The 57,671-nt window shown below is 51.4% G+C and carries 49 protein-coding genes (2 of these 49 cut by a window edge); 45 read left to right on the forward strand and 4 right to left on the reverse strand.

Features of this window, described 5'->3' with window-relative positions; genetic code table 11:
- Together A2273_05020 and A2273_05025 are read left to right on the forward strand one after the other, a co-directional pair.
- Window positions 1–898: the 3' portion of a D-alanyl-D-alanine carboxypeptidase/D-alanyl-D-alanine-endopeptidase gene (locus tag A2273_05020; GenBank protein ID OGF07826.1), read on the forward strand. 674 nt of this gene lie to the left of the window's left edge; 898 of the gene's 1,572 nt are visible here — the last part of the coding sequence; its start codon lies beyond the left edge, outside the window; its stop codon occupies window positions 896–898.
- A gap of 46 nt (window positions 899–944) precedes the next feature.
- Complete coding sequence (locus A2273_05025; GenBank protein OGF07827.1) at window positions 945–2,153, forward strand: hypothetical protein; 1,209 nt, start codon at window positions 945–947, stop codon at window positions 2,151–2,153.
- A 61-nt stretch (window positions 2,154–2,214) separates the two neighbouring features.
- On the opposite strand, the gene A2273_05030 is transcribed toward A2273_05025, so the two are convergent.
- The 4 genes from A2273_05030 to A2273_05045 all read right to left on the reverse strand — a co-directional run bounded on the left by A2273_05030 (window position 2,215) and on the right by A2273_05045 (window position 7,056).
- Complete coding sequence (locus tag A2273_05030) at window positions 2,215–3,894, reverse strand: hypothetical protein (GenBank protein ID OGF07828.1); 1,680 nt, start codon at window positions 3,892–3,894, stop codon at window positions 2,215–2,217.
- Window positions 3,891–4,589, reverse strand: a complete 699-nt coding sequence (locus tag A2273_05035; protein ID OGF07829.1) for a hypothetical protein — start codon at window positions 4,587–4,589, stop codon at window positions 3,891–3,893. The genes A2273_05030 and A2273_05035 overlap by 4 nt, the downstream gene beginning before the upstream one ends.
- A gap of 1 nt (window position 4,590) precedes the next feature.
- Window positions 4,591–5,181: a hypothetical protein gene (locus A2273_05040; protein OGF07830.1), complete on the reverse strand. Its 591-nt coding sequence runs from the start codon at window positions 5,179–5,181 to the stop codon at window positions 4,591–4,593.
- Window positions 5,182–5,277: 96 nt separating this feature from the next.
- Window positions 5,278–7,056: a hypothetical protein gene (locus A2273_05045; GenBank protein OGF07831.1), complete on the reverse strand. Its 1,779-nt coding sequence runs from the start codon at window positions 7,054–7,056 to the stop codon at window positions 5,278–5,280.
- A gap of 108 nt (window positions 7,057–7,164) precedes the next feature.
- Here A2273_05045 and A2273_05050 point away from each other — a divergent pair, with 108 nt between their 5' ends.
- From A2273_05050 to A2273_05260, 43 genes are all read left to right on the forward strand, one after another.
- The gene (locus A2273_05050; GenBank protein OGF07832.1) at window positions 7,165–9,081 is read left to right on the forward strand and encodes a hypothetical protein; all 1,917 of its coding nucleotides are present in this window, start codon (window positions 7,165–7,167) and stop codon (window positions 9,079–9,081) included.
- 114 nt (window positions 9,082–9,195) lie between these two features.
- The gene (locus tag A2273_05055; GenBank protein OGF07833.1) at window positions 9,196–10,542 is read left to right on the forward strand and encodes a phosphomannomutase/phosphoglucomutase; all 1,347 of its coding nucleotides are present in this window, start codon (window positions 9,196–9,198) and stop codon (window positions 10,540–10,542) included.
- An 8-nt stretch (window positions 10,543–10,550) separates the two neighbouring features.
- On the forward strand, window positions 10,551–12,413 hold the full coding sequence (locus A2273_05060) for a hypothetical protein (GenBank protein OGF07834.1): 1,863 nt from the start codon (window positions 10,551–10,553) through the stop codon (window positions 12,411–12,413).
- Window positions 12,406–14,157 carry a hypothetical protein gene (locus A2273_05065; GenBank protein OGF07835.1) on the forward strand — a complete coding sequence of 584 codons (1,752 nt, stop codon included), beginning with the start codon at window positions 12,406–12,408 and terminating at the stop codon, window positions 14,155–14,157. Before A2273_05060 ends, A2273_05065 begins: the two co-directional genes overlap by 8 nt.
- Window positions 14,158–14,197: 40 nt before the next feature.
- Window positions 14,198–14,998, forward strand: a complete 801-nt coding sequence (locus A2273_05070) for a hypothetical protein (GenBank protein ID OGF07836.1) — start codon at window positions 14,198–14,200, stop codon at window positions 14,996–14,998.
- Window positions 14,999–15,065: 67 nt separating this feature from the next.
- Window positions 15,066–15,848, forward strand: a complete 783-nt coding sequence (locus tag A2273_05075) for a hypothetical protein (GenBank protein ID OGF07837.1) — start codon at window positions 15,066–15,068, stop codon at window positions 15,846–15,848.
- 23 nt (window positions 15,849–15,871) lie between these two features.
- Complete coding sequence (locus tag A2273_05080) at window positions 15,872–16,672, forward strand: hypothetical protein (protein OGF07838.1); 801 nt, start codon at window positions 15,872–15,874, stop codon at window positions 16,670–16,672.
- The gene (locus tag A2273_05085; protein ID OGF07839.1) at window positions 16,669–17,466 is read left to right on the forward strand and encodes a bifunctional hydroxymethylpyrimidine kinase/phosphomethylpyrimidine kinase; all 798 of its coding nucleotides are present in this window, start codon (window positions 16,669–16,671) and stop codon (window positions 17,464–17,466) included. The genes A2273_05080 and A2273_05085 overlap by 4 nt, the downstream gene beginning before the upstream one ends.
- 24 nt (window positions 17,467–17,490) lie before the next feature.
- Window positions 17,491–19,452, forward strand: coding sequence for a hypothetical protein (locus tag A2273_05090; protein ID OGF07840.1), 1,962 nt, complete (start codon window positions 17,491–17,493; stop codon window positions 19,450–19,452).
- A gap of 36 nt (window positions 19,453–19,488) precedes the next feature.
- Window positions 19,489–20,613 carry a hypothetical protein gene (locus A2273_05095; GenBank protein OGF07841.1) on the forward strand — a complete coding sequence of 375 codons (1,125 nt, stop codon included), beginning with the start codon at window positions 19,489–19,491 and terminating at the stop codon, window positions 20,611–20,613.
- 62 nt (window positions 20,614–20,675) lie between these two features.
- The gene (locus A2273_05100; protein OGF07842.1) at window positions 20,676–21,962 is read left to right on the forward strand and encodes a hypothetical protein; all 1,287 of its coding nucleotides are present in this window, start codon (window positions 20,676–20,678) and stop codon (window positions 21,960–21,962) included.
- Window positions 21,946–23,064 carry a hypothetical protein gene (locus tag A2273_05105; GenBank protein OGF07843.1) on the forward strand — a complete coding sequence of 373 codons (1,119 nt, stop codon included), beginning with the start codon at window positions 21,946–21,948 and terminating at the stop codon, window positions 23,062–23,064. The genes A2273_05100 and A2273_05105 overlap by 17 nt, the downstream gene beginning before the upstream one ends.
- Window positions 23,061–24,329 (forward strand): hypothetical protein, encoded by a 1,269-nt coding sequence (locus A2273_05110; GenBank protein ID OGF07844.1) that lies wholly within the window; start codon window positions 23,061–23,063, stop codon window positions 24,327–24,329. The genes A2273_05105 and A2273_05110 overlap by 4 nt, the downstream gene beginning before the upstream one ends.
- A 19-nt stretch (window positions 24,330–24,348) precedes the next feature.
- Window positions 24,349–24,978 carry an LmbE family protein gene (locus tag A2273_05115; protein OGF07845.1) on the forward strand — a complete coding sequence of 210 codons (630 nt, stop codon included), beginning with the start codon at window positions 24,349–24,351 and terminating at the stop codon, window positions 24,976–24,978.
- A gap of 37 nt (window positions 24,979–25,015) precedes the next feature.
- Window positions 25,016–25,369, forward strand: coding sequence for a four helix bundle protein (locus A2273_05120; GenBank protein OGF07846.1), 354 nt, complete (start codon window positions 25,016–25,018; stop codon window positions 25,367–25,369).
- A gap of 49 nt (window positions 25,370–25,418) precedes the next feature.
- Window positions 25,419–26,114 carry a hypothetical protein gene (locus tag A2273_05125; protein ID OGF07847.1) on the forward strand — a complete coding sequence of 232 codons (696 nt, stop codon included), beginning with the start codon at window positions 25,419–25,421 and terminating at the stop codon, window positions 26,112–26,114.
- On the forward strand, window positions 26,104–27,006 hold the full coding sequence (locus A2273_05130; GenBank protein OGF07848.1) for a hypothetical protein: 903 nt from the start codon (window positions 26,104–26,106) through the stop codon (window positions 27,004–27,006). The genes A2273_05125 and A2273_05130 overlap by 11 nt, the downstream gene beginning before the upstream one ends.
- Window positions 27,003–28,016: a hypothetical protein gene (locus tag A2273_05135; protein ID OGF07849.1), complete on the forward strand. Its 1,014-nt coding sequence runs from the start codon at window positions 27,003–27,005 to the stop codon at window positions 28,014–28,016. Before A2273_05130 ends, A2273_05135 begins: the two co-directional genes overlap by 4 nt.
- A gap of 1 nt (window position 28,017) precedes the next feature.
- A complete protein-coding gene (locus tag A2273_05140; GenBank protein OGF07850.1) occupies window positions 28,018–29,055 on the forward strand; it encodes a hypothetical protein in 1,038 nt (345 codons plus the stop codon).
- Window positions 29,045–30,229, forward strand: a complete 1,185-nt coding sequence (locus A2273_05145; GenBank protein OGF07851.1) for a hypothetical protein — start codon at window positions 29,045–29,047, stop codon at window positions 30,227–30,229. Before A2273_05140 ends, A2273_05145 begins: the two co-directional genes overlap by 11 nt.
- Entirely contained in the window at window positions 30,226–31,440 is a 1,215-nt protein-coding gene (locus A2273_05150) for a hypothetical protein (GenBank protein ID OGF07852.1), read from the forward strand. The genes A2273_05145 and A2273_05150 overlap by 4 nt, the downstream gene beginning before the upstream one ends.
- 335 nt (window positions 31,441–31,775) lie before the next feature.
- Window positions 31,776–33,815 (forward strand): hypothetical protein, encoded by a 2,040-nt coding sequence (locus A2273_05155; GenBank protein OGF07853.1) that lies wholly within the window; start codon window positions 31,776–31,778, stop codon window positions 33,813–33,815.
- A gap of 61 nt (window positions 33,816–33,876) precedes the next feature.
- Window positions 33,877–34,929 carry a hypothetical protein gene (locus A2273_05160; GenBank protein ID OGF07854.1) on the forward strand — a complete coding sequence of 351 codons (1,053 nt, stop codon included), beginning with the start codon at window positions 33,877–33,879 and terminating at the stop codon, window positions 34,927–34,929.
- Complete coding sequence (locus tag A2273_05165; GenBank protein OGF07855.1) at window positions 34,926–35,621, forward strand: hypothetical protein; 696 nt, start codon at window positions 34,926–34,928, stop codon at window positions 35,619–35,621. Before A2273_05160 ends, A2273_05165 begins: the two co-directional genes overlap by 4 nt.
- Entirely contained in the window at window positions 35,621–35,938 is a 318-nt protein-coding gene (locus A2273_05170; protein ID OGF07856.1) for a hypothetical protein, read from the forward strand. The genes A2273_05165 and A2273_05170 overlap by 1 nt, the downstream gene beginning before the upstream one ends.
- A gap of 21 nt (window positions 35,939–35,959) precedes the next feature.
- Window positions 35,960–37,453 carry a hypothetical protein gene (locus tag A2273_05175; GenBank protein ID OGF07857.1) on the forward strand — a complete coding sequence of 498 codons (1,494 nt, stop codon included), beginning with the start codon at window positions 35,960–35,962 and terminating at the stop codon, window positions 37,451–37,453.
- Window positions 37,454–37,457: 4 nt separating this feature from the next.
- The gene (locus A2273_05180; GenBank protein OGF07858.1) at window positions 37,458–38,348 is read left to right on the forward strand and encodes a hypothetical protein; all 891 of its coding nucleotides are present in this window, start codon (window positions 37,458–37,460) and stop codon (window positions 38,346–38,348) included.
- A gap of 24 nt (window positions 38,349–38,372) precedes the next feature.
- Window positions 38,373–39,368, forward strand: coding sequence for a hypothetical protein (locus A2273_05185; protein OGF07859.1), 996 nt, complete (start codon window positions 38,373–38,375; stop codon window positions 39,366–39,368).
- 187 nt (window positions 39,369–39,555) lie between these two features.
- On the forward strand, window positions 39,556–41,094 hold the full coding sequence (locus A2273_05190) for a hypothetical protein (GenBank protein OGF07860.1): 1,539 nt from the start codon (window positions 39,556–39,558) through the stop codon (window positions 41,092–41,094).
- Window positions 41,095–41,111: 17 nt separating this feature from the next.
- Window positions 41,112–42,368 carry a hypothetical protein gene (locus A2273_05195; GenBank protein ID OGF07861.1) on the forward strand — a complete coding sequence of 419 codons (1,257 nt, stop codon included), beginning with the start codon at window positions 41,112–41,114 and terminating at the stop codon, window positions 42,366–42,368.
- Between the two features lie 41 nt (window positions 42,369–42,409).
- Complete coding sequence (locus tag A2273_05200) at window positions 42,410–43,003, forward strand: hypothetical protein (GenBank protein ID OGF08033.1); 594 nt, start codon at window positions 42,410–42,412, stop codon at window positions 43,001–43,003.
- A gap of 5 nt (window positions 43,004–43,008) precedes the next feature.
- The gene (locus A2273_05205) at window positions 43,009–43,815 is read left to right on the forward strand and encodes a hypothetical protein (protein ID OGF07862.1); all 807 of its coding nucleotides are present in this window, start codon (window positions 43,009–43,011) and stop codon (window positions 43,813–43,815) included.
- Between the two features lie 133 nt (window positions 43,816–43,948).
- Window positions 43,949–45,277 (forward strand): hypothetical protein, encoded by a 1,329-nt coding sequence (locus A2273_05210; GenBank protein OGF07863.1) that lies wholly within the window; start codon window positions 43,949–43,951, stop codon window positions 45,275–45,277.
- Window positions 45,274–46,470 (forward strand): hypothetical protein, encoded by a 1,197-nt coding sequence (locus tag A2273_05215; protein ID OGF07864.1) that lies wholly within the window; start codon window positions 45,274–45,276, stop codon window positions 46,468–46,470. The genes A2273_05210 and A2273_05215 overlap by 4 nt, the downstream gene beginning before the upstream one ends.
- 47 nt (window positions 46,471–46,517) lie before the next feature.
- Window positions 46,518–47,009: a hypothetical protein gene (locus tag A2273_05220; GenBank protein OGF08034.1), complete on the forward strand. Its 492-nt coding sequence runs from the start codon at window positions 46,518–46,520 to the stop codon at window positions 47,007–47,009.
- 1 nt (window position 47,010) lies between these two features.
- Window positions 47,011–47,943, forward strand: a complete 933-nt coding sequence (locus tag A2273_05225) for a hypothetical protein (GenBank protein OGF07865.1) — start codon at window positions 47,011–47,013, stop codon at window positions 47,941–47,943.
- On the forward strand, window positions 47,921–49,879 hold the full coding sequence (locus A2273_05230; protein ID OGF07866.1) for a hypothetical protein: 1,959 nt from the start codon (window positions 47,921–47,923) through the stop codon (window positions 49,877–49,879). The genes A2273_05225 and A2273_05230 overlap by 23 nt, the downstream gene beginning before the upstream one ends.
- A gap of 39 nt (window positions 49,880–49,918) precedes the next feature.
- Entirely contained in the window at window positions 49,919–51,778 is a 1,860-nt protein-coding gene (locus A2273_05235) for an asparagine synthase (glutamine-hydrolyzing) (GenBank protein ID OGF07867.1), read from the forward strand.
- 9 nt (window positions 51,779–51,787) lie between these two features.
- Complete coding sequence (locus tag A2273_05240) at window positions 51,788–52,891, forward strand: hypothetical protein (GenBank protein ID OGF07868.1); 1,104 nt, start codon at window positions 51,788–51,790, stop codon at window positions 52,889–52,891.
- Window positions 52,892–52,910: 19 nt separating this feature from the next.
- A complete protein-coding gene (locus A2273_05245) occupies window positions 52,911–53,855 on the forward strand; it encodes a Vi polysaccharide biosynthesis protein VipB/TviC (protein ID OGF07869.1) in 945 nt (314 codons plus the stop codon).
- The gene (locus A2273_05250; GenBank protein OGF07870.1) at window positions 53,845–54,930 is read left to right on the forward strand and encodes a hypothetical protein; all 1,086 of its coding nucleotides are present in this window, start codon (window positions 53,845–53,847) and stop codon (window positions 54,928–54,930) included. Before A2273_05245 ends, A2273_05250 begins: the two co-directional genes overlap by 11 nt.
- A 39-nt stretch (window positions 54,931–54,969) precedes the next feature.
- Window positions 54,970–56,016: a hypothetical protein gene (locus tag A2273_05255; protein OGF07871.1), complete on the forward strand. Its 1,047-nt coding sequence runs from the start codon at window positions 54,970–54,972 to the stop codon at window positions 56,014–56,016.
- 23 nt (window positions 56,017–56,039) lie between these two features.
- Window positions 56,040–57,671 carry the 5' portion of a hypothetical protein gene (locus tag A2273_05260; GenBank protein ID OGF07872.1) on the forward strand. Its footprint extends 324 nt past the window's final position, so the window shows 1,632 of its 1,956 coding nt (coding positions 1–1,632); it begins with the start codon at window positions 56,040–56,042; the stop codon falls past the right edge of the window.

Genomic DNA, 57,671 nt, shown 5'->3' on the forward strand with positions numbered 1-57,671 from the left:
GGTTAATTTCTCCATAGATCCTCCGATGTCGGTCAACATCAAGAATCTCAGCCGGACCATAGCCGGCAGCTACAGCACCGTGAATAAAAAGGTGAAGAACAAGGACGGCACCTATACCACCAAGAGCCGCCGGGTGTATAACAACGGCAAGGCCTACGCCTCCTTTGACGGGGCCACCCTGAAAATAACCGGAAAGCTGGCCGCCGGGGCCTCTAAAAAATTCACCTTCTTCGCCAAGGAGCCGGAGAGCCATTTCGCCAGGATTGTGGCCCAACTCCTAAAGCAGCGGGATATAGCGATCAAAGGCGATATCAGGGCCAGTCAGGAGCACCCCCCGGTCCGCGAGAACAATACTTCACTGTTGTACGTTCATTATTCCGAACCCCTTTCAGAGATCATAAAGGTCATCAATAAAAAGAGCCATAATCTTTACGCCGAATCTCTGCTGCAGACCATCGGGGCCGAGGTGGACGGTGAGGGAAGCCGGAAGAATGGTTCCACGGCCGAGCGGAACATCATCAGTCAGATGGGCCTGGGGGAGGTGGACCTGTTCGACGGCTGCGGGTTGTCCCGGCAGAACGAGGTATCCCCGCTGCAGGTGGTCAATCTTCTCAAATACATGCATGAACAGCCTTACTGGGACGTGTTTTACAAATCGCTGGCCATCGGCGGGATAGACGGCACCTTGGTGGGGCGGTTCTCCCAGCCGGATTTCTGCGGGAGGGTATATGCCAAGACCGGATCTATCGGGGGCGTCTCGGCGTTATCCGGCTACCTGACCGCCAAGAACGGCAAGATGTTCGCTTTCTCCATAATGGTGAATAACACCTATCGCTCAAAACTGGCCAGGCGGATCGAGGATTATATCTGCAAATTGCTGATAGATAACCTGAGCTGATGCTGGCATCCCCTATGCAACAAAAACTTAAAGGGAGGATGGAAAATTGCTGAAAATGTATTTCGACTACCGGGATATTTTTCGGGCGGCCAGGCTGGGTCTGTCGCCCAAAAAAATGTGGGTCCTCTTTTGGGGATTGGTGTGGGGTTTTGCCTTCTACGGAATATTTGGCTATCTGTCACACCTGGCTGCCGGGCGCAGCCTGGCCGATGTCTGGGTGATGTTCGGGCTGGTGCCGGCGAAGCCCTGGCCCGGCTCCGGAGCAATTTCCTGGGTGCTATGGCTGGCCGGGATGTTGGGCGCCCTGCTGATATACATGATGTCCGCCGCGGTGACTGCCCGCCTGGCGACCGAGCAACTAAAAGGCAATGAATTTTACGAAGTAAGAGAGGCGGCCGGTTATCTGAAAGGAGCCTGGAAATCCATCCTGGGCGGCCCGCTGGTCATAATCTCTTTCGTATCGCTGTTGCTGTTTTTCGGAATACTGTCAGGCTGGTGGGGCCGGATACCGGTGCTAGGCGAATTGACCATCGCTCTATTAAGCCTGCCCATCTACTTGGTGGGTTTGTTCCTGGTCTTCCTGCTGGCGTCGTTGGCCATAGGATTGTTCTTTTCCCCGGTGATCTCCGGAGCCACCAGGGGCGATGCTTTTGACAATCTTTTTGAGGTGTTCTCATCCATCACCGCCCAGCCCTGGCGGCTGGTGACGTATACCGGGCTTCTTAAATTGTTGTGCCTTCTGGCGTCGGCGGTCTTTGCCTGGTTTACCATCAGCAGCATGGGGATAGCTTACCAGGTCCTTTCCTGGTCGATGGGCGGCAAATTTGCCGATATCGCCCTGGCGGCATTCAACCTGTACACCCCGCCGCTGGCGACCAATTATGTCATGTTTCTGGGAATGGATAATCCCATGATATCCGGCCTCTCCTCATTCATGACGGCGACCCCGGCGCTTAGCTGGCCCGGCCAGACGGCGGCCTTCATCATGGGGATGTCCCTGAACGCCGTCCGGCTGCTGGTCCTGTCTTACCTGCTGAGCGTCTTTGTTACCGGACAGACCATCATCTACGGGATAATAGTGATGAAGAGGGACCAGCGCGACATTTTCGCCAGGGAGGAAGGAACCCCGGAGGAGACTTGTCAGGCAATAGGTGATAGCGAAAATCAAACAGAAGAAGTTGAGCCTCAGATGAATAAGAGACCCCAGAGGGTTTTAAAGAAGATCAAATCTGCTAGCAAGATGAAAAAAAGATAATAGAAGCCAAAAAAAGAGGCGCCTTTGCAAGGCGCCTCTTTTTGATTTTACAGCCAATTGTTTACCGGATAGTTATTTTTATTCCGTCAGTTCCTGCCGGCAGCCCATTGATAGAAACCCGGACCATTATATAGCCGTCGGCTGGCAGTTTTGAGGGCTGCCCGGCATGGAACAGGCCCGAGTTCTGATCGATATTCCCGAATCCGGCCACCGAGGACTTTGCCTCCCACTCAAAAAACGCCGAACCGCTCAGGTCGTTTCCGTTGGCATCCCTTACTGAGGCGGCAAAGGCGACCTGCTCCCCGCTGTGGATGTTATATTGGTTGGGCGGGGCGTTGATCTTGACCTGGTAGCTGCTGACGGAGACCGGGGCGATGGCCCGGCCGACTCCGAACTCCTGGGGAAGCTCGGCGATGATAAGGCCCGACCTGGCTGCCGCGCCGGCAGTGAACAGACCCTGGGGGGTGATGATGCCGAGGTTCTCCGGCTGCAGTTTCCAGGTGATGCGCTGATCTCCGGCCGGATTGCCCCGGCTGTCGTTAATGACGGCGGAGAACTGGAGCATCTGCCCCGGCTTCAGGCTGGCCTTGGGTGGGTTTATCCGGATGGTGTTCCGCCGCTGGTTTTGTATCTTGACCGAGGCGGCATCCCGGCTCCGGTCGAATTCGGCCGGCAGTTGAACCACTATTTTACCGGACAGGGTCCGGTCACCCGCAGTGAACAGCCCCTGGGGAGTGATCGAACCCAGGCCCTCGGGGATCAACTTCCAGTCCAGGGCGGGCGGGATCACCGGACTTCCGTTCTCGTCCCACACCTCAACCTCGAATTTAACGCTGGATTTCCCCTCCAGTACCACTTGGCTGGGTTTGATCTTGATCTGATAACGGCTGCTTTTTTCGGAGACTATGACAAAAACCCGGTCGCTGCCATAGGCCTGTCCGGAGGCGGCCTCAACCTTGATAACGCCCAGCCCGGCCTTTTCCCCGGCGGTAAAATTGCCGTCCTGGTCGATGGTCCCCAACTCGGGGGGAGACAGGAGATATCTGATTCTGGCTGGGACGGTTTTGCCTTCGGGATCCTGGACCTGAACGGCCAGCCGGATCCGGTTTTTCGGCTGCAGCTTGATTCTTTTAGGAGAAACAACCACTGAAAGATCGGAGACTTTTCCGGAAGGGCGGACAGATATCTGAGCCTGCCCCAAGCCATACTTTCCCGGACCTTTGGCCAGGGCCACGATCCGGCCCTTACCGGCGCCCTCAGCGGTGAAGCTGCCCCGGGCATCTATGGTTCCCAGATCATTGGGGATGACCAGCCATTCGGTCTTGATATTTTCATCTGGCATCACAATCCGGGCGGTAAACCTCAGGGTTTCGCCGATCTTGATCTCGGCCCTGGACGGCGATACCGATACAGTAAGGCGGCCCGGTTTACTTCCCAAAACTTTTATCATGGCGTGTCCCAGCATGGTCCGGCCATCCTTGCTTTTGGCTATGGCCCGTACCATCCCCCGGCCCGGCTTGCCGGAGGCAGTGAAAAGCCCGCTTTGATCGATATTTCCCAGAGAGGCCGGAATGATCTCCCAGCTTAACGATCCACCGGGCTCCAGGCCCTGGACGGTGAAAGCGATGGCAGCATTGACCTGGACCTCTGCCGGATTGGGCCAGACCTGAAGCCCGGCGGCTGGCAGGGCTGCCGATGATATCAGCAGCCAGGGGACCAGTAGTAAATGCATCTTTTTCATGATGGTTCCTCCAACAAGTAGAAGCTCCAACTGGCCGTTTGATAGCTTCCGTCAGCCTGCTGCAGCACTACCCTGACCATATGTTCTCCGGCCACTAGGGATTTGGGGTCATAGGAGATATATTGACTGCTGATGGTCGATCCGGCCGAAACATCGATATCGTCTAGCAGGACCTGCACCTTTCCCTGATGGTCGGGATACAGCGAGGCCATGATGGTCAGATCCTGGCGCCCGACCACATCCTGGTCGGACGGCCAGACCGGATAGATCTGAGAAAAAATATTTGATGGTTGATTTTGGGCAGACCCCGGAGTAGGGCTATTGTTGCCCTGGTTCCGGGCAGACGCTGGGCGTTCGGAAAGGTTTATATATTGAGGGCGATATTCATAACGCATAATCAGGGAGGTGAAAGCCACGATCAGAGCCATGGCCGGGGCGGCCAGGGTCAGCCAGCCGGGCTCCAGCATCCTTTTGCCGAAGGCTGTCTGCCGTCCCTCCAGCCGGGACAGGGCTTTAGCGCCCAGGTAGGCCGGAAGCTCCGCCTGAGGAAATGTTTTTAGAACCTCGCTCAGGGCCCTCTGTTCCACCCACCGCCGGGAGCAGTCCGGGCATCGGGCCAGATGTTCCTGCAGTTCCCCGGGCAGCGGAGCCCCGGGATTTTCCCGCAGATGTTCTTCGATTTTTCGGCAATTCATTTTATAACGCTCCTGTTTCTGATACGTAACCTTTTAGTTTCTGGGCCAGGATCTTACGGCCCCGCCACAGCCTGGATTTTACGGTTCCCTCCGAGCAGTTCATTATTTTGGCGATCTGTTCGCAGCTCTGGTCCTGAAAATAATGCAGCACCACGGTCTCTTTAAAATCCTCCGGTAGGGCGGATACCGCCCGGGCCACCACCTTGGTTCTTTCGCTGCTTTCGGCCGGATCGGCGGCCGTAATATCGGTGGACAACACCTCGCTGGAGACATCCTCGAAGCCCAGCCAGCTTCTGACCCGCATCTTGCGAGCCTGCCGTCGGTGATGGTTGACGGCGATGCGGTATATCCAGGTGAAGACATCGGAGTCGCCCCGGAACTTGTGATATTCACGGTGGGCTATCAAAAGAACGTCCTGCGTCAAATCCTGGGCCCAGTGGAAGTTGCCGGTCAGCCGGAGCATCAGGTTGAACAGCTTCTGCCCGTATTTATCCAGTACTTCTTCAAATTCCAGCCGCTGTTTTTCAGGCATATTATCGATTATCTGCAGGTTAGAGTAATTTTGTTGCTGAAAAGTTCCGGAGAATATCACTATCCACCCACGAGGCTAAATCTATAGCGAGCAATATGTTAAATATCTTAAGAAATTTAACATATTGATTAGAGTCCGCCAACCAACCAGAGGTTCCTAAAATCTATAGCTAACCGAAAGCGATGCCAGCTGTTGGCGATAGCTTTTATCCGGAGCCACCCGGTCCTGGTGCTGTATATTCCGGCAATCAAAGATGATTCCGGTATGGGCCGAAGCCTGCCAGGATGTCCTCAGTTCGGCACTGCTCCTGGCCTGCTCGGTCAGCCCGTAGCTGTCAAAAACCTGATAGTGCTGTGCCGAGGCCTGGATATATAATCTGTCCGCCATCAAAAAGCGGGAGAGGCCCAACATTCCGTTGTGAGACTGGGTCAGACTGATGCCGGAGCTTGAGGAGTATGAATAGGAGGAGATAACCGATAAGGCCATCAGTTTGGTCACGGTGCTCAGGCTCAGGCTTCGGTTCTGGTAAAGGTAGGTGATATACGGCCGAGAATTGTAATCCAGCCGCAGACTGGCGGAGGTCAGCCGCCCCCGGGCATAATTCACTGTTCCGCCCAGCTTAAAACTGCTGCCGGAGGCGGAATCGGTGTAGACCTTGTACACCGAGCCGTCCAGCCTGGCCGATAGGCTGCCGGGGAACCTGAGATCCGCCATCCCCAGGAGCTCGTTCTTGGCTGTTTCCAGATAAGGATTGCCGAAGCTTTTAAAGTTACGGCCCCAGGAGATGTACTGCAGCTCCAGCCAGTGGCCACCCATCCCTTTCTTTGCTCCCAAAAGATAACTGCGGTCATTGATGTATCCGGCCGATGAATCCGGCATAAAGCCCGATCCGGCATACTCGGTGCGGAATCTGGTTCCGCTGATCGGCCACTCCAGGGAGAACCAGCAGAGACGGTTCTTTCCCGATAACAGGGTGTCAACAGTTACCAGGGTATCTGAGAAGCCGGTCAGGGTGTCGTTATAGATATAAATGGATGATCTGAAGCGCACCGAATCCGGCAGGGAGCCCGGCTGGTCATATCCGTAAAGGTACCCCCCGGACAGCCAAAGGCTGTCGGCCAGGGATCTTTTCATACGGCCGCCGTAGAGATACTGGGCGTAGGTCTGAAACAGGGTATCGGCCGGCTGGGTGCGGCAGGCGGTGCCCAGGATCCTGGTCTTTTTATCCTGCCAGGTGGCCAGCAGTCCCAGGGGGGATGTTCCGGAGAAGACCAGGGTTGACAGCTCGGGGTAGAACTCTCCGGCGGACAGTCCGAAGGAGGAATTCTCGAACTGCAGCAGTCCGTGAAGGTATTTGTCGTAGGTCGGATCGTAAGATAAATACGAATTGAAAAAACCGCCGTCCAGCTGTCCCGATAAATTCACATCGCCCGAGGGATGCCAGCCGATGGGGTAGCTCAGGCCCAAACCCAATGTGTCCCTGTCGCACTGGGAATAGAACATACCGGCGGTAAGGGAGATATCGAGAGGTATCTTGACCGGTTCGACCGGAACGGTATCCAAAGCAGCCGCTTGAAAGCTCCAGGAATTATCGAACACGGTATCGGCCAGGCTGGTGAACAATACGGTTATCCGGTGGGGGCCGGGCGCCGGCGGCTCCGGGGAAAGATAGAAAAGGTAGTCCCTGGTCAATTGAGCCTGTGATGTCAGCTCCAGGCCGTCCAGCAGCAAGTGGATGTCCATGCCGGTGGTCTCCTCCAGCAGCAGGGAGATCTCCAAGGGCTCCCCCGATGAAATTATCGAATCTGGCAGAGGGGCCAAGATGGTGAAAGGCCTGAATTCGTCATCATTGCCGGGGACGGACAGTTCCAGACAATACCCCGGAGACAGAATAAAAAACAGACAATAGGACAATATGATAGGCCTGAATCGCATAATATGAATTTTCAAGTATTTTGAACTAAAAGTCAAGAAGATAATTGACATCCGGAACATCAATTATTCCTTGACATTAACCGCCTACTGCCATAAACTTATGAATATATGAAAGATAAAAACATACACCTCCCCGTTTGGGCCGGGACGCTGGCCGTTCTGGCGGTCCTCTGTTTCCCCGTCCGGGCCCAGAATAAAAGCATCCATCAGCTGCAGTCGGAAAGCTATTCCGACAGCCTGATCATCAAGGGCCAGGAGGTAAAATACCCGCCGCTGGCCAAAGACAAATCGCCCCGGGTAGGCAAGACGGTGCTGGGATACGATCCCTACTGGACCAGCGACCAGTACCTGCATTACGACCTGATCACCCACCTGGCCTGCTTCAGCGCCGAGATGGCCGGCGACGGAAGCATCTCCGCCAGCCACGGCTTTCCCGGCACCTGGTCGGCCACCATCGCCCATGCCCACAAGAACGGGGTCAAGGTGCTGCTGTGTGCCACCTGCTTCAGCAGTTCTGCCATCTCCTCGATACTCTCCAGCGACTCCTTCCGCACCAATGCGGTGAAGAACCTGATAACTTTGGTTCGCAACGCCGGGGTGGACGGCATCAACATCGATTTCGAAGGACTGGAGTTTTCGCAGAAGCAGAACATGGTCAGGTTCACTCACGAATTGTCTGACAGTTTCCATAGTTGGAATCCCGATTCTTACGTCTCGCTGGCCACCCCGGCTATTGATTGGGCCGGATCATGGGATTACGACAGCCTGGCCATCTATTCCGACGGATTGTTCATCATGGCCTACGACTATGCCTGGAGCGGCTCGGACAGTACCGGTCCAATAGCGCCTCTGGACGGTTATACCTATGACGTGGGCTGGACCATCCACGATTATGCGCTCTATTCCGGCAACCGCCGCAATAAGCTGCTATGCGGTTTCCCCTACTATGGCCGTGACTGGCCCTGCACGGGGACCACCGCCGGCTCGGCCACCACCGGGGGCGGCAGCGCGGTGATGTTCTCCCAGGCCGAGACCCTGGCCTACGACTACGGCCGGCAGTGGCAGGCCTCGTCATATAGCCCTTGGTATTATTACAACGACGGGGAATGGCATCAGTGCTGGTACGACGACGAGATCAGCCTGGGCTACAAATACCAGATGGTGTGGGACAGCCTGTTGGCCGGCACCGGGATGTGGGCCCTGTCCTACGACGGCAGCCGGCCCGAACTGTGGGCTGCGCTGAGGACCAATTTTAATATTCCAATCGATTCATTGATAAACGGCGGGATGGAGAATGTCTTCCGGGACACCGTGGCAGTGCCCTCCAATAACGCGTTAAAGCCATATGGCTGGCTGGAGGGCGACAATGCGGTGTCCGACACCGCCACCGATTTCATTCATTCCGGAAGTTACGCCCTGCGACATAGGGCCGACTGCTTCGGGAAAGCGGCGCCGTTCCTGTCATTCCTTTTTCAGGATGTCAAGGTCACTCCCGGGGCCGGCTATTGCCTGTCCGGCTGGGGGCGCAAGAACGACGGGGCCGGCAACACCATGCGGATGCGGGTCCAGTGGTTCGATTCACTGCATGCCAATCTTTTATTGGACGACACCACGGCCGCCTTAAGCGCCGACAGTGCGGGCTATATCTTTCTGACCACCGGAACGGTGATGGCTCCGGCCGGGGCGGCCTTCGCCCGGATCAAGCTGAACATCTGGGCGGTGAACAGCAACGCCTACTGGGACCGGTGGGACGATATATCTTTTACGCAAATAACAGGCGTGGCGGGAAGGCCCGAATTACCAATTACGAATTACGAACTTAAACTGGGGCAGAATTATCCCAACCCGTTCAAACAGTCAACAGTCATCAGTTACCAGATAACAGGGGACGGAACGGTAAATCTTTCGGTTTACAATATTGCCGGGCAGTTGGTGAGGGTGCTGATAAATGAGACCTCTCCCTCTTGTCCCTCTCCAAATGCATTTGGAGAGGGACAAGAGGGAGAGGTGGGACGGTCGGGATGACAAGGGCCGGGCGGTGGCCAACGGGGTGTATATTTATAAATTGAACGTTGGCGGTAAAAGCATCTCCAAAAAAATGATAATCTTAAGATAAAATACAACCTTAAGGAGCTTACTATGGCGGTCAATCCGAAAATTTTTAAAGCCTACGACATCCGCGGGATATACCCCACCGAGTGGGACGATGATCAGGCCCGGGAGATAGGCCGGGCCCTGGTGGATCACCTGAAATGCCGGGAAGTGGCGGTGGGCCGCGACATGCGCACCTCGTCCGATGCGGTCTTTGCGGCCCTGGCCCAGGGCATCACCGCCCAGGGGGCCGATGTGGTGGACCTGGGGAAGGTCTCCACCGACGGGCTGTACTTTGCGGTGGGCAAATACGGCTATCAGGCCGGGGTGATGATCACCGCCAGCCACAATCCCAAGGAATATAACGGCCTGAAGATCTGCAAAAAGGACGCCATCCCGCTTTCCGGCGACCAGGGCTTAGATCAGATGCGGGATCTGATCAACCAGGGCCAGCTCAAAGATAACGCCATCAAAGGCTCCATCACCTCCAGGGATATAAGCGAGGCCTACATCAACCACTGTCTGACCTTTATCGATGCCACCAAGATCAAGCCCTACAGGATCGCGGTGGACGCCGGCAACGGCATGGCCGGGCAGACCGTGCCCCCGCTGTTCGCCAAACTACCGGGCGAGCTGATCCCCCTGTTCTTCGAACTGGACGGCAGCTTTCCCAACCATCCGGCCAGCCCCATCGAACCGGAGAACATCGCGGCCCTGCAGGCCAGGGTGACGGCCGAAAAGTGCGACTTCGGCGCGGCCTTCGACGGCGACGCCGACCGGATGTTCCTGATCGACGAGAAGGGGCGGGCCCTGGGCGGGTCGGACATCGCCGGATTGGTGTCCAAGATGCTGCTCAAGAAGAAGCCCGGGTCCACCGTGCTGTATAATGCCATCTGCTCCCGCTGCGTGCCGGAGACGGTGGCCAAAGCGGGAGGAAAGTCCATCCGCAGCCGGGTGGGCCACGCCCTGATCAAGCCGCTGATGCGCCAGGAGAACGCCATCTTCGGCGGCGAGCACTCCGGGCATTTTTACTTCCGGGATTTCTGGTTCGCCGACTCCGGGTTGATAGCCTTTCTGGTGTGCTGGCAGCTGATATCCGAGGAGGGAAAGCTGCTGTCGGAGCTGGTGGCCGAGATCGACCCCTATCACCGGATCAACGAGACCAACAGCCAGGTGGAGGACATCCCGGCCAAGCTGGCCGAGCTGGAGAGCATCTACCAGAACAAGGGGGCCGAGCTGGACCACCTGGACGGGCTGACCGTGTCCTACAAGGATTGGTGGGCCAATATCCGGCCCTCCAACACCGAGCCGCTGCTGCGGCTGAACGTGGAGGCCAACTCCAGGGCCCTGCTGGAGGACAAGTCCGCCGAACTGCTGAATATAATTCGCTCCTAAAAGCAAATTTGGACAGGCTGAAAAAAATATTCCTGACGGGGCCGGCCCCATACCTGTGGCTGGCCCTGGCGATATTGGCCCTGTATGCCAAAGCGCTGGATTTCGGGTTCACCTCGCTGGACGACGTTCATCTCATCCAGGAGAACCGGGAGAATATCGGCAGTTTTTCCAATGCCCTCAAGGCCTTCAAGACCGATGTCTACTGGGAAAGCCCCGGGACCTACTATCGCCCGCTTTTAAGCCTGTCCTTCATGCTGGACCATGCTCTGGGCGGAGAGAATCCCTTCATCTATCACCTAAGCAATATCCTGCTGCATATTGCGGCCTGCTGGCTGTTGTTCATCTGCCTGAATGCCCTTAATTATCGCCCAGGACTGTCTTTCATCTTTGCCGGGTTGTTTGCGGTGCATCCGGCCCTCTCCCAAGCCGTGGGCTGGATACCGGGCCGGAACGACATCCTGCTGGCGATCTTCATCTTGTCGGCATTTATCGCCCTGATAAAATATTCCGCCCGGCGAAACAGACGGTGGCTGGCATTGCACTTGGCGGCTTTGTTGGCGGGCCTGTTCACCAAGGAGGCGGCTATTTTTGCCCCAGCATTATTCCTGATGTATCTTCTTTTATCAGAGAAGAAGCGGATCAGGAAAGACCTGCTGGCCTTGTTGCCGGGATGGATCGTGCTATTCGTCGTCTGGCTGATCTTAAGAACCTTTGCGATTGGGGCGGATAATGCCTTCTCAATCCGAAGATTTGCCGGATGGGGCGATATCATCATCGGCTTGTTGTCGTATGCCGGAAAGATATTTCTGCCTTTCAATCTTTCGGTGCGCCCACTCTCCGGCGACAGCAATCCCCTTTACGGGATAGCCGGTCTGGCGTTTCTAGGCATCATTGCCTGGCTGAAGGGCGTCAATAATAAAAAAATGTTCATCTTTGGCACTGTCTGGTTCACCCTGTTTCTGCTGCCCACCTTTATTCCGGCGGCGGCCGATATAAATTTTCTGGAACACCGTCTGTATCTGCCGATGCTGGGTGTCATTATCATTCTGGCGGAAAGCAATGTCATCAGGAATGCCTCAGCTAAATGGATGGCCACCGCCGGGGCGGCAGTCTTTCTTACTTTCAGCCTTCTGGCTTTCAACCATCTTACGGTCTTTTCCGACGGCAACCGTTTCTGGAGCAATGCCGTCAAAACCTCCCCCCGCTCCGGCCTGGCCCACCAGATGCTGGGCCGGATGCATGGCAAGTCCGGCCGCATGGGTGAGGCCGAGAATGAATACCTCCGATCATTAAAAATCGAAAACAGCGTTTCGGTGCATAACGATCTGGCCCTGCTGTATCTGGAAACAGGTGATCTGCGGTCGGCTGAGAGGGAATTCAAAAAGGTGCTGGAGATAGATCCCAAATTTGCCAATGTTCACAACAACCTGGCGCTGGTATATTTCAACCGCGGATTATCGGGGGAAGCCCAAAGGGAGCTTCTCAAAGCCATTGAGCTTGAGCCGCAGCGGGTCGACCCGCTGGTCAACCTGGGGGTGCTGTGCCTGCAAATTGGCTCCCGGGATTCTGCGGAGACCTATTTGCGGCAGGCCCTGTCAATGGACAGCAATAATGCCACGGCCCATCATCACCTGGGGATTGTCATGACCCAAAACGGCAAATACGGCGAAGCCTTGCTGCATTTGTCAAAAGCCCATGAGACCCAGCCCCGGGACCCGATGATAAACCTGCATCTGGCCCAGCTGTACGTTATTACCGGGGAAAAAGACCGGGCACGAAGCCAGTATCAAAAAGCGCTGGAACTGGGCTGTCCCCGGAACCAGTTTTTGGAAAATAATCTAAAGGCGCAACGCCAAGGCAGCAATGAATAAAATATACCGACACCGCTTTTTTCCATATCTGCTGATATCCCTGCTGGTCATAGCCATTTACGGCCAGACCCTGTTCTTCGATTTCAGCAGCCACGATGATGTGGAGCTGCTGGTGGAGAAGGCCCATTTTCTGAAGGACCCGGCCAATATCTTAAAGGCCTTCGCCACCGACGTGGTCTGGGGGAACAGGGGTATCTACTATCGGCCGGCGCTGACCCTGTCGTTCATGGCCGATACCTTGATCGGCGGCTCCCGGCCGTTCATATTCCATCTGGGAAATATCCTGATCCATCTGCTGGCCTGCTGTCTGCTGTACCTGTTCCTCAAAACCATAAAAACGCAAAAAACTGCGGCCCTGGCCGCCACGCTGATATTCGCCATTCATCCGGTGCTGATCCAGGCGGTGGCCTGGATACCGGGCCGCAACGATTCCCTGCTGGCGGTTTTTATCTTGCTGTCATCTCTCGGTTTTCTGAATTACCGGAGGGGAGGGCGCTTTCTATGGGGATTGCTGCATATCCTTTGCTTCTTCCTGGCCCTGCTGACCAAGGAGACTGCCATTCTGCTGCCGGTATTGCTTATCTTGTATTCATTGCTGCACAGGGAGAAAGGCAAGAAGCTGTTCGATAAAGGGATCTTTCTTTCATTGATCGGCTGGATAACGGCGGCGGCGGCCTATCTGCTGTTAAGGTCCTCTGCCCTGAGCGGATCTTCCGGCCTGACCGATGCCAGGATGAACACCCTTCGGGAAAGCCTGATCGGTTTCTTGAGTTACATCGGCAAGATATTCCTGCCCATAAACCTTTCCGGCGACCCTATCCCGGCCGACCTGCCGGTGGCTTATGGAATAGCCGGGCTGTTCGTGTTATTGGCAGTGATATTCTATCTTAAGATTAAAGATAAAAAGCTGTTTCTGTTCGGAATATTTTGGTTTCTGCTGTTTCTGGCTCCAACGTTTTTAGGCAACACCACCTACGCCAATTTTGCCGAGCATCGGCTGTACCTGCCGCTGATAGGTTTTGCCGTCATGCTGCTGCAGCTGGATCCAGACAAGCTGAAGCGGATGCCGGTCCCGGTGGTCGGCATCATCATGATATTGATCTTTATTTTATTTGCCGGGATCAACCTGTCCTACAGCCGCAGTTTCCGGAACGGCCTGACCCACTGGAAGAAGACCACCGAGGTCTCGCCCCATTCCTATGTGGCCCATACCATCCTGGGGCGCAGTTACGCCAGCTTGGGGAAAGCGGACCTGGCCGAAAAGGAATTCATTATTGCCTTCGGACTCAATCCCAAGCATTACACCGCCTACAACGATCTCTGCCTGCTCTATCTCAATAAAGGAGAATACCGGAAAGCCGAGAAGCTGGCCCTCGATTTGCTGAGCAAATATCCCGGCAACGCCGGGATGCACAACACTCTGGGGCTGGTCTATCTCAATGCCGGCCGGCCCGATCTGGCCGAGTCCGAATTTCTGAAAGCCGTTGAACTGGGGCCGGACCAGGCCGAGGCGGCGGATAATTTGGGATATCTCTACTTGAAAAAAGGCGATTGGGCCAAGGCCGAGAGATATCTGCTCCAGGCCCACCAAATCTCCCCGGTCGACAGTAAGAACCTGTATCATCTGTCCTTTCTGTTTTATTCCCTGGGCGACCAGGCTCGGGCTTTGGAGTACTATCATGCTGCGGTGAAGAACGGACTGAAGGAGGATTCCCGGGTACTGGAGATGTTGCAAGCAAGATGAATTCAACTCCCATGACCTATTTTAAAAGAAGGCAAGGAAAATGAAAGCTGCGAAATATTATGCCAATAACCGTGAGCTGTGGGACAACTGGGCCGAGATCAACTACCAGACCCGGGAATACGACGTGGAGGGATTCTTGAAGGGCCGGAGGGCGCTGTATCCCATCGAACTGAAGGCTCTGGGCAATGTGAAGGGCAAAAGCCTGCTGCATCTGCAGTGCCACTTCGGACTGGACACCCTGTCCTGGGCCCGACTGGGAGCCAGGGCCACCGGGGTGGATTTCTCCGACAAGGCCATAGGAATGGCCCGGGGCCTTAATGACCGTCTGGGCCTGGGTGCCGAGTTCATTCAGGCTGACATCTACCAATTGCCCAAAAAACTCCATAAAAAATTCGACATCGTCTTCACCTCCTACGGGGTGCTGTGCTGGCTGTACGATCTGGATAAATGGGGCAAAGTGATATCGGGCTTTCTGAAAAAAGGCGGGACCTTCTTTATCTCTGAGTTCCATCCCTTCATGATATTGTTCGATGAGGAATACCAGAAGATCTCCTATCCCTATTTCCGGGGCAAAAAGCCCATCGAAGAGATCTGCCGGGGTAGCTACGCCGACCGGAAATCCAAGTTCGTCCACAAGTCATACGAATGGCCCTACCCTTTAAGCGATGTCGTCAATGCCCTGATCAAAAACGGCCTGCGGATAGAGCGGATGGAGGAGTACCCCTTTACCGTCTGGAATTATTACCGGGGCATGAAAAAGGGAAAGGACGGATACTGGCGGCTGAATAACCAGAAGAACACCATCCCCCTGATGTTCTCCATCAAGGCGGTCAAGGAGTGAGGATGGCAATTGCCAAACCGGGGGATTTCTGATAGAATAAGCCTTCAAATTAAACAACAGGAATATAATGCAACTATTCGGCGAACTGATCAACAGCGTTTCCAATTTCAAGGCCTATGGCTTTTTCCGCCAGCAGGGACTTTTAAGGACTTTGGGTTATCTGCTTTTTTTATCTCTGATGTTCGGCTCTATCAGCTTCATCCGGCCCTGGAAGACGTTCAACAGCGACGCCGATGATCTGGCCAGTTGGCTGACAAGCCAGGCCCCGGATTTCGCCCTGGCCAAGGGGGTGTTCGCCACCAGCCCGGAGACCACCGCGGTCTACCGCAAGGAGGGTGATCTCATTCTGGTCATCGGGGCCAAGCCCGGCTTCAGCGACAGCCTGCTGGCCGGCTTCCCCCGGGGCATTCTGCTGTATGCCGACCGGGTGGTGGTCAGCGGGGGCGAGGGGCAGAAACGGGATATGCCGTTTAAGGATTATGGCGATCTGAAAGTGGACAAGAAGGAGATCCTGGCCGCCCTGGCGAACCGGGGGATGCTGGGCTTTTTCATGGCGGTCTTCTGGATGATCATCTACCTGGGAGGGAAATTGCTAAGCGCGTTGTTCATTGCCGGGTTGGGCATGAACTTCAAAGCCATATTGCGGATGAACATGCCCTTCGGCGATATCTACAAGCTGTCCATCCGGGCGCTGTCGCTGGGGATGGTACTGGACGCCATGCTGAGCCTGAGTGGAATTGATTTTCCGTATTTCTTCATCCTGTACTACCTGATGGCCGCCTCCTACCTGTGGCTGGGAATGAAGGCCGTCAGCGACGAGGACATGACCGCCGCCGGACTTAAGGTCTAAAAATCACTTTAATTTAATTCATTATGAATCCCGAAATATTAAAATACCAGATCGGCACCATAGACACCCACCTGCACACCAAGCATTCCTGCGACTCCAAAATGGAGCCGGCCGCCGCCTGCCGGCGGGCCATGGAGCTGGGCCTTAAAGCGCTGGTCTTCACCGAGCATGTGGATTTCGATCCCTCCGACCAGGGCTATGGGGTCTACAACGACAAGGCCGTCGAGTCCAGCCTGGCCGACTGCCGGGTGCTGTCCGGGAAGCACCTCAAGATCTACAAGGGGGTGGAGATCACCTACCAGCCGCAGTACCGCGACCAGATCGAAAAATTCATCAACTCCTACAAGTTCGATTTCGTGATGGGATCGGTGCACATGGTGGGGATGGACGACGTCTCATGGCCCGAGCTGGCCAAAAAATATTACGACCGCATGGAAGAGGAACCGGCCTATACGGCCTATTTCCAGGAGATGCTGAAGCTGGCCGACAGCCGGCTGTTCGACTGCCTGGGGCACCTGGACCTGTGCAAGAAATACGGCTTCAAACATTACGGCGCCATGTCCTGGCAGAAATATCAGCGGCCCATCAAAAAGATCCTGGAACGGGCGGTGCAGCGCGACCTGATGGTGGAGATCAACACCTCGGGCCTGCGGCACGACCCCCAGGAGACCTACCCCGGTCTGCCGGCGGTGATGGAGTATCTCAAGATGGGCGGCACCCGCCTTACCCTGGGCAGCGACGCCCACCAGGCGGAGCATATCGCCCACGGCTTCAATGACATAGTAACCAAAATTCCCGAACTGAAAGGGCTCAACCAGAAATGAAAGTGGCTCTAACCATAGCCGGTTCCGACTCCGGCAGCGGGGCCGGCATCCAGGCCGACCTCAAAACCTTCGCCGCCTTCGGGGTCTACGGCATCAATGTCATCACTGCCCTGACCGCCCAGAACACCCAGGGGGTGTTCGGAGTGGCCGAGCAGACTCCCAAATTCATAGCCAAACAGCTGTTCGTGCTGATGAAGGACATCGGCTGCCAGGCGGCCAAGACCGGGATGCTGTACAACAGCCAGATAATCGAGCAGGTTTCGCATGAGATCAAAAAATACAAGATATCGCCGCTGGTGGTGGACCCGGTGATGGTGGCCAAGGGCGGGCACCCCCTGCTTAAGGCCGAGGCCGAGGAGGCCCTGGTGACCTGTCTTCTTCCATTGGCCAATCTGTTGACGCCCAACATCGACGAATCGGTGCGGCTGGCCAAGATGAAGAAGATCGAGAATCTGGAACAGATGAAGGAGGCGGCCCTGAAGATCTCGATGCTGGGCCCCAGGGCCGTTCTGATCAAGGGCGGGCACCTGTCGGGCCGGGCCACCGACCTGTACTTCGACGGCCGGATTTTTAAAACCTACGACAGCGAAAGGATCGACACCTCCAACACCCACGGCACCGGCTGCACCTATTCGGCGGCCATCACCGCCTGCCTGGCCCGCGGGCTGAAGATGGAGCCGGCCATCGACGAAGCCAAAAAGTATGTCACCGGCTGCATCAAGAACTCGGTCGGCATCGGCCACGGCTTCGGCCCGCTGGACCACTTCTGGAGCGGAAAGATCCGGGAATGCTGATCCCATCGGACCGATTGAGCTGATATGAATTTCATCTCCTTCCAAAATCCCGCCGCATTGTTCTTCCTGCCTTTGGCCGCCCTGCCGCTGGTGATCCATCTGCTTTGGCACAATAAGGCCAAAGTGATCCCCTTTCCCAGCATCATTCTTTTGAGATCCACTCATACCAAGACCTGGAAAAGAAGCCGGCTGCAGGAATGGCTGCTGCTGGTCCGAACCATCATCCTGCTGCTGCTGGTCCTGTTGATGGCCGGGCCATCGGTGAAGGTCGACCTGCCGCCATGGATGGCGCCGCGGGAAACGGTTCTGGCCATGGTCATCGACAATTCGGCCAGCATGTCTACGATAGAAGGCGACAGCAGTTTATTATCACAAGCCCGATCCTCAGCTCTCAAGATGGTCTTCACCCTAAGCCCGGACAGCCGGGTGGCGGTGATCTGCGGCTCGCAGGGGAATAAAATATTATGCGGCCTGGCGGGTCCGGCCGAAGCGGCCAGGCAGATAAGATCCATCGAGCAGACCGATCTGGGGACCGATCTGGCCGGGGCTGTTCTAAAGGCCGACGACCTTCTGTTCTATGCCGGAAGGACCGGGGCATCAACACTGATTTTTTCCGACTTTCGGAAAAATTGTTTCGGCGGGCCGGCCTCGCTGCTTCCGGTCCTTAAGGCTACGGCCCGCCTGAGCCTGGTGCCGTCAGGCAGGGAAATGATCGGCAAAAACCTGGAATGGCGCAGCGTGAAATTCTATTCCCTCAAAAAAAGACTGATCATCCAAGGAAAAACAGCTCGGGGCCTGAAGCAGAGCCTGAGCCTGGTCAAAGATGGCCGGACTGTCTATCAAACCCGGGTCGGTCCCGATTCCGCCGGGTATTTTTCAGCCAGCCTGGGCTGGGACGGCCGGGGGTCAAGCTTTCTGGAGTGCTCAGGTGATGATATGCCGCTGGACGACAGATACTATCTTTCCTCCAGCAACAACGACAGCATCAACGTCCTGCTGATAACCGAGGGCAGCGGCATTTTGAAACAGGCCTTTACAGCATTATCGGCGGCAGGGTATCAACTTAATATCCAAAGCCGTCTCACTCCCGAGGACATCGCTGCTTCGGATCTGATCGTCGCGGCGGGGCGCTCGCTATCCGGCATCAAAAACGGCCTTTTGGAAGCGGTGAACAGCGGGAAGGGGCTGTTGATCATTCCGCCGGAGAAGGCCGGCATCGATGATTACAATCATCTTTTATCAAGCCTGTCCCCGGGGTTGCGGATAACCGGAATATCAGAGGATCCCCTGCCGGGGGCCCTGGAACTTGGCTCGGGGGATTATTTTCAGGACATCAGTACTAGGGACCTTAGGCACATCTCGGTATACAAATATTGGCGGATCCCAGCCAGGCTTCCGGCCCTGCTTATCATCGGACATAAGTTCCCGGGCTTGATGATGATCGATCAAGGATCGGGCAAAGCCGGCCTGTGGCTGTTCGGAACCGAGCCCGGTATGACCGATATCGGCTTCCATCCGGCCTTCCTGGCCCTGTTGAACCAGACCTGCCGGGGGCTGGTAAGATCTGCTGACCTCGGTTACATCACCGGCCAGTTTTTGTCCGACCCCGACATATCGGAACCGACCGCCCCGGACGGTAAAAAGGTTCCCGGCCTTGCGGACGTCCGGGGAAGGGTCAAATGGCTGCTGGAGAAAGCCGGATTTTATTCGGCGCTAAAAAATAAATTATGGCAAACCCTGGCGGTGAATATTCCCCCTGATGAATCCGACCTTACAATGCTTGAGGATGACGGGTTGACCAGGATCATGGGAAAAAACCAATGGAGCCGTCAGATATCCCCTGAAAAAATACCGGCCGGCCAAAGAGGATTAAACAATATCTTACTATTCCTGACCGGGCTTCTCCTGATGATGGAACTGGTGTTAAGGAGCAAACTTAAAATATTTCTTAAAAAGCCATTGACAACATGGTGGAAAATATGGTAAATATATAGTCTAACAATGGTTTATATGGAGGGGGCTATGGCGGACAAAAACGCTGTAAATTTGAACGGCTTGATGATCACTCTGGCGGTGATTGCGGTTTTGACGGTGGGCGGCGTCACCGGAATGTCGGTGGCCAGCTGGCCGGTCTCCAGTGCCGGTGCCGGGAACGAACAGCGGGACAAACAGCTTGAGGTGCTGGCCAAATCCGTGGCCCGGCTGTCGGCCAGGGGGATCCTGGATTACGAGGACGCCATGGAGCGGCAGTTCTTTCTGGATAAGGTGGTCAAGGACATCAAGGCCGATTTTCCCGAGATCAAGAACATCTGGGTGCTGGATGACCAGCGGATGGTAGTGTACTCCGCCAAGGAGGACGAGATAGAAAAAACCTACCAGGTCCCGTCCGGGATGAAACCGGACGCCGGAGAGAAATTCACCGTCAATGAACTCTCCGCAGGCAGCGTCTGGGTGGCCACTCCGATAATCTCCATGAAGACCATCATCGGCGGCCTGCGGATGGTGGTGGAGATCCCGGCGGCCAAGGGCGGCGGCGGGGGCAGCAAAAACCTGCTGATGATCATCGGCCTGATAGCCATGATAATAGGCATCGCCGCGCCGGTGGTGCTGGTCTCCGCTAAAACCAAAGAACTGGCCGGCCTCAAGGCCGGGCCCGGCGGGGCGGCGGTGAGCGATGCCAAGCTGAGCGCCCTCAAAGCCGAGGAATCGACCGTATCGGCCAAGCTGGCGGCTGCCAAGCAGCAGCTGGCCCAGTCCGAGCAGTTGCAGGGCCAGCAGGTGGCCATGGAACAGCAGATCGAGGAGATGAAGAAACAGCAATTCGAGGAGACATACAAGCTCGAAGGCCTGAAGAAAGAGGCTGCGGAGCAGGCTGACCACATCGAGAAACGCAAGAAGATACTGGAAGCCAATCCTCTGGAACGCCAGGCTGCCTTGACCAGCGAGGAGAAGGAGCTGGCCGCCAAGATCTCGACCCACAAACAGGAGGAGGTCAAGCTGGCCCAGAAGATAGAATTGATCCGAAAAAAAGTGATAGATCTGGACCGCCGCATCGAGAAACGGCAGAAGGAAGAGCAGGAGATCGCCGAGAGGATCGAGGCCCGCCGGAAAGAGGAGCTGGAACTCAACCAAAAGATGGGCAGCTGAAAATTTGAATATCGGGAGACCAATGCGACGGGGGTGAGAATATCTATCCCCGTCGTTTTGATATGAGAAAACTACTTAGCCAAAGCCTGGATACCCTGATCAGCCACCTGGGGGTGCTGGCCGTAGGGATGTTTGCCAGCGTTCTGATAAATCGCACCCTGGGACCGGAGCTTAAGGGGATATTCGTCTCCTGCCTGCTGATCCCCCAGACGGCGGTGGTGTTCGCCGAACTGGGGCTGGGGACCTCGGGGGCCTACCAGCTGGCTAGAAAAAAATATCAGCCGGGCTCGGTGGTTCTGTTCCTGCTGCTGGCCAGCCTGGTCCTGGGCGGCCTGGCTATGATCATCACCGGGGCGGCGGTGAGATTGCCGGCCGAGGCTTGGGGAGGTTTCAACCGCTTGGTGATCCTGAGCCTGATCCCCCCCGGACTGTGGCTGACCTTCCTGCCGGAGATCTTTTTGGGCCTGGGTCTGCTTCGGGGCTTTAACTGGTGGAGGGCCGGCTTCCAAGTATTCCGGATTTTGATATTATTGGTTTTCCTGTTTCTGCTCGGCAACAAGCTTCAGGCGGTGATCCTGGCCTCGGTGATCCTCAACTGGGCGGCTTTTATCATCTCGGCCGGCGTCCTGTGGGTTCATCTAAGGCCCAGATCTGCCGCCCTGTCCTTAAGGCAGACAGCGGATTTTTTCAAGTTCGGAATGAAGGTTTTCGCAGGGGAGATCCTTGGTTTCCTGCATTACCGGGCGGATATATTCCTGATCCTTTTATGGAAAGGCAATGTTCAGGTGGGCCTCTATGCCACGGCGGTCTTTCTTTCCGAGCTGCTATGGATGATACCCCGGGGGCTTTACGCCCCGGTCTTCTCGGGGCTGGCCCGCGACGGCCTTTCCCGGGACATTGTTAAAAAGGCGGCCCTGCTGACCTTGGCCGCCACCTGCGGCCTGGCTTTGATAGCGGCCTTTTTGGTCGGCCCCGCCATCCGGCTGTTATACGGAGAGTCCTTTAGCGGCGCCGTCTGGCCTTTTATTCTGCTTCTGCCGGGAACCGTAATGCTGTCCCTCCCCAAATTTCTGGAGGCGCCGTTGATAGCCGAGATGGGATCTCCCGAGGTGCTGGTCTGGGGCAAGGCTTCCGGATTGCTCTGTAATATCCCGCTTAACTTCTGGCTGATCCCGAAATACGGGATCTCCGGGGCCGCCGCCGCTTCCAGCATATCCTACACCATCCAGGCCCTGATATTCATCGGACTGTTCAGCAGAAAAAGATCCCAAGTGATGTCCCCGGAGAAAACCGGGGAATATGCCATTATCAGCCAACACGAAAGCGGCCTGAATGAGATCGCCGATTGATATAATAAAAAATATCCCTCCCCTGAAAGCCATCAGGCGGAAACTGCAGAAACGGCGGGTGGAGGCCCTACGGCAGCTGGCGTTGGATGGCGGAAAAATACCGCTGCCCAGAGGGCTGGTGTTCGAGCCCACCCAGCGCTGCAACCTGTCGTGCATCATGTGCTGCCACCGCCAGCATCACACCGAGGGCTCCTGCCAGGAGATGGACACCGGAGCCGCTGTCGAATTCATAAAAGAACTAAAAAAACAGCATGATTTCCGGACCATCGGGTTCATCGGCTCCGAGCCGTTTGTCAGAACCGACCTGGAGGATCTGATGAAAGCGGCAGTGGGTCTGGGCATGGATGTTTCGGTTCAGACAAATTCCACTCTGCTGGATGAAGCGAGGATCAAAACCTGGTCCAGACATAAGAATCGGATCAGGAGTTTCGGGGCCTCCCTGGAAGGGGTGGCGGGCGTTGATGACCAGATACGCCCGGGGAAAGATGTCTTCAGCCGGGCCCGCCGGGGCATAGAGCTGGCGGTGCAGGCCGGCCTGCCGGTGACGGTGAGCATTCTGATACTGGACAGCAACCGGGAAAGGCTGGGGGAGTTGATAGAACTGCTGAATGCCTTGAGGGTGAGATCGATAGATATTTCACTGATCGTCAACCACAGCCGAGCCGATATAGAAGAGACGGCCCGTTTGTCCGGCATCCGCAAGAAGGATATCTGCATCACTTCAAAACCGGAGTTGGAATACAAAACAACCCAGTTTCAATTGCTGGAGGACCTGAAATCCGGACTGGCCTTGGGTAAAAATTGCGGCATGAGGACCAGCACCAGCCCGGAAGGGTTTCTGGCGAATTACCCGAGTATCCGGGACGGCAGCATCAGAAAGAAACACCGGCTGACTTGCGGGGCCCTGGATACCGTAAGAGTGGACCCCTCGAGCAGGCTGATACATTGCCAGCATTTCCGGCAGAGCTTCGGAGATCTTAGTCAGGTTAAGCTTGCCGAGGCTTGGAATTCCCCGGGGTTTAGGAATTTCCGAAAAAGACTGGCGGAGGAAAATCTGTTTCCCATCTGCGTGGACTGTTACCGGATGAGGGTCCTGGGATGAAGAAAGTGTTGGCCCTTACCGCCATCGAGGCTCCCTTCCGGTCCCGGCTGATAGAGACCCAGTTCTTCGATTCCCTGGTCAGGGCCCGGAATCTATCAAACGGCCGGTGGCAGTTGTCCTTCCTGTCGGTTATACCGCTGACTTTCTATTTGGGCCGCCGGAACCCTTGGCGGCAATATGTCAAGAATTCCAATCAAAATAAAACGCTGCGGTCAAATTTATCCTCGAAGGGCGTCAAGTACCGGACATCCCTGGCGGGATTTCCTTTGTTGCCCCGGCAGTTCAATCTGAGGAAAAATGAAACGGCTTTATTTATTGCCGCTGCCCTTCCCTGGCTGACCCTCAAATTGTCGTTCTTGAAGCCGGATCTGATAATCGCCCGGAGCTATCCGGCGGCCGTGCTGGCCTGGTGGGCCAAGCGGGTATTGAATATCCCATACCTATTCGACCTGCGGGGGATGTATCCCGAGGAGTCGGTAAATGCCGGCAGATATGAAGTTAATTCCCCCGACCATCTCTTCTGGAAGGATTGGGAAAAGAAGCTTATTTGTTCGGCCCAATATTGCGTGGTGGTCTCCCGGCCTTTCGTGGAGCATGTTCTGGATATCGATCCAGGCGCCAGGGTGGAAATGATCCCCTGCTGTGTGGATCCCGGCAAGATCAGGCTTCCGGATAAGAAAAAAACCAAGGCCAAATACGGGCTGGATGATCGTTTCGTTCTGCTGCATCTGGGCTCCTTCGGCACCCCTGGCGACCGGGGCCTGGTTGGAAAATATTTGCTGCGTTTTAAAGAGGTCAGGCCGGATGCTGTTCTGGTAGTTGCTTCGGGGACTGCCGCCTTCGGCCCGGCTATCAGAAAGGCTCTGCTTGGCGAGGGGCTGGGTCCGGACGATTTCAGGATATATCATCCCGCCGGATCGGAGTTGGATGACATGCTGGCTTTGGGCGATGCCGGTCTGATCCTGGAGCGGAAAGTTGCCAACACCAAGGTCTGCCTGTCGGTCAAGCTGGGGGAATATCTGGCTGCCGGGATGCCGGTGATCTGCACCCCGCATGTGGAGGGGGTGGCCCGGCTGGTCGAAAAATACCGTTGCGGGCTGGTGGTCGATCCAGATCAGGAAGAGCCCCTGGAAAAAGAAGGAGGATTGTTGGCGGGTTATGGTGACTGCCGCAATAACGGGCTTAAGTTGGTTGAAGAAATTCTCTCCGTAGACCGGTGCGCTGATAAATGGCGATCCGTCATTGACCAGGGATTGAAGACTTAATATTTTACAGGAGCGGTATATGTTTAAAAAAATTCTGGTGCTGGCGCCGCATACCGATGATGGGGAATTCGGCTGCGGCGGCTTTATGGCCCGGCTGCTGGAGCAGGGAGCCGAGGTCTGCTATGCGGCCTTCTCCTCGGCCGAGAAATCACTGCCGCCCGGAGTCCATCCCGACACCCTCAAGAACGAACTGAACGACGCTCTGAACAGCCTGGGAATAGCCGATAAGAATCGTTTTGTATACAATTACAGCGTCAGGGATTTTCCCGAGCACCGCCAGGTGCTGTTGGAGAATATGGTGGCCCTCAAGGAGAAAATAGGTCCCGATCTTGTATTGATGCCCTGCTTCAACGATACCCACCAGGATCATCTGACCATTGCCCAGGAGGGTTTCCGGGCCTTCAAGGACCGGACCATACTGGGCTACGAGATTCCCTGGAACAACAGGACCTTTAACACCGAATCCTTCGTCCTGCTGGAGGAAAAGCATATTCAGTCCAAGGTCAGGGCCCTGAAGTGCTACCAGTCGCAGCTGGATCGGTTCTATGCCAACGAGGAGTTCATCCGGGCCCTGGCCAAGACCCGCGGGACCCAGATCGGGGCCGCCTTTGCCGAGGCTTTCGAGGTAATTAGGTGGGTAATACGGTAGATCTGAATTATTAATTACGAATTACTAAGTGCAAAATATGGAAAAGAAAGATATTTGCGAAAGAACTTTTAAATTCGCTATCGCTATCATTAAGTTTTGCCGAGCAATAGATAATGGTCAGAATATTGAAAGGCTTATAGCAAGGCAGCTTTTTCGGTCGGGAACATCCATCGGTGCAAATGTTGAAGAAGCCCAGGCCGGCCAGAGTAAAGCAGATTTTATATCAAAAATGTCGATAGCCCGAAAAGAAGCTAGAGAAACGAGATATTGGCTTGCCCTCTGTAACAGCGTAAACATAGGAATCCTCCGGGATATTGATGTTTTGCTCAAAGAAGTGAACGAATTAACCGCCATAATGACGGCGATAATTAAAAAGACAAAGTCTAATTAAGTCGACAAACTCAAATATTTGTCATTATAAATTTGCAATTAGTAATTAAATGATATTAGCCGCTCATCAACCCAATTATCTTCCCTGGGCCGGATACTTTTACAAGATGGCCCGCTGCGATGCTTTCGTGTTCCTGGACAGCGTGCAGTACTCCAGAACCTCGTATACTGCCCGCTGTATGATAAAAGGGGTCAGCGGCAAGCCCCAATGGCTGTCGGTGCCGGTGTTCAAAAAAGGGCGCTACCATCAGGATATTTTGGAAGTGGACATCGATAATGAATCCGGCTGGCAGAATATCCACCAAAGGACCCTGGAATCATGTTACTCCAAGGCCCCGTATTTTGAAGACTACCAACGGTTGATCGATCTGGCCTATGATAAAAAGTGGGATAAATTATCCCTGCTCAATGCCGAGTTGACCAAAGCAATTGCTGCGGATCTGAATATCGCCCCGAAATTCATAAATCTATCCGAACTGGATATCAGTTCAAAATCCAGCGAGCTGCTGATAGATATCTGCCAAAAAATGTCGGCCCAGGTATATCTTTCCGGACCGGGCGGGAAAAAATATCTCGATCAGAATAAGTTTAAAGAGGCCGGGATAGAGCTAAGGTTCGTCACCTACTATCCGCAAGCCTATCCCCAATTGTGGGGGGAATTCGTGCCGGGATTGTCCATGATCGATCTGCTGTATAATTGCGGACCGCAGGCGGTGAAAAGGATCATCAAATCCGATGTCTTATAAATATAAAATCTCGGTCATTATTCCTTCCTTCAGGAATCTGGAATTTCTAAGGCTTTGCCTGCCGGAATACCTTAAAAGCAGGCATTGTCAGGTCGTCATCGGCCTGGACGGTTATAACAGCCACTATATGGACTACCTGCTCAATTGCCAGGTTACCGTGAGCATGACCGGACGCCGGCAGGGGCTTTGCACCGCCACCAATCTGGCGGCACAGCAGGCCTCCGGCGAATATCTTTTCCTTTGCAACGACGATATGGTGCCGGCCCCCGGCTGGGACGAAGCACTGCTAACATCGGCCGGTCCCGGCCATATAATCAGCGGCACGGTCTGGGAGCCCGGCCTGATCGAGGTCCCGCCCTGCCATAAAAAAATGGATTTTGGCCATAATGCGGACAATTTCAGAAGGGATGACTTTATCACCCAGGCTTTGCAAACCATTAAAAATCAAAAAGAAAAAACAGAACCGGGGATCAACTACCCTTTTTTGATCCCCACCTTGCTTTGGAAAGCATTATCCGGGCTGGACGAGCGCTTCAACCCCGGCTCGGCCTCCGACCCGGATCTTTTCATCCGGGCTGCTTTGCTGGATCCGGCCCCGGAGATGATCCGCTGCCGGGATGCGGTATTCTACCATTTCGCCGGGCGCTCAGGCATTTATGCCGGGGACCGGGTGTCCCCGTGGTGGAAATTCCATTGGAAGCACTCCCGGTTTATGTTCCGGCAAAAATGGGGCAGGATGTGGGAACATAAATTCGGGCAGGTGCCGGATGTTTCGGGATGGAAAAATATCAGAGGAAGAAAGGAACCGTGGCTGGCCGGACGACTGTGGCGCCTGGCCTGGTTCGGTCCGGCCGGCCGGCACTCGGTGATAAGGGGGGAGAGCCCTTTATGAGGCCGTCGCTGGTTGAAATATTAAAATGCCTCAAATGCGGGGCCGATGATCTCCACTTGATGGTGAAGAGCAAAGATGATCTTGAGATAACCAAGGGTCTATTATCCTGCCGCAGATGCGGCCTGACCTATTTGATAGAAGATGGCATTTTAAATTGCCTGGTATTTGCCGATCCTTCGATAAGCGCGGCCCGCAGGGTATATAGAAGATCGAAGGAGGTCCTGGGCGACACCCTTCCTGAAATGCTGGCCCGGCGCTGGCACATGGACAGCGCCTACCGGCAGGATACCGAGGCCAATTACCGGGAATTGCTTTCCCGCCTGGATCCCGGGCAGGGCTGGGCGCTGGATGTGGGGGCCGGCACCTGCTGGACCACGGCCGGGCTGGCCGGCAGGGGATACCGGGCGGTGGCCATAGACATCTCGGCCGACAATAAGCTGGAGCTGGGTCGTCAGCATTTTGATAAGGATGTTTATTTTGACCGGGTGCTGGCCGATGTCAACCATCTGCCTTTCAGCAATGAGGTATTCGGTCTGTCTTTCGCCTCGGCCGCCCTGCACCATAGCCGGGACCTGGATTCCAGTTTGGCGGAGATATCACGGACCACGGCCTCCCGGGGGAGGCTGGAGATCATCAATGAGCCGGTCCGGGGCCTGGCCGAAGCCTTTCAGAAAAATACCGGACAGCTTGAGGGTCCGGAGGGGATCGTTGAAAAGCATTACGGCATTTCCACCTGGATGGGGTCGCTGGAGAGATCGGGCTTCAAGGGCCGTTGCCGGTTCCCGGCAAATATCAGGGAAAGGCTGACGGCCGGCAGCTTCACCGGCAGGCACAAATTCCATTTTCTGGCCGGTCTGATCGCCAGGTTTTACCGCTACCGCCCGTTCAGATCGATGTTGGAGGGGGCGTCATTCTATCCCGGCTTGTACCTGCTGGGATTGCCGCTGATATACAGCGGTGAAAAAACATCAGCCAAAAAGAGCCCGGCCGTTTATGATAAAGGAAGATAAGATGCCGCCCTCCAGGGTTCTGATCCTGGTATGGGGAGGGATAGGGAACATGGTGATGGCCCTGCCAATGCTCAATGCCGCCAGCCGGGGTTTTCCGGGTGGCGTACTCACCGTTGTTGTTCAAAATGCCACGATGCTTAGTTTGCTGGAAGGCAACGATAGGTTTGTAAAGCTGACAATGGATAGTAAGGAATTCAGCGGAGCCTTCGGCAAATTGAAATTGATTAAAAAAATAAAGAAACAACTCCCTGAGGTAACCATAAGCACGGTACCTTCCCCTAAAATACGATCTGGAATCCTGGCGATCTTAAGCGGTTCCGGTATAAGAATATGTTCCAGTCAATACGGTAGCCACTTTTTTAATATTAAGGTCGAAGGAAAAACAGAACAAAAGCACTATGTTTACAGGAACTTGGGCCTTTTAAAGCCCCTGGAAATAGAATCAGACAGCGTGGAGTATGGGATCAGGGTGCCGCTTAAATATGACAAAGAGGCTGAAGAATTCATTAAAAACGGTAATATCTCTTCAAACAAAATAATCGGGTTTCATCCGGGCGCCGGAAACAGGCAGAAAAGATGGCCTGTCGAAAAATTTGTTGCCATCGGAAAAGATTTAACTAGCAGGGGTTGCCAAGTGATAATTTTCGGCGGGACAGAAGAGGCCGAACTTGTAAAAAAGGTGGCCGCAGGAATCGGTCCGGGAGGATTTCGGTTCATTGGGAATAATGATTTGAACTCCACCCTGGCCCTTATCAATAAATGCCAGATATTTCTTTCCAACGACAGCGGATTGGCCCATTGTGCCGCGGCTCTGGGCGTGTCAACGGTGGTTGTTTTCGGGCCAACCGATCCGAATATTTGCGCGCCAGAAGCCCAAAATATTCGATTAATAAGGAATAACATCGATTGCGGACCCTGTTACCGTCCCGCGAATAAATATAAATGCAATTACTATCCACCCATGTGTCTCGAAATTCCTACAGACCGTGTCTTGATGGAGGTTTGTGAATTGATGGAAAGCAGCGAAGATGTCCGATAATAGTAAAAGCAAAATACTTTTCTTTGACCACTCGCCTATCATCAGCGGGGCAGAATACAGCCTGTTGGATATTTTGCAGGGGTTGAAAAATAAACCGGTGGATTATCGTCTGCTGACCATCAAGGGCAGCAAACTTATCAAGAAAACAAACGATATCGGAATAGAAACCATAGAAATATCACTGCCGGAAAGATTACTATATATTAATAAAAATGATTTTCAAAGACAGCCTGGTAAAATAATCCAAAGCCTAGGCAGCGTCAAAAAAACGGTGATTGAGATATATAACATACTGCGCAGGGGAAAATATGACGCGATCTACACCAACACCCTCAAAAGCCATATTCTGGGGGGATTGGCGGGAACAATGGCCGGAGTCAAGGTGATATGGCACCTGCGAGATATCCCCATCCAACCAAGGCCCAAAAGAGCCATACAATTGTTAGCGACATTTATCCCGGACAAGATAATAGCTGTTTCTGAAGCGGTGGGCAGACAGTTTGGCGGCCGAAAAGTGTCGGTGATACATAACGGCATCGATGCCCAGGCGATACAAAAGAAGGCGGCCCTGGAAATGCCGGCCGAAATTCAGCGGATCAGGGAAAGCTCAGGCGGCGGCCCGACCATAGGCATAGTTGGACAAATTGCCCGGTGGAAGGGGCAGGATGTTTTTTTACGGGCCGCCAAACTTCTGGCCGAAAAATTGCCACAGGCAAAATTCCTTATCATTGGCGAGGCTCTTTTCGATGAAAAGGAATTCAAACTGGAACTGAACAATTTTGTTATCAACAACAATCTGCAAAAACGGGTGATCTTTACCGGACATCTTGAAAATGTATATCCCATATTAAAACAATTGGATGTTTTGGTCCATTGTTCGGTGGAGCCGGAGCCTTTCGGCCGGGTAATCATTGAGGCGATGGCCTTGGGGGTTCCGGTGATAGCCACCAGGGGGGGGGCAGTTGAAGAGATCATAACAAACGGAGAGAATGGACTGATAGTGTCTCCGGGAGATCATCAGCAATTGGCCGGGGCCGTTGAAAATATATTGACCGATAAAACGATGCGCAACAAGATCGTAGGCAACGGCACTATAAAAGTGCCGAAAGTGTTTGGTTTGAGGGAAATGTTGGATGAAATATACGATTTAATCAGGCAGTTGTCTTTAAAATGATGATTTTTCCCAAACATAGAGCGGAACAGTTCTTATACAGTTTTTTCCCGGTGGTTTTACCGCTGGCCTCGGGGTTCATCATTCATCTGTTGATGGCCCGGAGCATTTTACCGCAGGTTTATGCAATTATCCCCCAGGCTCTGGCCCTGGTAAGCCTGGCCACCACCATCGCCTATTTCATCAATCATGATGTCGCCGCCAGGGAGATAGCCATCGCGGAGGATCCCCGGAGGACAACGGTGGCTTTTTTCATGGGAAGAATCATTTTCACCCTGGCCGGAGCCATTGTCTGCATTCTCGCTGCATTTTTGATTTATGGATCGGCCATAAAAACCACGGCCATTTTTTTAATGTGGTTTGTTGTCAATATCGGGATAACTGAAAATCTGGGCCAAGCCTGGCGGTCCAATGGTCAATATAAAAATGCCTCTTTGCTGTACCTGATAAATTTCCTGTTATTGTCGGCCGGGATCATATACATATATCACCACCAGGCCACTCCACGGAAATTGGCGGTGGTTTTGCTGCTGAGCGCCGTAACGGCCGCAGCATTTTTTGCCGGATCTATAATTAGCTACCTCAAGCGGCCGGATCTGGCAGTACTGAAAAAAATCCTGAAGAAATCCCTGCCCATCGCCCTGGCCGGCATCGCATTATTTGTTTCCAACTGGTTCGGAGTGGTGTATCTGACCGCGGCTGGCATCAGCCAGGACCTGACCTATTATTTTTTAGCGGGAAAATTTGCCGGGGCTCATTTAATTTTGATATTAATATTGTATTTTGCCTATATTCCAGTCTTATCAAAAATGGACCCTGCCAGACTTGAAAAGGTATTTAAAAGATGGCTTTGGTTGGTGCTTCTATACCTTGTGTTGTCATCGTTGGCGGTAATTTATATATTGCTTCCTTTGATCACCAAGTTTTGGGGATCTGAATACCAAAAAGTTCAGGCATATTACCTGAATTATATTCCCTGGATTTTCTTTGCCTGCACCAGCTATTATACCGGAATGTTCATATATGCCAGGGGTTTGGTGTCGATTATCGGCAAATTTCAGATCATTTTGGCAGTTTTGACTGTTTTTATGATTATTTTAGGGTATAGTAAATGGGGAACAATTTCCCTGCCTCTGGCGGAAAGCGGGGCAATGCTTATGGCCGGTGTTGTTCAATATATTTTATGGCAAAGCGACCGCCACAATATAACATAAGGCAATGCAAGGGATTAAATATTGCCATCAAGGCTCCTTATTTTATCAATAGGGGGCTTTTTTGTCATCAACCTCTCCAACAACAGGGGCAGATGAGTTATGGAAAATATAACTTTTTAAACCCTTGACTATGGTAAACATTCATGCTAAAATAACTTTTTAATATAATATGTTACAAACAGTTGCGCTGATTTTATGGGACTGAAAAGCAAGAGGAATTTTACCGCCGGGGAAACTGCTTCAGAGGGTGTTTTGGCGGTTTAAGTCAGATCCAATAATTAACCAGATATTTCAAATATGTTAAATCGAAGGATACAATTAAGATGAGATCAACCTTGAAAAATATATGTGCCTTGGTTATCATCCTGCTTTTTCAGAATGTAGCAGCTCAGGATGCTACCCAGGCCATCAAGGATGCCGGCCTAGATATAGAAGTCAGCAAAGCCGGGCTGACGGTTCCCGATGCGGTGGAAAAAGCCAAAGATGTAGGCTATTCTGACCAGGACATTCTTAATGCCATAGAAAAGACCAAAAATGAGGGGAAGGCCCCTGAAGAAGCCGGTTCAGACTCGGAAGAGAAGAAGACCAAGGAATCTTTGGGCGGCTCCAAGTATTTTCGCGAATTACAAAATGCGGTCTTTGAAAGCTATAACATAGTAAAAACGCCAAAATACAGGCTGTTTTCCCTGCCCCCCTTCGGGTACGAGATATTCAACAATCCGGCAGTAACCTTTGAACCGCTGGACTATGCTCCGGCCGACCCCAATTACCAGATCGGGACCGATGATGAGCTGATGGTCAGTCTCTACGGAGAAGTGCAGTATTCGGGAACCTATAAAGTGGATAGGGAGGGTAAGATCAACCTTCCCGAAGCCGGAATGGTGATAGTCAACGGACTGACCCTGATCCAAGCCCATAAGAAGATCGTGGAGCGCCTGTCCCAGATTTACGCCGGCATCAGGTCCAAAGCCATATCGGTGGATGTGACCACCGGAAAATTGAAGAGGATAAAGATCTTCGTTCTGGGCGAGGTCCGGCAGCCCGGCGGTTTCGTCATCTCCAGCACCAGCACCGCCTTTACCGCCCTTTATTACGCCGCCGGTCCCACCAACCAGGGATCGTTGCGAAAGGTCCAGGTGCTTCGCAACAACAAGCCGATAGCAACCATCGATCTCTACGATCTGATCCTGAAGGGAAAAAAGGACAGCGATATCCGGCTGCAGAACGGAGACGTGGTGTATGTGCCGCTGGCGCCCAGGAAGGTGGCCATCCCCCGGGGGGTCTACCGCCCCGGGATCTACGAGCCCCTGCCCGGCGAGGGATTGAAGGCGGTGCTGGCCCTGGCCGGAGGGCTGCGCCCCGATGCCTATACCGAGATCATCCAGATAAACCGCACCGGCCGGGACGGACTGGTCACTTTGATAGATCTTTCTTACCGTGACATAATGTCAAACCCGGCCGAGTACCAGCTGGAGAACGAGGACGTGATCGGCATATACAAGGTGCCCGAGGGAATCGACAATATCGTCACTATCGACGGGTTCGTCCTGATGCCTGGTCCCTATGAGATCACCGACAATACCACGGTCGGGGAGTTGGTAGATAAGGCCGGTGGGCTATTGAAGATCGCTTACCGTCCCCGGGCCGAGGTGTCCCGGATGCTGTTCTACGCCCGGCCGGAATCGACGGTCACCTTCATACTCAACCTGGACAGCGAGACCGACCGGGCTTTTCCCTTAAAATCCCGGGACCGGGTGATCGTCCGCCAGGACCCCGACTACCAGTTCCAGAAAAGGGTGACCATCGACGGCATGGTGTATTTCCCGGGATATTACTCGCTGGCTGCCGAGGGGGAGCGCCTTTCCAGCATCATCAAACGGGCCGGAGGGCTTAAGCCAAGGGCCTATCCCGAAGGCAGCATCTTCAGCCGGGCCGGGGAGGGCCAGATCGATGTGAACCTAGCCAAGGCCCTGAACAAGACCGGCAATCTTCATGATATCGTAATGCGGGACGGGGATGTTTTAGCTATTCCCGAACGGCCGGCCACAGTGAACGTCAGCGGGGAGGTGCGGTTCCCGGTGAATACGATCTACGAGCCCAATCACGGGTTCAAACATTATCTAGAAAAGGTGGGTGGCACCACCGAGGATGCCGACCGCAAAAGAATAACCGTTCGGCTGCCCAACGGGCGGAACATGAACCCCAAAACCTTCTTCGGACTGTTCCAGCGCAATATCCCGCCGGGAGCCTCGATCATCGTGCCCAAAAAGAAGGAAAGCGCCGGGGTCAAATGGAGCGAAGTGATCCAAAGCACCACCGCCATACTGACCACCGCGGTGGTGATAGTGGTGGGGATCAATCAGCTCCAGCAATAAAACAAGGTAAATTACGGCAAGTAAAAAAATACCAGGGAAAACCTTAGAAAAGGGCCATTTAATGGATAACCAGAATATCAAAAGCCAGCAAAACAACACCATAAAATACATTGACGTCCTTCTCCAGGATTGGAAGCTGATAGCCTTTATTACCGGAGCCATCGGCTTGGTCACCTTGGTATATCTGCTATTCTTCTCCAATCCGGTATATAAGGCCCAGTTGACGATATTGCCGACCGGAGAGGAGGCCGGGACATTTTCCGCACTGTCGGTAATGGCCAACGAACTGGGGGTGGATATTCCCGGGACCAAGGTCAAGATCAACACTCCCCAGATCTACCAGCGGATCATCGCCAGCCAGCGGATGACAGATTCCCTGGCCCAGAAGGCTTATCAGGGAAGAAAGGAGAATGGTCCGCGGACCCTGGCCCAAGTGCTGGGCATCAAGGAGAAGAATCCGGAACTGATGAGGTATTTTCTTCATGAGGCGGTTATGGGCATGATCAAAATGCCCATCTCCATCAAGGAGGGGACCCTGGATATAATGGTGACCTTCAAGGATCCCGACATTGCCTCGCAGATGGCCAATTACATCGTGGAGCAGCTGGATACCTACAACAAATATTTTCGCAAAAGCAAGGCCGGCAACAATCGGAAATACATTGAAGAGCAATTGAGCAAAGCCAGAGAGGACCTGAGGAGGGCCGAACAAAACCTCACCTTTTTTAGGGAAAATAATCGCCAGCTGATGTCGTCCCCGTCGCTCCAGCAAGAAATGGTCCGCCGGACCAGGGATCTAAGGATTCAGGAAGAAATTTTTGTTATCATAACCAAGGAGTATGAAAAGGCCAAGCTCCAGGAGATCAAGGATATCCCGATCATCGATATCGTAGAAAAAGCCCGCCCGCCGGCTGTCAAGAGCAACTCCCGGACCAGGGTTTTGCTGGCCTCCATAGCTTTCGGCCTGTTTCTGGGAATTGCTTTTATAATCGGCCGGGAATACCTGAAGGAATCAACCATCATAAGCGATATTCAGGCCACCCAGGGCTACCAGATATTTGCCGGCGACATTAAAAAGATCGTCAATAAAATATTCCCCAAGTTCAGAATATGAACATCCTGGCCCTGATACCGGCCCGCAGCGGGTCGAAATCGATCATCAATAAAAACATCCGGCTGTTGGGCGGTAAACCTATGCTGGCTCATTCCATCGAACATGCCCAAAGGGCAAAGCTTGTCACCAGGATCATTGTCAGCACCGACAGCCGGCGCTATGCGGCCATTGCCGACAAATGCGGAGCCGAGACCCCTTTTCTGCGACCCCGGGAGATCTCAGGCGATCGCTCGACAGACCTGGAAGTATTTATTCATGCCTTGGAATGGCTGCGGCTCAATGAGGACTATCAACCGGAGATCTGCGTACATCTAAGGCCGACCTATCCCATAAGGAATTCCGAGGATATCGATAAAATGGTCCGGATCATTATTGAAAACCCAGGGATCGATTCCGTCCGATCAGTGGTGCCGGCCCCCGAGACCCCTTTTAAAATGTGGTTTCGGGATGGCCAGGGAAACCTTTCCCCGGTCATAGCGAACGATATCAAGGAAGCCTATAACCTGCCGCGTCAGTCACTGCCAAAAGCTTATCTGCAAAATGCTTCTATCGACGTGATAAGAACAAGCGTGATATTGGATAAAAGATCGATGACCGGCGATGTCATTCACGGATACATCATGGATCACTTCTGGGATATCGACCAACCGGATCAACTGAAGACCGTCAGAAAGATACTCAAGGCCAAGTGATGGATAATAAGACATTCTGTTTCGATATTGACGGGATCATCATGTCGCTGGTGCCAGGCAACGATTACTCCCTGGCCCGGCCCCTGCCGGAAACGGTCAGCCTGATAAACCGGCTCTATGATCGGGGCCACCGGATAATATTGTTCACCGCCCGCGGCTATGTGACGGGGATCGACTGGGCCGAGACCACCCGGCAACAGCTTGAATCCTGCGGCCTCAGGTACCACCAGCTGATGTTCGGAAAACCGGCGGCCGATTATTATATCGACGACAGGATGATCAGCTTGGAGCAATTGAAGGACCAGTTCGGCCAATAATGCATTTTCTTGGGAGATAAAATGAAAGAATTTTTCAAGGGCTTGTTCATCTTCGAGATGGCCAACAACCATCAGGGCAGCGTGGAGCACGGGCTTAGGATCATCGAGGAGATGGGCGCCCTGTCCAAAAAGCACGGGATCCGGGCCGGGGTCAAGCTGCAGTACCGGGAGCTGGACACCTTCATCCACAAGGACCATATCAATTCCGGGGCGAGCAAGCATGTCAAACGGTTCCTGGATACCCGGCTGAACGCCAGCCAGTTCCAGCAGCTGGTGCAGGCCATCAAAGAGCAGGGGATGGAGGCCATCTGCACGCCATTCGACGAGCCCTCGGTGGCCCTGCTGGTGGAGCACGGCATCTCCATCATCAAGATCGCCAGCTGCAGCGCCAACGACTGGCCCCTGCTGGAAGAAATATGCAAGACCGGCAAGCCGGTGATAGCCTCCACCGGCGGCCTGACCCTGCCGCAGATAGACAAGATAGCCAGCTTTTGCGGCCACCGGCATACAAATTTCGCCCTGCTGCATTGCGTGGGGGTCTATCCGGCCGGCAACCAGAGCATCAACGCCGGGTTCATAGACAAACTGCGCAACAGGTATCCCGGCACGGCCATCGGGTATTCCGGGCATGAGGCTCCGGACAACCTGGATGTGGTAAAGATCGCCGTGGCCAAGGGCGCCCAGATCCTGGAGCGGCACGTGGGGGTGGAGACAGATAAAATAAAACTTAACGCCTATTCGATGAATCCGGTCCAGACCGGCAAGTGGCTGGAGGCCGCCCTGCTGGCCAGGGCCATTTGCGGCCCCGGAGAAGACAAGCAGGTCACCCGGGATGAGCTGGATTCTTTACGGTCCCTGATGAGAGGGGCCTTTGCCGCCGGCCATGTCAAAAATGGGGAGGTCTTGTCCCGGGACAAGGTCTATTTTGCCATACCCTGCCTGGAGGGACAGACCACGGCCTTTGAATATCACGAATCGATGACGGCCGCCGGCGATTACCGGCCCGATCAGCCGATAAAGGAGATACGCGGGGAACGAAGCAAGATAGACCTGGTCCGCAGCGTGGTCCACGAAGTGAAAGGCATGCTTAACGAGGCCAATATAGTGCCGGGTAGCGATGTTTTGATAGAACTTTCACATCACTATGGGATCGAACGGATCAGGGAATATGGGGCGGTGATCGTGGACATCGTCAACCGGATGTACTGCAAAAAACTGCTGATAGTCCTTCCCGGGCAAAAACACCCCACCCACCATCACAAAACCAAGGAAGAAACCTTTCACCTCCTATCAGGCGATATTGAGATAAATCTGGGGGACAACCAGCTGGTAAAAATGACGCCAGGGGACACCCTGCTGGTTGAACCGGGTACCAGGCACAGTTTTACCTCCCGCAGCGGGGCCATCATCGAGGAGATCTCCACCACCCATATCAAGGGCGATTCCTACTACGATGACGAGGCAATAAACAAAAAGGACCTGCTGGAGAGAAAAACAGTAGTGGAGAACTGGTAACAGCATGATAAGACCATTAAACTGTGCCCTGTGCGGAAGCGGAAAGATAACCTCAGTCTATAACGGAGCCATTCGGGCCGGGAGTTGGGGGAGCGTTACCTCTAAGAAATACCAGGTGCTTAAATGCTCCCATTGCGGGGTAATCTTTTTGGATCCTTTTCCGAAAATGAATTACAGCGAAAAGAACTATAGGCTGGACTATAACGGATCGGCGGAGATCGAAACATACCATCGACTGCACGACAAGGAACAGGCTTGGTACCTTGACTTGGTAAAAGGCCTTGATCTAAGCGGCAAAACGGTCTGCGATGTCGGCTGTGGGGGCGGGTCCTTCCTGAAACGTATCAAGGGTCAGGCCAAGAGGACCATCGGCATCGAACCTTTTGCCGGATATCACCGGGCCCTGAGAAGCCGGGGGCATTCAGTTTTCAGCGGGATCGATGCCTTAATGGCGGCTGAAGGAAAATCACAAGTTGACCTGGCAACCAGTTTCCACGTTATAGAGCATGCAGAGGAACCGGTCGCGTTTCTGAAAAGCATCCGGGAGATATTAAAACCCGGCGGCCGGGCGGTTTTGGTGACCCCCAACGCCGATGATATCCTTATGAAGATGGGATCCGGCCCATACCAAAAATTCAACTACCGAACGGCTCATCGTTGGTACTTCAACCAAAGGTCCCTGGGATACATTGCCCGAAAAGCGGGATTTAAAAAGGCCCGCTTTGGTTTCAGGCAGAACTTCGATCTTTCGAACTTCGCCCTGTGGATGAGGGATGGGAAGCCGACAGGCAACGCCTCGGTTGATCTTTTTTCGGACGACATCAACCTGGCTTGGCAGAAGTTTTTGGAAAAGGGCCGGATGGCAGACACCATTATTCTCGGTTTAAGCAAATAAGATGAAATCGGTCTGGAGAGATATATGAGCATGGTTCCCACCAGTTTTATCAGTGTGCCCTGCAACCTTTGCGGGAGCAATGACACTGAATTACTCACAAATGTACGGGAGAACCAAGATGGGAAAGAGATAATTTTCAATCTGGTGAGATGTAAAAAATGCAGTTTAACATATGTAAATCCAATGCCGTCTTCGGAAACTATCGGTTTGTTTTATCCCCAAACATATTATTCACACCAGAACCCAGCAAGGAAGAAGAATTTCAAAAAATACTTGCAGTTGATTGCCCGGCAAAGCTATTTGAATGATTCAAATGCGAAAGGTTTATTAAAAAAAGCAATTATTAAATGCATCGGAACAATTTTAAACCAGCAGATAGATATTGTTGTTCCAAATATTAAAAACGGAAAGATATTGGATGTTGGGTGCGGTAATGGGGATATGATCGCCTGGATGAAAGAGTATGGTTGGGATATTTATGGCACAGAGATCAGTAAAAAAGCCTGTGATTTTGCGGAAAAACAAGGACTTAAGATATATTGCGGGCAGCTTAAAGATGCATCTTTTTCGATTGATTTTTTTGACGTTGTTACCATTAACCATGTTCTGGAGCATGTTCATGATCCTTTGTCGGTACTCACAGAGTGCAATAGAATACTAAAGAAAGGCGGCCTATTAATCGTTGGCGTTCCCAATTATAATTGTTATGACAGTATGTTATTCGGGACAAATTGGTCACAACTTGATGTTCCCCGCCATTTATATCATTTTACTATGGATACTTTGAATCAAATGTTAAATATGGCTGGCTTCAAAATTGACAAATGGAAATATAAGACGATACCTTTGCCCTTCTATGATACGCATAATGTTAATAATGCAAAAGTAAATTGTACGAACAAAAAACTGATTATTTTAAAATTCAAAGCATCAGTTATAAAGTTTGCAAGGTATGTGTTCAGTAAAAATAAAGGGCAAAGATTTTGCATAAATTTGACAGCTTATGCCAGAAAATCATAACAATATCCATTTATGTTTGTTTTCAGGTCTCTTTGATCAAATCGTTGAGGAATCGGACTGGACGTGGCCGATGAAGATATGAATCGAATAACCGGGGCCATGGTTCGGCATTTAAATAATTAAAAAACATATGTTTAGTAACCTGCTTTCAAAATTATACTGGAGTTCGATATATAATATTTCCGACATGCTTGCCTTGCTGCAATCAAGCATTGGCCTGGAACCGGTATATGTCAAGACGGCATACTCGGCCCTGAAGCAGTGGCAGTATAATGTCAACAAAAACAGAGAGACCCATGACAAGAAGATCGGGATCGTCGCTTTCCGTAATCATACCTGGGCGGAATGGGCGGCGTTCGCGGCCCATTATATTTACAACATGGGATACCAGCCGGTAGTGATTTTCAGCGGCAGGGAAATAGCCAGCCTTTATCCCAGAGACCGCATAATGGAAAAGGCCGGCTTGGATTTCTGGTCGGCGTTTTTAGAGACCGAGTACATAGAAAAAGTTGACATTGATAACTTCATCCCCTCAGACGAAAAGACAAAGAACGGCTATTCCGCTTTCGCCGAGGACCACGCCCACACCATGGCGGCTTATAATCTTCGGGTGGAAGAGTACGAATCCCATGTAATGGCGGATGAATACCGGCAGGAATACCAGCGATCTTGCAAAATCCTGGTGGAAACGGCGGCAGCCGCGGAAAAACTATTTTCCGAGATCACCATCGAGAGGCTGATATGCCCTTCCGGACTGATCGGCCGCTCGGCGGCTTTTCTGGAAGCGGCGGCCAGGAAAAACATTAAAGCGGTCTTCGTTGAGGGCTGGGCCATGCGTCCCGGGCATATGATATGGGCCTATAATCGTCCGGCATTGATCTATGACATCAAAGGCTGGATGGAGGCACTGGGTGAGTGGAATCAACAGAGGGAGAATGATTCCACCATCTTCAGGAATTTCCAGGAATACCTCTCGCTGGACCGGGATGATGAATGGCTGGAGGATTTTCACCCGGTGCAGAGAAGCACCAAGGATGAAGATTACCCGGCCGACCTACGGAAGTTCCTGTCCCGGCCCGGGCCATTGTTCCTTTGCGGGACCAATGTGGTGGGGGACAGTTCGACCCTAAGGCGGGCGGTGGCATTCAAAAACCAGAAGGAGTGGCTGGAAAAACTTATTGCCTACTTTAAGGCGCACCCAGATCTTCGCCTTATCATACGGGCCCATCCCGATGAGGTATGGCAAAGGGCCAGGGTCAAGATAGGGGATTACGCTGCAGAGCTGGCCAGGGGCATTGGTAATGTTCAGGTGGTAAAAGGAAGCGATGATGTCAACACCTACTCTCTGGTGGAAAGGGCCGACATCGGCCTGGCCTGGCTCAGCAACATCGGCATAGACATGATAATCCGGGGCAAGCCGGTGATCATGGCGGCTTCTCCCAAATATGACGACCTGGGCATCGTGGACGTCCCCAAAACCCAGGAAGAATATTTTAAAAGGATCGAACAGGTTTTGGCAAGGCCGGTGCCTCCATCCATTGATGTAATAAATAGGGCAAAATATTACCAGCGGATCGTCTTCAAGGAGATGTCGCTGAGGGCGGCCGGCAAGAATTATTTGACCAGCGAATATCGCATGAACCAAAGGACAGTATTTAACGAAAGGGAAAAATTTTTCCGGATACTGGTGGGCGAACTGGATGAAAAGGGCCGCAAGACGGCTTAGTGCCGGCGGATATTGGTTTGAAACAATTATTCATCAAATACAAGAACATCTCCCTGTTCACCTCTTCGGCTGTGGTATTGAACCTTTCCAGCCTGATCAGCGGCTTTCTGGTCTATCGCTGGATAGATCCCTACTACATAGGCATCTGGCAGGCCATGATGCTGGTCCAGACCTACAGCGCTTTCCTGCGTCTGGGCATCATCAACGGGATGAACCGGGAACTGCCGTTTTGTCTGGGAAAGGGCGACACCGGGCAGGCCTATAAATACGCCGAGACCGCCCAGTACTATAGTCTGGCCAATATCATAATATTTGCCGTCCTGGCCCTGCCGGCATTTTTCTTTGTAAAAATTAAACCAGACTGGTATTTCCCGTTGTTCAGCATCGTCATCGTCATCTGCCTGAACTTCTATAATGCCTATCTGGCCGGGACCTTCCGGGCTAATGCCGACTTCGAAAAGCTGTCATATATCCAGCTCATTGATTCTGCCCTTCGGATCATCAGCCTGGCCCTGGTTTACTTTTACGGGTTCAAAGGATATTGCCTGATGCAGATCTTTCTGGCGGTTTTTATCACAGTGATCACGCATTTATGGCGGCCGATAAGGGTCCGGCCGGTGTTCCATCAGGCGGCATTCCAAACATTGCTGAAGACAGGATTGCCCATTTTTGCCGGATCGTACTTTTTTAATTTTTTCAACACCCTGCCGCGTTTGGTCCTTATAAAATACGGGTCTATAGAGATGCTGGGATTATACGCCCCGGTGCTTACCCTGATCGGCGCCATGGGCATCCTCCCCGATTCCATCGGAACATATTTGTACCCCAAGCTGTCGTTTCAGCTGGGGACGGACAACGATCCCAAACGCATCTGGAAGCAGTCATGGAAGTCTCACCTGGCTTTATTGGCCATAGCGATCCCCTTGGCGGTGGCAGGCTATTTGACCATACCATATATCATCGACACTTTCCTGCCCAAATACATCAGGACCAAGGATATAATAAATCTGGGACTTATGGCAGGTGTGTTCTTCAGCTTTAAATTCGGCTACACCATATTGATCACCCTTAAATCATGGGCCTATATGTCTGTCTATATAATTGCTTTCGGCCTTTGCCAGTATTTCTTGCCTTTGGCAACGCTACGATATTATGATCCGCTTAAGGCGGTTGTCCTGGGACAGGCCATATCCTTCATCGCCATGTATGTCATCTCGATAGCCATCAATTACCTGGCCACCCACAAACTTCGCCGGAACGCTGCCGCACAATGAGATCTTTGGCCCAAATAAAAAAGGACCCCCGGGGCTATTTGCTGAACCGGTTGGATTACCTTTGGATCATTTTGAAAATGCGCCTGAACGCGATTACAGTAAGGCTGGTCCTGGCGGCCAGGGGCATAGAATGCGGCAAGGGCTGCGCCTTTTACGGCTGGCCCCATTTCCGGAGGCATTTCCTGAGCAAGATCGAGATCGGGAACGACTGCCGGTTCCGGTCCGATTACCTTTCCAACCTGGTGGGGATAAACAGGAAATGCCTGGTCTCCACCATGAATGAAGGGGCAAGAATAAAGATCGGCAATAACTGCGGCTTCAGCGGAACAGTGATAGGCTGCGGCGAATCGATCACCATCGGCGACAACGTATTGTGCGGAGGGAACACCTTCATCACCGATTTTGACTGGCACCCGATCAAACGCCAGAAGAATTCAAATGCGGAGGTAATTGCAACCCCTGTGGTTATAGAGGACAATGTCTGGCTGGGCTTGAATGTAGTGGTGTTGAAGGGCGTCACCATAGGCCGGAACAGCGTCATCGGCGCCAACAGCCTGGTGGTAAGGTCAATACCTGAAAACGTGGTGGCGGCCGGCAATCCCTGCCGGGTAATACGTAAGTTAAACGAGGAATAATACCAATGAAACTAAAACAATATGCGGAAACAGTATACACAATTATTAGAAATCTAATTCTAGGTGGTAATGTTATCTCACTATCGCTCTTGAACAAACCAAGAAGTATGATCGGGTATGTGTCGGAAATACTTTTTCTTTTCAGGACGTTAAATCCCAAAAGCGGCATAAGACAAAGTAATGTTTTAAAGGTATTCCCTTTTGATAGCACTGAATCAATAACACTGGGCAATTTAAAATCGAGCACCTGGTTTTTTGCATCGGCCTCCTATTTGACGGATCTGATAAGCCTTTGCATGATTTGCCGGTCTATAAAACCCAAAACCATATTCGAGATCGGCACATTTAATGGGTATACCGCGTTGCATATGGCTTTAAATACGCCAGCGGATGCAGTAATACATACGCTGGATCTGCCGACAAATGAAGAGATAAAACCCAAGTTAAATACCACCATTACAGATGATGAGCATATAGTATTATTGGGTAAAACTCAAAAATATTGTTTTGAAAAGAGTGTCGTTGCTTCTAAGATACACTGCCTATATGGTGACAGCGCAAACTATGATTACTCGTCGTATTTCAATAAAGTGGATCTTTTCTTCATTGATGGTGCTCATTCCTACGAATATGTCCGTTCCGATACCCTGAATGCCATCAACTGTTGCCACCCCGGGAGCGTAATCGTTTGGCATGATTATGGAAGATCTGGGCTGAATGGAGTCTCCAAGTGGCTGCTGGAGTTTTCCGGGCAGGGTTATGAAGTAATATCAATACCTGGCGGTTCTTTGGCTTTTACCATTATTAAATGATATGTAGTTGTCCCCGGATCCAATCAACGTATAGTCAATAGAAACCCCGTAATTATTTAATAAATATCACCCAGTGATTTCATTTAAGCATAACTTGGAATTGACCAATTAGCATCGACAGTGTTATAAGGGAATGGAAGATTATCAAATGAATAAGGGCTCCCCAAAAAAGGAAAGATGGATATTGCTGTTCCTGGGGCTGTCCTTTGCGATATATGCCCTGTTTCATACCTCCGTTTTTTTCGAGGAGCTGTCCCTGACTGCTCCGGTAACCCTTACCATGACCGCTCTGGGTCTGGGGTTCTTTTGTCTTGCGGCCGTTATCAGCACTGGGATGAGCAAGGAAGAGGGCGGGCTGTTCCCGGCAGAATCGCATAAATGGGTAGTGCTTTTCGTCCTTTCCATTTTATTGATGTCGGCAGTGGGATTGTATCTGAACAACCCCATTGGTTTATTCTATATGGACTTTGAGGGGGTAATAATTCTTTTCGGCTCGATCTTACTCGGAGCCAGGAGAAAAAACTGGGAGCACATCGATAAATTAGTAATACTGCTTTTAGCATACGCTGTCATTGTAAATATACTGTCACTTCCGTTTATAAAATCCATTGACAGGGTCGTTACCGAAAGTTCCGTGACAAATAAATTGCAGGTGCTGCTATACCCGGTGTTGTTTTACATATATCTCTTCAAGTACCGGGTCCGCAGGCTGGACAAACTAATAATCATGGGGGCATTTGTTATTTTCATAATAGAGCAGATATTGTTTCAAAAAAGAATGCCTAGCATGAGGATAATATTTACGCTATTGGTGATGACCTATCTGCAGAATATCACCACCCGTCCAAGCTTTTGGGCATATTTGGGGAGCATAATCAAGAGAGTGATGCTCTTTTTTATCCCGGTAGTGGTCGGAGTGTTGATCATCAGCAGTACGGTGGGACTGAAAATGTCCGACTCCCTTCAAATGTTCAATGAACGGGTAACCGGGAAATACGGTTTTGTCAGAAACATTATTTACGATGGACGGGTATATATTACTTATGTGGTAATACAGGACCTTGTGTCTGATTACAGTTTTATATTAGGCAAAGGTTTCGGGGGGTATATCATTGATTCCAGGCTTCATTATTTTGTGGAAGCAGAGGGCGGTCTGTTCAACGGCACCTCCTCGATCGAGATCGGGCACACCTGGCCGCCCTGGAAAGGTGGGCTGCTTTTCTGGATATCGATAAATGCCCTTTACCTAAGCCTGGCTTTTTCATTTCGTAAATATAAAAACGCATACTTTAGCATGGTCTGTTGGGCGTTTGTCCTTACGCATTTTATATTTTTGTTTGGGGATAATGTCTGGACTGGTCCCCACCAATTTTATTTAATTCTTCTTGGAGCTGCCATTGGTCATCTTTTGGGGCATAACTCTTATAAGAAATTTGACCTTGGCGGCAGGCTGGCGCTGTGAAAATAGTAATTGTCATAAATTTTGGTTTCCCCAGGGGCATGGCCAGCACCAGCCGGGCGCGACATTTGGCAATGGGAATAACTGAAAACGGCAGCAAGGTTGAGATATTAATACCAAAACCCACAGAATATCCCAATAACGTTTTAAACGATCATTTGCATGGAACTATGGATGGGTGCGCATACAGGTATACTTCAACCAGCACCATAATACCGGGCAATTATTTTAAATGCAGATATATGGTCCTAAAAGGATTCATTGCCTGCGCCGGGGATTTGTATAAAAACCGTAAAACACTAGATGCCGTAATTTTATATTTACGATCGATCAATGGAGTGGCATTCTTGTCTTTCTGGTGCAAATTATTAGGCATCTCAATTATTCTCGAATTGTGTGAATGGTCAATATCCCACCGCAATACGGATCTTAAAACAAAAATCCAGAACTGGTTTTTAACCACGCCATTATTTCTTTTCGCCGACGGTGTTATTGCCATCTCATCATTCATAAAACAGAGGGTGTCTGATTTTTCAGACATAATTAAAAGAGATATCCCCTGTCTGATAACCCCAATACTGGTAAAAACCGATAACTATAAATGCAATACCCCCTATAATCCCAATGGTGATCTTCTATTCTGCGGGATATTGGACCAGACGGATATCGTTTTATTTTTGCTGAAAGTAATGGTTGAGCTTAAAGAAAACGGCTTAACCCGAAAGCTGGCAATCACCGGCAAGGCATTTAACCCTAGCAACTTGGAACGATTAAAGAGTGATATCCAAAAAAGAGATTTGTCAGAGTTGGTTATTTTAAAAGGCTACCTACCCGAAGAAGAATTGATTAAATCTTATTGCAGTGCTTCGGCACTATTAGCTCCCCTGCCCTCGGGCGACCGTTCAATTGCCAGATTCCCAAACAAAATAGGCGAATATTTGGCTTCCGGCCGGCCGATAGTAACAACCAGTATCGGTGACATTCCAAAGTATTTAACCAACGAAGAGTCTGCTTATTTGGTTGACCCTGATGACGTGAAAGGTTTTGCCAATGCCGTTAGGGATGTCCTGAACAATCCGGTAAAAGCAGAGAAGATCGGTAGGAGGGGCTGCGAGGTTGCCGGGAAATATTTTGATCCGAAAGCCAATGCTAAGCTGATAATGGAGTTTATTGAAACAATAAAGGCAAAAGCGTAAATTCTATGAACATTTTGAATAAAGTTGTTTTTAAACTGTGTTTAAGGATGGCATCAGATCACCAAAAGGCTTACGTTTATGCCAGATATCTGGGAGTCAAGATTGGGACCAACGCAAGGATCACGGGAAATGTCACCTTTGGCTCGGAGCCATATCTGATAGAGATCGGCAACAACGTGACCATCACCCAGGAGGTCAAGTTCAACACCCATGACGGCGGAGTGGGGGTATTGCGACAAAAACACCCCGGGCTGAATGTCTTCGGAAAGATCAGGATCGGCAGCAACGTGTTCATCGGTGCCGCCGCCCAGATCATGCTTGGAGTGACGGTCGGCAACAACGTGGTGATAGGCGCCGGCAGCATCGTCACCAAAGACATCCCCGATAATGTAGTGGCCGCGGGGATTCCGGCCAGGGTGGTCAAGACCATCGATGAATACGAAAAACAATCTTTGGAACGCGGCGTTCTCATTTCCGCCGGCTCCGAGGCCGAAAGAAGGAACGCTGTGGAAAGAGCGGTACGGGAGAAGAGGGCCTAGGGTGCCGCTGAACGATCACATAAAAAACAAAGCCCTGACCATCGGCCATCAGCTGTTCGCCAATCTGCTGGGGTTCCTTAAGATCAAGGCCGGATACATCCGCTCCCGGACCGGCGCCACCCACCGCAAGTTCTCCCTTAAGGACAGCCTGGCTTACATCGACAGGATGAAATCTGATTATGACAACTTCGGGTCTTTGGGGGATGTTAGCCGATGGGATATCCTGGAGATAGGCCCGGGTGACAATCTGGGGATCCCGCTTTTGTATTTTGCCGCCGGGGCAAAAAAGGCCACCGCATTGGACCGGTTCTACTCCTATCGGGACGCTAATCAGCAAAAGGCCATCTATGATGCCCTTATTGAGAGGCTGCCGGCAGAGCAAAGGGAACGGGCGGAAAAAGCCTTCAGCGATCGGGCGGAAAGCAAATTCAACCCCGAGGCCATAGAATGCCTTTACGGAACCGGGATAGACGATCCGAGGATCATCGATCGTCTGGGAAAGTATGACCTGATAATTTCACGGGCGGTGATGATGGAGGTCTGCAATCTGGAGCAGGCCCTGGAGAACCTGGTCCGGATGCTCAAGCCCGGAGGGCTGATGCTGCACAAGGTCGATTTTAGGGATTACTGGATGCTCTCCAAGCACCATCACCCCCTGACCTTTCTGACCATCGACAATAAGCTTTGGAAAATGATGTCCAGCCACCGGGCAAACTCCAACCGCCGTCTTTTAAATGTCTATTGCGAAGAGCTGGGAAGGTTGGGGTTGACGGTAGAAATACCGCAGCGGACAAAATACCAGGCGAAGGACCACGATGAAAACAAGTGGCTGTCCCAGATAAAAGACAAACTGCTGCCCCGATATAAAATATTGCCGGACGACATACTGTTAACCAGCGGAGCTTTTATAGTTGCTAAGAAGCCGAACGTCTGACATATTTGCCGCGGCCACCTACCTGACCGGCTGGTGCCGTTTGTGGTGGCTGACCCACCGCCACCGGCTGACGGTGCTGGTCTATCATGACCCCTCCCCGGAAAGCTTCCGGACCCATATTAAGCACCTGAGCCGATGGTTCAATTTTATCAGTCTGGATGATTTCCTGAGCGGCCAAAGGCTTCCGCCCTGGCCGGCCGTTATAACCCTGGATGACGGATATAAGAACAATTACAAATTGTTGCCGACGATCAAAGAATTCAAGCTTAAGCCGGTGGTTTACCTGAATTCAGCCCTGATCGGAACCGATGACAGCTTTTGGTTTGAAAAGATCCCGTACAAACTAAGAGAAACCCTGAAGGAATTGCCGGACGAACTGCGCCTTAAGGCTGTGGCCGAGGGAAAAGAAGCGGGGGCGGAAGGCAGCTGCCTGACCATGGAACAGATAGGGGAACTGTCATCGGCCGGGGTCGAATTCGGGTCCCATTCCCGCACCCATCCGGTATTGATCCAGTGCGACAAAGAAAAGATAAAAGACGAGATATCCGGCTCAAAAACGGAACTGGAACAAAAGCTGGGGTTGCCGGTCAAGCACTTTTCCTATCCCAACGGGGATTATAACCAGCAGATCACCGGCATCGTAAGGGAAAGCGGCTATATAAGCGCCAGGACCATCCGCAACGGCTGCAGCCGGGCCCAAGACGATCCCTTTCAGCTCCGGGCCCATAATATTTCCGATGATGCCGGGTATTTCAAGCTGATCTGCCAGAGCTGCGGCCTGTTCGTCCTGCCTTCCATGATCCGGACCTGGGGGGAGAAACTGCGGGCCCGGCCGTATCGCAAAGAGGATTCCCTCAATGTTCTCTTGACCATCGATTCCCTGGGGGTCGGCGGGGCGGAAAGACAGCTGATAGAACTGGCCCGGGGCCTGGCGGATAAGCCCGGCATCAACTGCCAGGTGCTGGCCATGTCCCGTCAGGATCATTACACGGCCCTGCAGGATTCCGGGATCATTGTCCACCGGCTGGTACGCAGGGTCCGGCATGACTGGACCGTCTTCCTTCGGATGTATGGGCTGTTGAAAAAACTGCGCCCCGATATTGTGCATTCCTGGGACTATATGACGGCCATTTATGCCCTTCCGGCCTGCAAGTTACTGGGCATAAAGTTCATCAACGGGGCTATCAGGTATTCATCGAAAAGGCTTGACCGGCTGTACAAATTGAAAGCGGCCGTAACTTTCCCCCCCTCCGACGCCATTGTGGCAAATTCTTTGGCCGGCCTTAAGGTCCACGGGCTCGAAGACAAAAGTAAGGCCCGTGTCATAAACAACGGGATCGACCTCGGCCGCTTCAGCCGGGGTAAAGCAAAATCAAAAAAAGATTTGGGCATCACCACCAAGAACGCAGTGGGAATGGTGGCCACCTTTTCGGATTACAAAGATTACCCCACATTTGTAAAGGCTGCCCAAAAAATACTTGCAGTCCGTGATGATGTCACCTTCATTGCGGTGGGGGACGGGCCTGGCCTGGATTCCGTAAAACAGTCGGTATCTGATGAAAACAAGGGGAAGGTCATATTCACAGGCCAGCTGAAGGATGTTGAATCCGTTATACCACTGTTTGATGTGGGAGTTTTGGCGACATTTGACGAAGGATTCCCCAATGTGATCATGGAATACATGGCCTGCAAAGTACCCTCAGTCGCCTCTGGGGGCGGTGGTACCGGGGAGCTGATCAATGACGGGCGTAACGGTTTTTTGGTGCAACAGGGGAATGTCGAGCAAATGGTTGAAAGGATAGTCTCCTTGCTCGATGACGGAAAGCTGGCGGCGGAAATGGGGGCCAGGGGATATGAAATGGTCTGCAATTTAAGCCATACGGCGATGACGGTTAAATATCTGGAACTATACCGTCACACCTCGGGAAAAAGATAGGTACAATGCCCGTGATTCATGTTTTAATATCGTAAATAAATGTGCGGAATAACCGGATTAATTCATCTGGAAAGCCAAAGGAAAGCTGACCGGTCCAAGATCAAGCGGATGGCCGACAGCATTGCCCACCGCGGCCCGGACGGCGAGGGGTTTTATGTCAACGGACCGCTGGCATTGGGCCATCGGCGGTTGTCCATCATCGACCTTAAGACCGGCGACCAGCCCATGTTCACCGAAGATAAGCGGCTGACCATAGTTTATAACGGAGAGATATACAATTATATCGAACTCAGAGAAGAACTGTCTTCGCTGGGGCATGTCTTTAAAACGGATTCCGATACAGAGGTCATTCTGAATGCCTATACACAGTGGGGAGAGGATTGCCAGCTGCGCTTCAATGGGATGTGGGCCTTTGCCATCTGGGATGCTAAAAATGGTTCATTATTTCTTTCGCGGGACCGCTTGGGCGAAAAACCACTGCATTACGCCCTCTATGATAATTCTCTTCTTTTCGGATCCGAAATAAAAAGCCTTTTGGCCTACGGCCTGCCCAAGAGGCCGGATAACAGGATGACGGAGATATATCTCGGCTTGGGATATGTCCCGGCGCCGTATTCTTTTTATGAGGGGATTTTAAAGCTTGAACCGGGCTGCTGCCTTTCTGTGGTTGACGGGAAGATCAGTCTGAGAAGATACTGGGAACTGCCAGATATTTCTGAAGCCGAACTGATCGGGGATAGACCGAAGGTCAATGAGACATTTTTAGAATTATTGACGGATTCGGTTCGCCTGCGAATGCGGAGCGATGTGCCTTACGGGGCTTTTTTAAGCGGCGGCCTGGATTCCTCCAGCCTGGTGGCGATGATGTCGGATATCAGCCAGCATCCGGTAGAGACCTTTACCGTTGGTTTTGAGAACGCCGATTTTGATGAAAGAGCATTGGCCAGACAGGTGGCTGATAAATTCGGGTGCCGGCACCATGATGGGACAATCACTGCAGAAACTTTGACGGAATCACTTTCAAGGGTTTTGTCATACACGGATGAGCCATTCGGCGACTCATCGGCCATAGCCACCGGCTACGTAGCTGAATATGCCAGAAAAAATGTCAAGATGGCCATAACCGGGGACGGCGGGGATGAAGTGCTATCCGGTTATTCCAGCTATCAGTCAGAAAAACTGTCTGGTTTTTTGCATAGATTTCCAAGGGGCCTAAGAAAGGGAATCCCTTCAGTAATAAAATTCATCAGCCGTCCGGTTGGCGGGCGGTGGCGATATAAAACAGACCGATTTATAAATGTTCTGGATTCTGCCGGTGACAGCTTCCAAAACAGGCTTCTGAACAAAGCCAGCTGGATGGACCCCAGAATGCTGCGGGAGATCATTTCCAGTGAAAGCCAGGGAGCCATTCATTTGGATGAATATCTCGAACAGAAAATGGCGCAATGCCGGTTCAAGGATGGATTCTACCGGAATATGTATTATAATTTCAAATTATCGCTGCCGGAGGACATGCTGGTGAAGGTTGACCGGATGGCCATGTCCCATTCTTTAGAGACCCGGGCCCCGTTCTTGGATCACCGGCTGGTGGAATATATGTACCGGGTGCCTAAGGATATAAAAATGAAAGGGTTTCAGCGTAAAAGCATTTTACGCGATACTGTCGGCAAAAGACTTCCGGAGGCCGTCAGGCAAGCGGGTAAAAAGGGATTTGTGGTCCCCCTTAGGGATTGGTGCCGCGATCCAAATATGGCCCCGGCCTTGGATGACTTATGGAAAACAGACTGGGGTTTGAATCAAAATATGGTCAAGCAGGCCGTAGTGGAAAATGCGAACGGAACAGCCGACAACGGCAATTTTATTTGGATGATGCTGTTGTTAAAGCAATGGATGATATAAGGCGACCAGATGACAGCAAAACACCTCAAAATATTATTCAGCATGCCCAACGCTTCGCTGCATGGAGGCCCGGCCCAGCATCTGCCCCTTTTGCTGGATGGGTTGCGCCCCCATTGCGATGTATGGACCTTCGAATTCGGACGCAAAAAGGACAGCGAGACCATTTGGCAGAAAATATCAGGCCGGATGTTGGACCTTTTCAGGTTGAACCTGGCCATAACCGCCTTTGATCCGGATATAATCCACCATAATTCGGCCTTTGACAGCATGTCAATAATGAGAGATGCGCCCCTGCTGTGGCTGGCGAGATCCAGGAAAGTGCCTCTTTTGATCAAGATACACGGGAGCCATAGGGAGGCTTTTGGCGACATGGGAATGGCCGCCAATATCCTGCGTAATTATATTATAAAACACGCCCACCGCATTTGCGTCCTTTCCGGGTCAGAGAAAAAGGAATTTGAAGACAGGTGGCCGGCATGCAAGGGCCGGGTGGAGGTGGTTAAAAATATAATCAAACCTGATTTTTTCAAGGCTCAGCGCCGGGAAAGCCCGGATCCCACGGTGCTTTTCATTTCCCGGTTCATCAAAATGAAGGGGATCTTCGATCTGCTGGATGCCGTGCCGGCGGTCCTGGTCGAAAAGCCCAGGGTCAAATTCATATTTGTCGGCAGCGGTCCCGATGGGGAGAGGTTCGACCGGCTGGTGGCTGATAAAGAACTGGGCCCAGCGGTCGAGCATATTCCGCATATCGGAAATCAAGACACCCTGCAATATTATGAAAAAGCCTGGTGTCTGGCATTCCCCACGTACTACCCCGAAGGAATGCCCATGGTAGTGGCCGAGGCGATGGCGGCGGGCTGTCCGGTGGTGACAACCAGGACCAGATTCTCAGCTTCATACATGACCGAAGGCCGGCATTGTCTGTTCGCTGAGCCGGGACAGCCCGGGCTGCTTGCCAGACAGATAATCCGGTTGGTGGAAGATAATGAATTGAGGAAAGGCCTGAGCCAAAATGCAAGAACCCTGGCAACACGTTTCACCGATCGGGAGGCGGCCCCGGAGTTTCTCAACCTTTATAGAACCATGACAGATAACAATTCAAAAAGAATTTAACTTAACAGCGCGGATAAAGATGTCTGAAAAATATTTGATCACCGGCGGGGCGGGGTTCATTGGCTCCAATCTTACCGCCGAATTGCTTAACTCGGGAGCGCAGGTCAGGGTGCTGGACAATTTCTCCACCGGAAAAAGGGAGAACCTGCTTCCCTTCAAGGGTCATCAGAACATGGAGCTGATCGAGGGCGATCTCAGAAGTTTTCACATAGTCCGGCAAGCCGTAAAGGGGGTTGATTACGTTCTTCACCAAGGGGCGCTTCCTTCGGTTCCCCGGTCCATTGCCGACCCCATCACCACCAATGACGTCAATATATTGGGGACCCTTAACGTGCTGGAGGCGGCCAAGGAATTCGGGGTTAAGAGGGTGGTCTATGCCTCCTCATCCTCCATTTACGGCAACAGCCCCACCCTGCCAAAGTCCGAGGAGATGCCGGTCCAGCCGCTTTCGCCCTACGCCCTTTCCAAGTACACCGGGGAGAGATATTCCCAGATCTTTCACCAGGTGTACGGCCTGGAAACGGTTTGCCTGCGGTATTTCAACGTTTTTGGCCCCAACCAGGACCCCGCCTCCCAGTACAGCGCGGTCATCCCCAAATTCATCAAAATGATCTCCGAGGGCATTTCTCCCATAATATACGGTGATGGCGGCCATTCCAGGGATTTTACCCCTGTGGCAAATGTGGTGAGGGCAAATCTGCTGGCCTGCAGATCAACCGGGGCTTCGGGGCAGGTGTTCAATATCGCCTGCGGCCAGCGGCATACCTTGCTGGACCTGGTAACCGCAATAAATAAATTCCTGGGCTCCCGGGTAGAACCGCGCTTCGAAAAAGAAAGGGCCGGGGATGTTCGCGATTCCATGGCTTCCATAGAACGGGCCGCCAAAGGCATGGGGTATCGGCCCGAAGTCTCATTTCAGGAGGGCCTGGCAAGTTTAATCAAAATAACGGCCGATGGAAAGTAGCCGGGTAAAAATATTATTTGGAATATTGGGCCCAGAAGTCCATGGCGGCATTTCCCAGGTTTCGCCCTATCTGGAGAGTTGTCTCAGGGACAAGGTAACGATCAAAACATTCATCTTTGGCCGGCGATCAAATTCCGAACGGGTGTTTGACAAGTGCATCGGAAGATTTGCCGATCTGATCAGGTTGACCATTGATGTTCACGGCCTGCTGCCGGATATCATACACCATAATACTTCTTTTGACCGCAAATCGATCATCCGGGATGCGCCGTTGGTCTTTATACTCAAGCGGGCAGGCATTCCCCTGCTGCTTATGATCCATGGCAGCCACCGGGAGAGCTTTGGGAAAATGAGCTCGATAATGAGAAGCCTGCGTGATTATGTCTTGAAGAACTGCGCTTGCATCGGCACCCTTTCGGAAGCCGAAAAAAATGATTTCTGCGATTACTGGCCGGATCTGAAGGGAAAAGTAAGGGTGTTAAAGAATATCATCAAACCGGAATTTTATCAGGCAGAACGAAGAGAGCGCGCCACCCCAAAGATATTGTTCGTATCCCGCTTCATAAGAAAGAAAGGCGTTTTTGACCTTGCAAAAGCAGCGCCCAAGGTACTGGCAGAATTCCCGGATGCCGAATTCCTGTTCGTGGGCAGCGGTCCGGCCGGCGGGGAATTTGACAGCCTAGTTGAGGTGAACGGGCTGGGCGGCAATATCCGCCATCTGGAGCATATCGACAACCTGGCAATAATAGAACATTACAAAGACTCCTGGTGCTTGGTATTCCCCACCCATTATCCCGAAGGGATGCCCATGGTGGTGGCCGAGGCCATGGCGGCCGGGTGCCCGGTGGTCACCACCAGGACCAGGTTTTCATTGTCCTATATGGAGGAGGAAAAAAACTGCATTTACGTTGCGGAGGGCGATCCGGAGTCCATCGCCGATGGCATCATCCGTTTGTTGAAGGATGATAATTTAAGGATGAGCATCAGCAGGAACAACAGGGTGCTGGCGGAGAGGTTCACGGCCGATAAGGTGGTGGATGAATTTATGAATATTTACAAATCGTTAAACGAATAAAATATAAGCGGTACCAGAAATATTGGTGAAGGATAATACATGATAAGCAAGAGATATACACTTAGAACCAGTTCTAATCTTTATTCTGGCATAGTGGAGCACTTGAAGAACAATCACAACTTTTGTGATTTGTATTATAGAGATAACTATAAGTGCATGAAGAACAAGCTTTCCCTAATAGTTGATATTATAAGAGATATATACTTTACCTTTAAAGTGGCCGGTAAAATAAATAATGCTGATACTGTTATTGGTTTTTCTTATATGGGGTTAGCGTTATTGATATTTACAAAAATGAGAATTATTAACGTAAGAAAGAAATACTGGTATGGTTTGTTCTTACATTCCCAAATTGCAATAGATTTATTGGGATATTTGTTAAAAATATTTGATGATGGGAAGACAATATTTGTTGTGTTTTCAAAATATGAAATCACATTATATTCAAAACATCTAAAACTGCCCAAGGACAGGTTTAGATACGTTCCGTTGCCGTATTATCCTCCCAATCCTGAAGCAAAAACGGAATTTACAAATAACTATAAACCAAAATACCAAAGTTACTATTTCTCTGGGGGTTACAGCAACAGAGACTATATTGCTCTTATTAACGTTTTTAGGGAAGTAAAGGAAAATCTCATCATTGCCTGCTCTCATTTAAACACGGAAATAGAAAACATCAAAATTTCCGACAATATCAGCATTTTATATGATGTTAAGACATATAATTTTATTGAGTTACTAATGGGATCAAAGGCATGCATTTTGCCAATGAAATCAAATACCGGTGCAGCTGGTCAAATGGTAGTTGCTGATAGCATGTATTTGAAAAAAGTGATTATTGCCAGTAATACCGATATAATAAAAGAATATGTTGATGATGGTATTACAGGAATTTTATTAGGGAACATTATGCAGGACCTGCCAACGGTGCTTAAAGATATCACTATATACCCTAAAAAATTTCAACAAATGGGGGAAAGGGCTTATAAATCATTATTAAACAGATATTCAAAGGAAATGGTTTACGAGGAAGTCACTAAACTTGTAGGTTCACAGGACGAAGTAATAACTATGATATCGTAATAATCCAAACGAAGACAATATTAGTGAAATTAAACAAAACCAAAATGACTATCCAGTGGTATATAAATAGATTAAAGTGTATGAGTTCTGGCGAAATTGTATTTAGGCTCAGACAGCATGTAAAAAAGATATATGAAAACATAAGGTATCAGCACAGATATTTCCCAAAAGTCCATTTGATGTTGCCGGCCTATAATATATTTAACGTAGATAATGCGGAGACAAGGATAGATTCAATTACAGTAACAATATTTGGTAAAAAGATAGATCTCGGGCCAAAAATAAATTGGCACAAGGATTACTGCACCGGCAAAGAATTTCCCCAAGAATTCTCAAAGAATATTGATATCGAAAATGAAAAATATGGAAGTGTAAAACCTGTTTGGGAGCTAAATCGTTTACATTTTATGCCTAAGCTGGCATTGGGTTATAGAAAATTCAACAAACAGGAGGATTTGGATTTATTTATCAGTATTACGAGTTCGTGGATAGATGATAACCAGTATTTTAAGGGTATAAATTGGTTTAGCAATATTGAAGTAAACCTAAGGTTAATAAGTTGGTTTTGGTCCTGGAATTTTTTAGAGGCCAGTAAGCTACTTGAATATAATAAGGAATTTAAAGACTTTGTTGAGAAAAAATGGGTACCAGCAATATATTTACATTGCAAATATAGCTCGGGCAATCGTTCAAAATACTCCTCCGCTAACAACCACTTGATTGCAGAAGCTACCGGCTTGTTTGTCTCTGCTAATTTATGGAAATTTAAGGAATCCGAAAAATGGTTAAAAGATTCAAAGCACATTTTGGAGAAGGAAATAGTAAAACAGCATACGGTGGAGGGTATTAATAGAGAAGAGGCTGCCGGGTATATCAAATTTGTGACGGATTTATTCATGTTGGCATACATTGTTGGGGAAAAGACTGGGAATAGATTCTCGGATGTTTATGTCAAATGTTTAAAAAATATAACATACTATATAAGCAACTTGGTGGATAATAAAGGTAATGTGCCCGGATACGGTGATGACGATGATAGTGTGATACTTTCATTAGATTCGCATGATAAGGTAAATAATTGGCAATCGTTATTGTGTTCTGGTGCGACAATATTTCAGGATCCTGTTTTGAAATCTATAACAAATCGGTTTGATTTTAAAAATCAAGTGCTTTTCGGAAATGGTGGAGAAAATATATATAATTCAATATTAGCCGATAAAAAGCCAAGAGAAAGCATTTTATATAAAAATTCAGGACATTTCATTCTAAGAAAAGAAACCGGGGCCAAAGAAATATACATGCATCTTAAAAATTCGCCATTGGGATACTTGTCCATTTCTGCACATGGGCACGCCGATGCGCTATCTTTCACCCTAAATGTTGATGGGTTCCCATATTTTATTGATTCTGGAACTTATTCCTACGGTGCGAAACCAAAGTGGAGAAATTATTTTAAAGGCACTTTAGCGCATAATACGATAAGGGTAGATAAAAAAGACCAGGCAACGATTGGCGGACCAACAATATGGCTGGACCATTATAAGTGTAAATTAATCAAAGCTGAATCCAATCCAGAAATGGATTATATACTTGCCACCCATGACGGTTATAGAAAATCCGGGGTAGAACATGTCAGGGAAATAACATTTATTAAG

The organism is Candidatus Edwardsbacteria bacterium RifOxyA12_full_54_48 (assembly GCA_001777915.1).
Taxonomy (GTDB): domain Bacteria; phylum Edwardsbacteria; class AC1; order AC1; family EtOH8; genus UBA2226.

Coding starts and splice junctions, on each gene's coding strand:
- A2273_05170 (OGF07856.1), top strand. CDS start 35,621: ATGGATAATAAGACATTCTGTTTCGATATTGACGGGATCATCATGTCG.
- A2273_05205 (OGF07862.1), top strand. CDS start 43,009: ATGAAACTAAAACAATATGCGGAAACAGTATACACAATTATTAGAAAT.
- A2273_05030 (OGF07828.1), bottom strand. CDS start 3,894: ATGAAAAAGATGCATTTACTACTGGTCCCCTGGCTGCTGATATCATCG.
- A2273_05050 (OGF07832.1), top strand. CDS start 7,165: ATGAAAGATAAAAACATACACCTCCCCGTTTGGGCCGGGACGCTGGCC.
- A2273_05140 (OGF07850.1), top strand. CDS start 28,018: ATGCCGCCCTCCAGGGTTCTGATCCTGGTATGGGGAGGGATAGGGAAC.
- A2273_05045 (OGF07831.1), bottom strand. CDS start 7,056: ATGCGATTCAGGCCTATCATATTGTCCTATTGTCTGTTTTTTATTCTG.
- A2273_05105 (OGF07843.1), top strand. CDS start 21,946: ATGAGATCGCCGATTGATATAATAAAAAATATCCCTCCCCTGAAAGCC.
- A2273_05185 (OGF07859.1), top strand. CDS start 38,373: ATGAGCATGGTTCCCACCAGTTTTATCAGTGTGCCCTGCAACCTTTGC.
- A2273_05120 (OGF07846.1), top strand. CDS start 25,016: ATGGAAAAGAAAGATATTTGCGAAAGAACTTTTAAATTCGCTATCGCT.
- A2273_05250 (OGF07870.1), top strand. CDS start 53,845: ATGGAAAGTAGCCGGGTAAAAATATTATTTGGAATATTGGGCCCAGAA.
- A2273_05210 (OGF07863.1), top strand. CDS start 43,949: ATGGAAGATTATCAAATGAATAAGGGCTCCCCAAAAAAGGAAAGATGG.
- A2273_05085 (OGF07839.1), top strand. CDS start 16,669: ATGAAAGTGGCTCTAACCATAGCCGGTTCCGACTCCGGCAGCGGGGCC.
- A2273_05095 (OGF07841.1), top strand. CDS start 19,489: ATGGCGGACAAAAACGCTGTAAATTTGAACGGCTTGATGATCACTCTG.
- A2273_05100 (OGF07842.1), top strand. CDS start 20,676: ATGAGAAAACTACTTAGCCAAAGCCTGGATACCCTGATCAGCCACCTG.
- A2273_05150 (OGF07852.1), top strand. CDS start 30,226: ATGATGATTTTTCCCAAACATAGAGCGGAACAGTTCTTATACAGTTTT.
- A2273_05240 (OGF07868.1), top strand. CDS start 51,788: ATGACAGCAAAACACCTCAAAATATTATTCAGCATGCCCAACGCTTCG.
- A2273_05190 (OGF07860.1), top strand. CDS start 39,556: ATGCTTGCCTTGCTGCAATCAAGCATTGGCCTGGAACCGGTATATGTC.
- A2273_05070 (OGF07836.1), top strand. CDS start 14,198: ATGAAAGCTGCGAAATATTATGCCAATAACCGTGAGCTGTGGGACAAC.
- A2273_05115 (OGF07845.1), top strand. CDS start 24,349: ATGTTTAAAAAAATTCTGGTGCTGGCGCCGCATACCGATGATGGGGAA.
- A2273_05035 (OGF07829.1), bottom strand. CDS start 4,589: ATGAATTGCCGAAAAATCGAAGAACATCTGCGGGAAAATCCCGGGGCT.
- A2273_05245 (OGF07869.1), top strand. CDS start 52,911: ATGTCTGAAAAATATTTGATCACCGGCGGGGCGGGGTTCATTGGCTCC.
- A2273_05165 (OGF07855.1), top strand. CDS start 34,926: ATGAACATCCTGGCCCTGATACCGGCCCGCAGCGGGTCGAAATCGATC.
- A2273_05160 (OGF07854.1), top strand. CDS start 33,877: ATGGATAACCAGAATATCAAAAGCCAGCAAAACAACACCATAAAATAC.
- A2273_05235 (OGF07867.1), top strand. CDS start 49,919: ATGTGCGGAATAACCGGATTAATTCATCTGGAAAGCCAAAGGAAAGCT.
- A2273_05145 (OGF07851.1), top strand. CDS start 29,045: ATGTCCGATAATAGTAAAAGCAAAATACTTTTCTTTGACCACTCGCCT.
- A2273_05090 (OGF07840.1), top strand. CDS start 17,491: ATGAATTTCATCTCCTTCCAAAATCCCGCCGCATTGTTCTTCCTGCCT.
- A2273_05180 (OGF07858.1), top strand. CDS start 37,458: ATGATAAGACCATTAAACTGTGCCCTGTGCGGAAGCGGAAAGATAACC.
- A2273_05080 (OGF07838.1), top strand. CDS start 15,872: ATGAATCCCGAAATATTAAAATACCAGATCGGCACCATAGACACCCAC.
- A2273_05255 (OGF07871.1), top strand. CDS start 54,970: ATGATAAGCAAGAGATATACACTTAGAACCAGTTCTAATCTTTATTCT.
- A2273_05110 (OGF07844.1), top strand. CDS start 23,061: ATGAAGAAAGTGTTGGCCCTTACCGCCATCGAGGCTCCCTTCCGGTCC.
- A2273_05175 (OGF07857.1), top strand. CDS start 35,960: ATGAAAGAATTTTTCAAGGGCTTGTTCATCTTCGAGATGGCCAACAAC.
- A2273_05135 (OGF07849.1), top strand. CDS start 27,003: ATGAGGCCGTCGCTGGTTGAAATATTAAAATGCCTCAAATGCGGGGCC.
- A2273_05125 (OGF07847.1), top strand. CDS start 25,419: ATGATATTAGCCGCTCATCAACCCAATTATCTTCCCTGGGCCGGATAC.
- A2273_05075 (OGF07837.1), top strand. CDS start 15,066: ATGCAACTATTCGGCGAACTGATCAACAGCGTTTCCAATTTCAAGGCC.
- A2273_05220 (OGF08034.1), top strand. CDS start 46,518: ATGGCATCAGATCACCAAAAGGCTTACGTTTATGCCAGATATCTGGGA.
- A2273_05055 (OGF07833.1), top strand. CDS start 9,196: ATGGCGGTCAATCCGAAAATTTTTAAAGCCTACGACATCCGCGGGATA.
- A2273_05065 (OGF07835.1), top strand. CDS start 12,406: ATGAATAAAATATACCGACACCGCTTTTTTCCATATCTGCTGATATCC.
- A2273_05130 (OGF07848.1), top strand. CDS start 26,104: ATGTCTTATAAATATAAAATCTCGGTCATTATTCCTTCCTTCAGGAAT.